This window comes from Paenibacillus sp. cl123, assembly GCF_900101595.1.
Lineage (GTDB): Bacteria > Bacillota > Bacilli > Paenibacillales > NBRC-103111 > Paenibacillus_G.
Map to the genome: position 1 here is coordinate 1 of NZ_FMYY01000017.1, position 57671 is coordinate 57671.

Genomic DNA, 57671 nt, shown 5'->3' on the forward strand with positions numbered 1-57671 from the left:
TCTTCACCGGATGTGAGGACGCATACCACAATGGTCTCTTGATGGACGTCCATTCCGGCGCACCGCGAATACAATACTTCCATGTCACCATCTCCAACCTAAATTCCATGGTGAGGATGAACTCGAGCTTAACCATTTTTCTGTTCGCAGTTCTCCAAACGGGCATTCGGAGCTAGCAAGGAGTTGTACACAGAGTTCGATCCTTACAGTTTTCGCACAGGGGTAAACCACCATTAACCGTAGCGTAGTGTTCACCATGGTATTAAAAGTATGGGATGGCATAACCTGCGATAAACGCACGCTGCTCATTTTCATGCTGGAGTTGTGCCTTGAAAGACATGTTTGTTTTCGTATAAACCGTGTAGTTCGATCGCATGTTCGGAGCGGTTGTACGGTTTTTCGTACAACGCTAGCATTTGACCAATAGCCGATTAAGCCACAAGCTTGTCTTGGGAGCTTCAACTCCCGTACCGCTGATCCTTCAATTGCTGAACAACGAATTGCCCTGGTATCACCCGCAGCCTCGCGGTCTGCAGCCGACGCCGTAGTCCGGATCGTTCACAGTCGAAGAAAAAAGCCTGCACGCTCATGCAGGCTTTCCCCTCGCAGCTTTATTTCCGCAGCTCCTCTTCAGACGGGAGAAGTTAAGCGGACGAACCGTTAAGCCGGTATAAGATTTACAGCGTTTATGGTTAATCTGGCCCATGATTCATGCGGTTACAGATTACGCGCCTGCTGTGTATGCGTTAATACTCGACCTTTTGAGCCGAGGCGGCCCATGCTTCGAAGGGTTGCGGGCTCTCCGGCGGGTACATCTGCTTCATAACGACGGAGCGCTGCTCCATGGGCAAGGCGATTTGCTCATAAATAAATCGGTCGTCGAAGCCGATTGCGGCCGCTTCATTTTGAGTGCAGGCATAGAAGACGGCTTTCGGTCTGGCCCAATAAATAGCTCCTATGCACATCGGGCAAGGCTCACAGCTGGTGTAGATGACGCAGTCCTCCAACTGAAAACTGTTCAAATGCCTGCAAGCCTCACGAATGGCCTGAACCTCCGCATGAGCGGTCGGATCGCAAGCAGCTGTAACCTCATTGCAGCCTCTGCCGATAATTTGACCATCCTTCACAACAACAGCTCCGAAAGGACCCCCATGTCCGGAAATGACATTATCATAGGCCAACTGAATGGCCGCCTTCATGAATTGTTCGTCCTGCATTCGGTTTCCTCCGTTCGCTGCTTATTTGGTCGATATTGCATATCGGGGTATATTCGTATATATCGCGCACTTCGTTCGGTGGTTCACAGGAGAGGCATAACGAAGGCCAAATCAGCTCTTGCCCCGCACGTTACGTAAGATAGTCCATATGCGGAGCCCATGCCGTTCTCCGGTTCCGTCAACTGTCTAATGCTTCTCGTGACGGTGTTCGTCTTCATGGCTGTGAAGCCGATGATTATGCTTGTGGCCCAATCCCAGCAACGGATCGTCGTCGTCCGCATCTTGTTCATGAGAGTGAGGGTGATCATGCCGGGATGCCTGTTTGCCGCTGCGGCCAAGGCGCTGATCCTCTTCATGCTGCTTATCGTCATGGCAATGGTCGTGGTTGTGAACGTGTCCAAGCGTATGAACGGGTTCGTGATCACGCCCATGCTCATGTTCGTGATCATGCCCATGATGGCGGTGTTCGTGATGAGCATCATGAGGATGCTCATCATGGTGATGCTGGTGATCATCGTCATGATGATGCCGGTGCTCATTTTGAATATGATGATGCTCGCCGTGATGATGGTGGTGATCATCGTCATGATGATGCCCGCCATGAGGGTGGTGATGGTCATGATGATGATGCTCGCCATGGTGATGATGGTGGCCCTCATGGTGATGATGTTCCTCATGATGATGGTGATGCCCATGCTCGTGCTTCAGTTCGTCATGATGCACCGCCCATTTATACAGCAATGGATCGGCTTTGCCGACGATGACCCGCAGAACATTGGGCTGGTTGGGCAAATCTCTTGTACCTGCCCCATAACCGATAGCCTCCACGATCATCGGAGGAAGCCCCCGTGCGAACTCCTCGACCAGTCCGGAAATAATGCCTGCTCCCGTCGGAGTCGTCATCTCCAGCGCATAAGCGGTTGTAGCGATCGGCAGCCCGCGCATCATCTCGAGCGTAGCCGGCGCCGGCACCGGATAGATGCCATGGTCGCAGCGCACGGTGCCCGATCCTAGCGGAACAGCCGAGGAGATAATCTTCTCGATGTTCAACGAGTCGATGGCCAGCGCCACGCCGATAACGTCCACGATGGAATCGATTGCGCCCACTTCGTGAAAATGAACGTTCTCCACCGGGATGCCGTGAATTTTGGCTTCGGCGACCGCTATTTTCTCGAACATGCATAAGCTTAGCTTCACGACCCGTTCGTTAAAGCCTGCGCTTTCAATAATGCCGATAATTTCGGAATAATGCCGGTGATATTGAGGCGGGGTGTGCGGGTCAGTCAGCACATCCGCTTTCAGGGAAGAGATGCCCTTCTTGTTGACGCGCTTCCACTCGATCGAGAAAGGCTCGACCTGAATTTTGCGCAATTCTTCCTCGATATATTCGCGGTCAGCGCCCGCATCGACCAGCGCGGCCAGCGTCATATCTCCGCTGATGCCGGAGAAGCAGTCCAAATACAAGATTTTCATCGCTCATCCCTCTTTATTCGATTCTTGACGATCAATGCCGCATTGTAGCCTGCCCCGAAGCCGTTGTCGATATTGACGACAGAGATGCCGGGCGCGCAAGCGTTCAGCATGGCGAGCAGGGCGGCCACGCCCTGGAAGCTGGCGCCGTAGCCGATGCTGGTCGGAACCGCGATGATCGGCGCGGATACGAGGCCGCCGATTACGCTGACCAATGCGCCTTCCATGCCCGCGGCCACTACGATCGCATCGGCTTCGCGAATCAGAGGCAGCCGCCGGAACAGACGGTGTATGCCCGCCACTCCCACGTCGTAAATCCGCTCCACCCGGCTGCCGAGATATTCGGCGGTTACGGCGGCTTCCTCGGCTACGGGCACGTCCGACGTGCCGGCACAGACAACGGCGATGAAACCGCCGGAGGTCGTTCCAGCCGCGGATGCCTCCGAGACGAGGTCATCCCCGTTCTGCCAGGTTACTGCCCTCGCTTCACGGTGGTAGACGGCATCCGGCAGCAGCTCGAGCAGAGCGGCGGCTTTCTCCTCGCTGACCCGGGTCGCAAGCACGCGGCCGGTATGGCCCGCCAGCCGCTGCATGATGGCGGCGATCTGCTCGGCCGACTTTCCTTCGCCAAATACAACCTCGGGAAATCCGGTCCGCTCCGACCTCCGCACATCGAGCTGGGCGTAGCTTAACGAGTCGTCAACGCCGGTATCCGCCGCAGCGGCAAACTTGTCCTGCGAGGCGGCAGTACGGCAAGGCTGCCGTTGTTCTTGAGGCTGGCTGGCGGCCGCTTGGGCCGTCTCCGGCTCCCGGGTGACGGGGGGCAAGTATGCGCGGGAGGAAGCCTGCTCTTCCTCAAGCAGCCGCTTCGCTTCGGCGACATCCAAATCTCCGGACTGCACCAGCTTGAGTATATGATCCACGTTCATCATCCGTACTTGTCCTCCTAGTCCTTCCTTAAGTTCAGGCGCTTCTTTCGCTAGTGTAGCATATTTCCATATCGAGTGAAATTCGCCGTTGTGGATTGTTCTCGCATTCATGATATAATAACGGGTAACGAAAGCAGCTGTATACACAGTCCCGATCTTAGCAGGAAAGCAGGGAGACCATGGCGACACCATCGATAGAACGCAAGCCGGAGTGGCTGAAAACCAAGCTGACGAGCGGCGAGTCCTATAAAGAATTAAAAAATATGATGCGAAATAAAACGCTGCACACGGTGTGTGAGGAGGCCAAATGCCCCAATATTCACGAGTGCTGGGCGAATCGGACAGCGACCTTTATGATTTTGGGCGATATTTGTACCCGTGCATGCAGATTTTGCGCGGTCAAGACGGGGCTGCCGACGGAGCTGGATCTGCAGGAGCCTGAACGCGTCGCGGAGGCGGCCGAGCAGATGGGGCTGCGCCACGTCGTAGTCACATCCGTAGCCCGCGACGATCTGAAGGATGGCGGAGCGTCGATCTTCGCCGCCACGATTACCGCTATTCGCGGCCGGATGCCTTTATCTGGCGTAGAGGTGCTGATCCCGGATTTCCAGGGGGACGAAGAGGCGCTGCGCATCGTGCTTGAGGCGAAGCCCCATATATTGAATCACAATGTGGAGACGGTCGAGCGTTTATCGGATCGCGTAAGGGCCAGGGCCAAATACCGCCGCTCAATCGAGCTGCTGGAGCGCTCCAAGAAGCTTGCTCCTTCTATCCCGACCAAGTCCAGTATCATGCTTGGCGTCGGCGAGGAATGGGATGAAATTTTGCAGACGATGGACGACTTGCGGGCTGTCGATTGCAATATTATGACGATCGGGCAATATTTGCAGCCGAGTCCCCAGCATCTGCCCGTCAGCCGGTATTACACGCCGGAGCAATTCGCCGAATTGAAGGCGGAGGGCATGAAGCGCGGCTTTAAGCACGTGGAATCCGGTCCGCTTGTCCGCAGCTCCTATCACGCCCATGATCAGGTCAAATCGGCGCAGCAATCGTAAACAGAGGAGGCACGAATCGTGATCCATATTGCCAACAAAACGTATGAGGTTCTTGTCGACCACAAGAATGGCTGGCGCCCGGAGGCGTTTCGCGACCGCTACAGCGAGGTGCTGGACCGCTACGATTATGTCGTGGGGGATTGGGGCTACAGCCAGCTGCGCTTGAGAGGTTTTTTCAAGGATGCCCATCCCAAGGGAACGAAGGATACGGTTATTTCAACGATACAGGACTATTTGAACGAATATTGCAATTTCGGCTGCGCTTATTTCATTATCGAGAAGGTAGCGACGAAGGAGCCGTCGCCTTCAGACCCGGCAGTGGAGCCTGCGCTGAGGGAAGAGGAATATGAGCAGGCGCTCGGAGCCAGACAGCACCGGGCGCAGGAGCGCAAGGATCAGCTTGCCGCGCGTCAGGCAGCGGCTGTGCAAACTTCCTCGGTAAGCGGCGATGCTAAGCCGCATGAGCGCCAATCCGGCAAGGGAGCCCAGCATGGCGACAAGCGGTACGGGCAGCAGGGCGGCAACCGAGGCCAGCAGGACAAAAACCAGCAGCATGACGGTTCCGGCAGACAGGGAGGGGGCTACAAGCAGGGCGGCTTCCGCCAGAAGGACGGCAAACCGAACGCCCAGCAGCGCCAAGGCGGACAGCCGGCCGGCTCGCCCCGGCAGGATCGTGGTGAGCGGTCAGAACGCGGCGAACGGCAGGACCGGGGCGAACGGCCAGATCGCGGTGAACGCAAGGAGCGGCAAGAGCAGGGTTCGCGTCCGAATGGCGGAACGACTCCGTCCAACGGGCGTTCGCAGAAGCCTCATAAGGGCGGCGGTCATCCTAGTTCCGGCTCTAACCCTAACTCCGGCTCCAACAACCCTAACTCCAATCCGAACTCTAACGGACCGAAGCCGAAGCCCGAGTCTTCACGCGTTTAGACAGTGCCGGCTAGAAGCTAAGAAAAGCTCCTGACCGAAGCCATCCCGTGATCGGAGCCCCTCAATCACCGGCATCAAACCTTCAAGTTACGGTCGGACGATCGCGTGGAAATCCTATTAAAGAGTAACCTAAGAGCAGCAAGACATTCTAACTGCGCCTTCTTTCCTCCAAAAGCAACAAAAAACCTTTGCGCTTCCCGGTACAGCAGGATAACGCAAAGGTTTTTTGTTTGCCATTTTTTCTTACTTTGTCTACATCATATCGTAGCCGATAAAGGCTTCGCGCACCCGGCTCCAGAACGGAAACGGACGGAAGCGGGCGAATTTCACCTTCTTGCCGGCGGCCACCATGCTGCGGATGGACAGAATGTCGTTTCTCTGCATGTAGACATGGTCCAGGGACAAGATGATATTTTGGCTGGCGCGCGGGTATATATCACAGTGATGATGCTTCGGCAGCAGGATCGGCGATCCGAGCGTCCGGAAGACCCGGTTGTTGATCGAGGCAATCTCCGCAATCTGAATCGCATCCAGCGAAGGATGCACGATAGCTCCACCCAGACTCTTGTTGTAGGCCGTGCTGCCGGATGGAGTGGATATACAGATGCCGTCTCCCCTGAACGTCTCCAGCAGCTCATCGTTAATGTGCAGCTCGGCCACGAGCGTCGCGTCCACGCCCTTTAGCGTGAATTCGTTCAAGGCCAGCTCCGTCTCGATGCCATGCTGGGTCATGATCTGGATCTCGACGAGCGGATATTTCACGACACGCAGATCGTCCTGCTGGGCGCTTTCTCCCATCAGCTGGGCCAATTGTTCGACCTCATCCGGCTTCCAATCGGCGAAAAATCCAAGACGGCCCGTATGTATACCGACGAAAGCGATATGGTCGAGCTGGTCTTTGTACCGGTGGAACGCATGCAGCAGCGTTCCGTCGCCGCCAATTGACAGCACGATATCCGGATTCGTTTCTTCGAGTGTGAGTCCGTATGGCTGGATCAAGGTGTGGAACGTATTCATCAATTGAATCGAAATTTCATCACCGCGGTTGACGACATTGTATTTCAACGGGATTCCTCCTCCAGGCTTCGTAAGACAAGCAGCCGCTTCGTAACGACGGGTTTTTGGCTTCCGCTTGAGCAGGAGCGCCACTTCCCATCCATCATAAACAATCTTGTCCCATAACACAACGTGAACGGTCTTTTCCCCGAACATGCCGGCAATCATGCTCGAGCGGCGAAGCAGCCGCCGCAGACTGCGCCGCGGCCCTTTCCAGCCCGGCTATCGCTGCAGCGTCTTGCCGCAGCCGGGGCAATAGAGGAAGTCCGACTCCAGCTTTTGGCCGCAGTAGGGACAAAAGCTTTTCGTCCCGTGAGCGTTGTCCGCATCATCCCGGACGGGAGCCGACTCGCGCCTGACCGGGGTCGCTTCGCTTCGTCCAGAGAAGCGCGCTTCCAGCGGATCGGGTTCATCTCTGGCATCGACGATATCAAAGGTCGACATCCGGTTTCGTCCGGTCGCATTCTTGTAGTGATAGACGGTCTGAGCAATACCGAAGCCGATGAATACAAGGCCGAACAGCGGGAACACGATGCCGACTACCGGAATCGGAGCGTTTCGCGTCATGCTGAAGGCGATGATCGTCCAGAAGATGCCGAAGATGACGGCGAATAAGCTGCCCGCAGCCCCCATAGCGGAAGGCCCGCGTCCTGGCTTTATACTTTTCATGAGAAGCTCCCCTTTCGGCAGCAAAATGAATGCTTATATCTCATACGCGCCCGGGCCTGATCAAGTTGCGAAAGGCATGCCCGCGTAATGCCCCAAACGGCAAAACGCCGCTTCCGGTAGCGAAGCGGCGTTCGGGCCAGACACAGCGGTCTAATAGGTTTTGACAAGCGGCAGCTCGAAACGTGTGGCGAAGCTGGCGCTGACCGGATGGACGCGCAGGCTGAAGTGAGCGCCATGCCGCAAATGGGCGGGGATCGCGGCTCGGTACATATAGATGCCCTCTCCAAGCTGGCGGGCGGGCTCCATCTCAACAACGACCTGCTCCCACCCGGAACCGGTATCCTCGTAATAAATCAGCTCGACGGCCGTATCCCGGTACCAGATAGGGCCGAAGTGGACGGTAGCGGAAACATCCTTAAGAGCTGAGGCGGCTCCCGGGGCAGCCATGCCTCCTGCCGGACTGTCGCTTACTTCGATCACGCGAACATGATGCCAGTTGTCACGCATGAATCTTTTATAATCGGCGACCTTCCTCGCTTCCTCATATCCGTTCGATACGAACTGCCTGGTGCGGACCAGCGCCGGCACATAGGCGCCGGACGTGTAGTCTGCAACCATCCGGTCCGTATTGTACACAGGGGCGAGGGTGCGGATCGACCGCTTCATCCGCTCGATCCATTGAGCGGGCAGCGGATTTTGGTTGTAATACAGCGGAATGATCTCTTGCTCCAGCACCCGGTAGAGCGATTCCGTATTTTGCCGCTCCTGGGTAGCCATGTCGGCTTGAATATCCGAGTCGATGCTCCAGCCGTTGCTGCCGTCGTAGCCCTCTTCCCACCAACCGTCGAGTACGCTGAAATTAATAACGCCGTTCATCGCGGCCTTCTGCCCGCTCGTCCCGCTAGCCTCATACGGACGCCGGGGGTTGTTCAGCCAAATATCCACGCCTTGAACGAGGGCGCGCGCCAGATCGATATCGTAATTCTCCAAGAGAATAACTTTGCCTTTGAACGGTTCCAGCTGGGAGACCTTGTAGATCTCGCGGATCAGTTCCTGCCCGGGGCCGTCCGCCGGATGAGCTTTGCCGGCAAATACGAACTGAACGGGACGTTCGGGATCGTTGACCAGCTTGGCGAGCCGCTTCAAGTCGCTGAAAATAAGATTGGACCGCTTGTAGGTGGCGAACCGTCTGGCGAAGCCGATCGTCAGAGCGTGCTTGGACAAATATCCGCGGGTTTCGTCGATTTCTTTCTCCGGCAGGCCGTTGCGGCGCCTTTGCTCCGCGAGGTTGGCTCTGGTCAGGCGGATCATCGTTTCCTTCAGCTCTTCATGGACTTTCCACAAGGACTCGTTCGGCACAAGCTCAATGGCCTGCCACACGTCCCGATTGGCCTGATGACGAATCCAGCTGCCCGGCAGAAACCGATCCAGCAGCTGCTTCAGCTGTGGGGCGAGCCAGGTTTCCAGATGGACCCCGTTCGTAATATGTCCGATCGGCACCTCACGGGTATCGATCTGGCCGTGGAAGGCGCGGAACATCTCGCGGGAGACATGGCCGTGCAGCTTGCTGACGCCATTGCGGAGAGCGGAGGTGCTGAGCGCCAGATGAGTCATATTGAACAACCTGCTCGGCTCGTCGAACCCGAGGCTGGTCAGCTCATGACGCAGGGACGGATAGTCGTTGAACAGCTTGGTGAAATAATAGTCGAACATGGTCAAAGGAAAAGCATCATGACCGGCCGCTACCGGCGTATGGGTGGTGAATATCGTGCTGGCGCGCACCACCTCGAGCGCTACGTGGAAAGGCAGTCCCTGCTCCAGCTGCTCCCTGAGGCGTTCGAAGGTCAGGAAGGCCGCATGGCCTTCATTGATATGATAAACCCCGGTGGGGATGCGCAGGGCGCGGAGTGCGCGCACGCCGCCCATCCCGAGCAATATTTCCTGGGCGATGCGCACATCCTGGGAGCCGCCGTACAGCTGCGCAGTCAGCTCGCGGTCCCACGGGCTGTTTTCCTCCAGATCGGCGTCCAGCAGCAGAACCCGGATACGTCCGACCTGGGCCTGCCACACCTTCAGCCGGACGATGCGATCGGCTACCGGCACGGAGACATAAAGTTCTCCCCCGCTCGGCGAGCCCATCTCCCCCGCGGCTGCCGGCGCCCCGTCCCCAGCGTCATCCCTCTCAGAAGCCGGTAGTTCAACAGGCCGGATCGGCAGCTCTGTGAACTCATACGGCATGTTTTCCGCGAACTGGCTTCCTCTGAGGTCCAGTCGTTGGTTGAAATAGCCTTTCTTGTACAGCAGGCCGACTCCGATCAAAGGAAGTCCGAGGTCGCTGGCGGATTTGCAGTGATCTCCGGCCAGCACGCCAAGCCCGCCCGAGTAAATAGGAAGCGATTCGTGGAAGCCGAATTCGGCGGAGAAATATGCGATCGCCTGGCCCGCGTGCTGTGGGTATTGCTGCCTGAACCAGGTCGGAGCCTGCATATAATCGTCAAACTGTCTGACGACGTACTCGTATTGCCTCAGAAACGGCTCATCGGAAGACAGCCTCTCCAGCGTATCCGCGGACACCTCGGAGAGGAGCCGGACGGGATTGTGATGGGAGCGATGCCATAGCTCGGGATCGATGTCGGCGAACAGCGCTTTCGCGCCGTCGTTCCAGCTGAACCACAAGTTATAGGCGAGATCGGACAGTCTGGCTAGGGCGGCGGGGAGCTGAACGGATTGAGCCGGGAACAACGTGGACATGGAGTCACCTCAAGTTAAAAATTTGGCAAATCGATGATTATCCGGGGTAAATGTCTGTTTAGTATCTTATGTTCGGATGCGGTTCATGCATAAGCGAAAGAAGTAAAAGCAAGCGGAAAGCAGCAGCAGTGCGACAAGCGTGCCTGTCAGCAGCCAAAGCGCCTGCGGCATCGTATGATGGACCCAAGCGGCGACCGGCCGGGACATATCGATGACGGGGGCGGTTGCCGGGATGACGCCCAGACGGCTTGCCAGCGGCTCCCACAGCAGCAGAACGAGCGAAGCGGCCAGCAGGCCGTGGATCAGTCTGGCTGCGGCGAAAGGAACGTAGCGGAGCGGCGTCCGGTGCAGCACGCTGACGATCTGGGCATGCACGGACAGGCCGCCCCATGACAACACCCAGGCGGCGATCGCCGCCTGGTAGACGAGCGGGATGCCTGCAGCGCTGCCGGCCGCTTTCGCCCCGAGAGTCACCTCGAAGAAGCCGTTAACGACGGCGGGGGCCAGCGCCGCCGGAAGACCGGCGCCATGCAGCACCGCCTGTATGCCGGCATAAATATAGGCCATTACGCCGGCGGAAGACATGATCTCCATCACCACCGAGAAGAAGACGACTAATCCGCCGATAACGAAGGACATCTGCAGCCCGGAGGATAGAGACTGGGCCGCCATGACCCCGAGCGGTCTGCCGTCCTTCAGACGTGCCTGGTGCATCGCTTCGAACGCCTGCTTCCATATACCGTGTCTGCGCGGAGCTGTGCCCTCGTTTTGGAGCTGATGCCAGTCATTACCCGCAGAACGCCTGCCGTGAAACCGCATCAGGAAGCCGACAAGAATAGCCGAGCCGTAGTGGGCAACGGCCAGGATGCCGGCGAGCGCGGCGTTATGGAAAAACCCTACCGCGACGGCGCCGATCAGGAATATCGGATCGGAGGAGGTGGTGAAGGCGACGAGCCGTTCGCCTTCCTCCCGGTTCACGAGCCGCTGCTCATACAGCTGAGCTGTCATCCTGGCTCCCACCGGATAACCCGAAGCGAAGCCGAGCGCCATCACGAAACCGCCGATCCCGGGAATGCGGAACAGCGGACGCATCATCGGATCGAGCAGCATCCCGAAAAAATGGACAATGCCGATGCCTAGCATCAGCTCCGAAATCACGAAGAATGGAAAAAGCGCGGGAAACAGCACATCCCACCAGATGGAGATTCCCTTCAGCGAAGCTTGGAGCGACGGCTCAGGGTATACGAGAATCATGCAGGCCAGCGCTGCCGCCGTCAGCGAGGCGAGCAGCAGTGAGAGACTCACGGCGCGCATCGGTTCACTTCCTTTCCACAAGGATAAACGCCTAACGGCGTCTTTTGAGCGCCGTGCGTTTGTCAAGAAATCGAGCCACTTCTCCGTTTATACTTTCTGAGATTTTGAAAAAAGCCTGTCTCTCTGGTATATGACGGGCGACTCGAAGACATGCTTGTACAGAGCGACAAGCATGCGGCCAAAAAGTTTGGGAGGGCTTACAAAATTGCTGAATGTTTAGACTTTTTATGGTACAATGGGACTAATATGAGAATGGGAGTGATCCTTATGATGGGTGTTGTTGCTGGAATTCTCGTATGCGCATTCGTTTATGTCATAAGGGAAACCTTAATGACCTCAGGTGAAGAAGATGTATAGCTGCCGCGGAGCGAGTCCGGATTAACGCCCGCATAGGATGGATGATCGATCACGATGCTAAGGCGTATGCATTAGCATCTTTTTTCGTTAAGGAGCTGATTGAAGATGGCGGATCATAGCCAGGAGCAAGAGAAGACATTCTATGAATTGCTTGGGGGTGCGGAGGGCATCCGGCGCATCGTGGAGAGCTTCTACCCCAAGGTGCAGGCTCACCCGCTGCTCGGACCGCTGTTCCCCGAAGACATCACGCCTGTGATGGAGAAGCAGTACATGTTTTTGAGCCAGTTTTTCGGCGGTCCGCCGCTGTTTTCGGAGCAGCATGGGCATCCGATGATGCGTGCGCGGCATCTTCCTTTTCCGATCACGGAGGAGAGGGCCAAGGCATGGCTCGGATGCATGGCTCAGGCGCTTGAGGAGGTCGGTCTGGACCGCCGTCTGCAGCAGGCTGCGCTGGAGCGGTTGAAGGGTCCGGCTTATCATTTTATTAACAGCTAAATGGGATAGCAGAAGGAAGGCTATGCGTGGTAGAACCGTTATTTCAAGCCAAGGTACAATGTCCGCAATGCGAGGCAGAGTTCAAATCTTCCCGTGTCCGGCCCAGCTTCAAGAAATCGGTGAAGTCGGACACGGATTTTTGTCTGCATTACAAGGATGTCAACCCTGATTATTATGTAGTTCGCATCTGTCCGCACTGCGGCTTCGCCGGGACCGAAAACTCCAAGAACAAGCTTACCCCGATCCAGAAAAAGCTGTTCCAACAAAAAATAGGCGCACAATGGACGTACAAGGATTTCGGAGGCGAACGGCGGTGGGAGGATGCGCTGTATGCCTACAAGCTGGCCTTGATCTGCGCGCAGACGGTCAATGAGAAGGCGAGGCTGACGGCCAGTCTGTTGCATCAGATCGCCTGGCTGTACAGGAGCAAGGGAGACGCGGAGCAGGAGAGCCGCTTCCTGCAGTATGCGCTGGAAGAATACATACGGGCTTTCGAGACGGAAGCCGGCGAGATGAACAACGCCCGGCTGATGTATCTGATCGGCGAGCTTCACCGCAGGCTGGATCAGTTTAACGAGGCGGTCAAATGGTTCTCGCGCGTAGTCAATGACAAGCGCATCATGGACGCCGGAATGATCCGGGCATGCCGCGAGCAGTGGCAAGCGGTGCGGGAAGAGATGGAGGAGCGGAAGCTTCAGCTGAGCGAGGACATTCAGGAGATGTGACGGACGGTCGGATCACGTCTTAGATGCAGGTAAGCGAGGATAGGCTGCGTTAAGCAAGCAGCCCAAACAGGCATAAAGCGACTTGTCCGGCAGACAGGGCGCTTTATGCCTGTTTGAGGTTTGGCTCGGCGCCCATGGAGCGCATAGGAAGAGCCGAGCCATTATATACTAGGGTACGGCGCCCATGGAGCGCAGCGAAGCGGAACAAGCTCGGCCCGGCAGGCGGCCTCGGCAGCATTTGGAAAGCTTTATTCGCCAAGGCCGCGCAGCGGACGGTTGGCCAGCAGATAGTCCGAATCGGCATTCACCAGCGTCAGCCGGTTGCGGCAGCAAGGAAGCACAAGCAGCTTCTTGATGCCTTCCTTCAGCTCGTCCAGCTCCTTCGGAGTTAGCGGCAGCAGGATGTGCTCTCGGGAGCAGAACGGGCAGCCGGGAATAAACACATCTTGGCCATGGCGGTCGTAAGGCCATGTATGCTCAAAGGGAATCATCGTCAGTTACTCGGGCTCTGCCGCAGGGCGGGCCGTATCGCCCGAACCGGCAGGGCCGTCTTCCGCCGGTTTATTCTGAGCGAGCTCGGCGAGCTTCTGCAGCAAAATATGCTGCGGCATATGCATCAAGTGCTCCAAGGGCACATTTAATTGTTTGGCCAGCTTTTGCGCGGTTTCCGCCGATATTGGCAAGGGCTTCATCGTCGATCCTCTCCCCTTCAGGTATAGTACTCATTTAAGCATATCCGGTCCATGAATTTCAACCGGAATCAGGGAGAGGCGCAGCCTGGGATTCATCGCCCGGCTGTGGTTTAATGGAGATGTACCCATTTCAGAATACAATTCAATTCAATTCAGAAAGGTTCGGTGCTGCTATGCCAAGTCCATTACCGCAAACATGGGATCTGGAAACCTTCTTCCCGGGAGGGAGCCAGTCGGAAGCGTTCCGTCAGTTTCTGGTCAAGCTCGAGGAGGATGTCCGGAAGCTGCGCGACCAGCTCGCAGCCCTGGAAGCGCCTCAGACGTCTGCGGACGCAGACAAGCTGCTGCCGGTGATCGGCCTGCTGCAGCAGGCCGTCCTGGCCTTGCGCGAGGCCGGCTCCTTCACCGGCTGCCTGGCGGCGGAGAACCAGAACGATAAGGCTGCCGTTATGCTCGGAGGCAGAGTGAAATCGATCGAAGCGGATTACGCGACGGCTCTGACGATGTTCGACGACCTGCTGACGCGCGTGGGCGGCGAATGCTGGACTTCCCTGCTCTCGAGGCCGGAAGTCGCCGAGATCGTCTACCCGCTGCAGGAGCGCAAGGCTCTGGCGGCCGAAAAGCTTCCTCCGGAGCAGGAGGCGCTGATCAACGATCTGGCGGTTGACGGCTATCACGGCTGGGGTGAGCTGTACAATACGACGGTGAGCAAGCTGCGCATCCCTTTCGAAGAGGACGGCAAGATGATTCAGCTGTCGGCAGGCCAGGCGGCCAACCGGATGCACAGTCCGGACCGCGAAGTCCGCCAGAAGCTGTTCCGCCTGTGGGAGGAGAAGTGGGCGGAGCACGCCGATTATTGCGCGGACGCGCTGAACCATCTGGCCGGGTTCCGGCTGAAGCTGTATGAGCGCCGGGGCTGGGCATCCATCCATAAGGAACCGCTGGAGATCAACCGGATGTCCAAGGAAACGCTGGATGCGATGTGGAGCGTGATCGAGGGCGGCAAGGACGTGTTTCTGCGCTACCTGGAGCGCAAGGCGATGCTGCTGGGAGTTCCCAAGCTAAGCTGGTATGACGTTGAGGCTCCGGTGGGCGAGGGCAGCCAGACCTTCACCTACGATCAAGGGGCTGACCTGATCATCGAGCAGTTCCGCCGGTTCAGTCCGAAAATGGCCGACTTCGCGGTCATGGCGTTCGAGAACCGGTGGATTGAAGCGGAGGATCGCGACGGGAAGCGGCCGGGAGGCTTCTGCACGTCTTTTCCGGTCAGCGAACAGACGCGCATTTTCATGACTTATGCGGGAACGGCCTCCAACGTAGCAACGCTGGCCCATGAGCTGGGCCATGGCTATCACCAGCATGTGATGAACGATCTGCCGGCGCTCGCCCAGGACTATGCGATGAATGTGGCGGAGACGGCCTCTACCTTTGCAGAGATGGTGGTGGCCGATGCGGCGGTAAAGGCGGCCTCGTCGGAAGCCGAGCGGCTGACGCTGCTGGAGGATAAGATTCAGCGTTCGGTAGCCTTCTACATGAACATCCATGCCCGGTTTTTGTTTGAAACCGAGTTTTACGAGGAGCGCCGTCACGGACTGGTCGGCACCGAGCGCCTGAATGAATTGATGACAAGCGCTCAGCGACGCGCCTTTCGCGACGCGCTGGACGAATATCATCCGCATTTCTGGGCGTCCAAGCTGCATTTCTATATTACGGAAGTGCCGTTCTACAACTTCCCGTATACCTTCGGCTATATGTTCAGCACGGGCTTGTATGCCGAAGCTTTGCAGCGCGGCGAAGCGTTCGAAGAGCAGTACATAGCGCTGCTTCGGGATACCGGGCGAATGACCGTCGAGGAGCTCGCCCAGAAGCATCTGGGTATTGATCTGCGCAAGCCGGATTTCTGGCAGCGGGCGTTCGATTTGACGGCGGCCGATGTGGAGGAGTTCCTGCGTTTGACCTGACGAGCGGGCTGTCCCGGCAAGTCCGGGGAACTTTAAGGTAATAAATAAACAGCATCTCCGGCGTTAGTTAACACTTAAACTAGCGCTCGGGATGCTGTTTGTTTTGCGTTGCTGAGCAACTATTGCGAACGAGACCTTCGTGCAGTGGCTTACAGCTTGAAGATGCTCATCGTCTGCTGGAGCTGCGTGACGAGACGCGTCATATTCTCCGACTGAGCCACGATGTCCTGAACCGCGGCGATCTGTTCGCCCATAGAAGCGGAAACCTGCTCCGTGCCAGCCGCGGACTGCTGGGTGATAGCCGAGATGTTCTCCATCGTGGCGGAGATTTGCTGGGCGCTGGCGAGCATCTGCTCGCTTTCACGGGCGAACGTGGAAATCTGCTCGGAAATAAAAGATACGCTGCTGACGATTTCGGCAAACACCGTCTCGGTTTCGGTGATCAGCCGGGTTTGCTCTTGAACGACCTGCTCATTTTGTGTCATCGAAGCAAGTGCCTGCTTGATGCCCTGTTCGATGCTGCGGACCAGACCGAATACTTCCTTGGTCGAAGTCGTAGATTCTTCGGCCAGCTTGCGCACTTCTTGGGCGACGACGGCGAAGCCCTTGCCATGTTCGCCGGCGCGAGCCGCTTCGATAGAAGCGTTCAGCGACAGCAGGTTGGTCTGCTCGGCGATCTCGGAGATAGAGCGGGTGATCGTCGAGATCCCGTTGGTCAGCTCGGCGAGCGAATGAATGGTATGGGATACGTTGGCGGTCGCTTCGACATTTTTCCGCACGCCGTCGCTTTGGGTTTCGACCGACTGCAGTCCTTTGTTGACCAGCGCCAGCATGTGGCCCGATCGGGAGTTCATCTCCCGGGTGGAATCCGTATAGGACGCGACCTTATGCTCGATGTCCTTGGTGGCAGCCGAAACGCCGCTGATTTCCTCCGAGATCTGATGGGCGCCTGCTGCCAGCTCGTTGGCGGCTGTCGCGGCATCCTCAAGCACGGCCTTCATCCTCTCATTTTTGTGGAAAATATCGCGGCTGGAATCGGAAACGTGGCGCGAGGCATTGCCGGTGTCCTTTAAAATCTCGCGAAGCTTCTCGGTCATCCGGTTAAAGGACGTGCCAAGCTCGCCGAGGGCATCATTGGAGCTGATGGAAATTTTGGCTGTGAAGTCGCCCTTGGATATGCTAAGCGCGGCCCGGGAAATATCGCTGATAGGTTCTGTAAGCGTTCTCTCCAGGAAACTTACAAAAGGGAAGCTCAAGCCGATCATCGCTATTAAGAACACGAGTCCAAGCACGACACCGGATTCTGCGCGCAATATGAAGATCAGCGTGACAAGGGAGTAGAGAGCGATAATCGAGTAGCAGCCGACCTGAAGCTTGGATTTGAACGATAATCCGGAAAACCAGTTCATACCTAACGACCCCTTCAAAGGTAATGTAGGATTCATGTCTATACGGGACATTACTTTTCCTGTGGGTAATTATACCACCTGGCGGAAGTTTTGGTCTACTAATATTAGGAAAATGGTTGTGGTTTTAGGGGTAAAATTTTTTAGCGAAAAAAGTTAATTTTTGTTGATCATTTGATCGTCTTGTCCTATAATGGGTCTACAGACCTGTTATACATAATATTCCATATTAATTAAATGAAAGGAGTTATGCTATGATTTTGGAACATCTCCCGTTAGCCAGGCAATTGGATCTAGTTTTTCGCGAGCTGAAGGAGGAGCTCACCTCTCTGACGGCGGGAACCGTGTTTGTTCAGATCCGCAACAACATGGTAGGCAAGTTTGGCATCCGCGCATTTCCGCTGGAAAGCAAGGGGCTGGAGGTTAAAAAGACGGACCGGGGCTTGTCGGAGAGCCATCAGCTCTCTTTCAGGCAGACGGCGCTTGAATCGCTGAAGCTGAAGAAATGGTCGCATGGGGAGATACAGTTCGAATTCGCCATGCGCAAGGATTTGTTGTGTACGTCGGTAACGTTTGAATCGAATTATAATATGGCCAACCTGATCGGCTCGAGAAGCAAAGGCCCGGACTGGTAGAAGAATCTGCTCTTATACCCTTATTTGTATCGAAAACAGGCTCTGCGCTCGCAGAGCTATTTGTGTTTTTCCAATTATCGCTTGACTCTGACACTAATGTGAGGGTTTACAATGGATGCAAAGGCAGAAAGGAGAGATGACGGTTGAAAATCGGAGAGCTGGCGGAGCGGACGGGAGCCAGCATTCGTTCGCTTCGTTACTATGAAGAGCAGGGCTTGCTGGCGCCGCTGCGGCTGAATAACGGATACCGGGAATATTCCGCGCTGGCGGAGGAGCAGGTGCGCACGATCCAGCTTTATCTGAACCTTGGGCTGTCGACGGAGGAAATCCGCGGTATCCTGCAATGTGTGCTGAAAAGCAAGGAAGCCTTCTGCGAGGAAGTGCTGCCGATCTACCGGCAAAAGCTTGCGGAGATTGACAGGCAGATTCATCTGCTCACCGGCATCCGGCAAAATCTGATTGACCGCATCGATTCTATTCTGCTTGAAAGAAACCATGCCGATCAGGAGGAATGATCATGAGCGTACAAGCGGTTAACGATGAGAATTTTGCGGAGCAGATCCGAAAATCAGGCAAAACTTTGGTGGAATTCGGAGCGGTATGGTGTCCGCCCTGCAAAGCTTTGCTGCCTGTTCTGGACGAACTGTCCAAGCAGTATGGGGACGGCCTCAGCGTCCTCAAGGTGAATTGCGATGAGTCTCCCGGAGCGGCAAGCCGGTTCGGCGTGATGTCGATGCCAACCGTGATCCTGTTTCAGGACGGAGAACCGGTCGAGCGGCTGGTCGGGCTGCGATCCAAAAACGTGTATGAAAACGTGCTGGCGAGGTATGCTTAAGAAAGAGCTTCGGGAAAAATAATTCCGAACTCGAGCTGCCTCCGTAGAAGGACCTCGATTTCCACCTGATGTGGAAGTGGAGGTTTTTTTGGTGTGGAGCCGGGATTGACCGGACCAAGCCGGCAGGCATATAATGAGACTAACATATGAACGTATATTCATGTATTTGCCGGATGGAGGAGGAGCTGCCTTGGAAGCTGGGAAGGAAACCGTAACGCGCAATCTGCTGCTGAAGGGTCTGGATTGCACCAATTGCGCCGCGAAGATCGAAAGAGGAGTCGGGAAAATACAAGGCGTTGCGTCATGCGGAGTAAACTTCATGACACAAACCTTGACGGTTCAGGCTGAGCAAGTCCGGGCTGACGCAGTCATGGCTGAAGTGCGGCAAACGGTCAACCGGCTGGAGCCGCATATAAGGGTCCAGGAGAAAGGCCGTCCTCCGGCTGCCGGCTTAACCCGATCCTATGCGCCCGGCCCCCGGGACAATAAGCGGAGCGAGGACCGGCGCGGACATTCGGCTCATGGGCATGGCGGGCCATTTCACGAGCACGAGCATGAGCATGGACATGAGGACGGTCACGACCGCAAGCATGAGCATGGGCTTGAGTATAAGTATGCTCATGAGCACGACAGCGAGCATGCCCACAGGAATGAGCATAAACATGAGCATGACAACCATGAGCATGCCGGTGAATCTGTCTCGGCGAAGGAGCTTCGATCCGCTCACAGCAGTGTGCCGCATGTCCAGGACAGCCAGGCCAACGGGCAGGAGCACGGAGAGGAGCATGATCATTCGCATGACCATAGCGGGCACACCCATGATCATGGCAGCGGAGCGATGCGCAAGCTGCTGATGCGGCTGGGCGCCGGCGCTGTCATCTGCGGCATTGCGCTGGCGGCGCCGCTGGGCCCGTGGGCGGAGCTGGCTCTTTTTCTGGCAGCTTATCTGATCATCGGCGGGGACATCGTGCTGCAGGCGCTGAGGAATATAGGCCGCGGGCAGGTGTTTGACGAATATTTTCTGATGACGGTCGCGACCGTCGGAGCTTTCGCCATCCAGGAGTATCCGGAGGGCGTGGCCGTTATGTTCTTCTACCAGGTCGGAGAGCTGTTTCAAAGCATGGCGGTCAACCGCTCCCGGCGATCGATCAGCTCACTGATGGATATTCGGCCCGATTATGCAAATTTGCAGGACGGGACCGGCAGCCGCCGCGTATCGCCGGAGGAGGTTCGCGTGGGCGACCGGATTATCGTCAGGCCGGGTGAGAAGATTCCGCTGGACGGCAAGGTGGTCGAAGGCCGGTCGGCCGTCGATACCTCGGCATTGACGGGGGAGTCGGCGCCAAGAGATGTAGAGCCGGGCAGCGATGTGCTGAGCGGGTTCATGAATCAGAACGGCGTACTCACTGTCGAGGTGGGGAAGGCGTTCGAGGAGTCGACTGTCTCGAAAATTTTGGAGCTGGTCGAGCATGCCAGCAGCAAGAAGGCGCCGACCGAGAAATTTGTGACGAAGTTCGCCCGCTTTTACACGCCGGTAGTCGTCATCGTGGCGCTGCTGCTCGCCGTTGTGCCTCCGCTTGCGGTCAGCGGGGCGACATTTTCGGAATGGGTGTACCGGGCGCTTGTGTTTCTGGTTATCTCCTGCCCGTGCGCGCTGGTCATCTCCATTCCGCTCGGATTTTTCGGAGGGATCGGGGCAGCCTCAAGATCAGGCATCCTGGTCAAGGGCAGCAATTACCTGGAAGCTTTGAATGACGTGAAGATCGTCGTATTCGACAAAACGGGGACGCTGACGAAAGGGACATTTGCCGTCACAGGCGTATACCCGGATCCTGAAGGAAGCCTGTCGCAGGAAGAGCTGCTTCGTTACGCCGCCTATGCGGAGCTTCACTCTGGACATCCGATCGCCGAATCGATCCGAAAAGCCTACGGGAAGCCGATTCCGGAGGAACAGCTGCAGGATTATAATGAAATTTCCGGTCACGGCATTCAGGTGAATATAGAGGGGAAAGACGTGCTGGCGGGCAACGGCAGGCTGATGGAGCGTGAGGGCATCAGCTTCGCACCGCCTGAGCAAGCGGGCACCCTTGTCCATGTCGCCGTCGCAGGGCGTTACGCCGGATATCTGGTCATATCCGATGAAGTCAAGGACGATGCGGACGAGGCGATTCGTTTATTGAAGCAGCTCGGGATAAAGAAGACCGTGATGCTGACCGGCGATACCGGAGCTGTGGCCGAATCCGTGCGGCAGCGGCTTGGGATTGACGAAGCTCACGCCGAGCTGCTGCCCCAGCATAAGGTCGAGCAGCTTGAGAGGCTGGAGCGGCTTAAGACGGGCAAGGAAAAGATGATTTTTGTCGGAGACGGCATTAACGATACGCCGGTGCTGGCGAGAGCCGATGTCGGAGTTGCTATGGGAGGGCTGGGCTCGGATGCGGCGATTGAAGCGGCGGATATCGTGATCATGACCGACGAGCCGTCCAAGATTCCGGCGGCCATCTCCATCGCCAAGCGGACCAGACGCATCGTCTGGCAAAACATCGGGTTCGCGCTCGGAGTCAAAGCGCTGTTTCTGCTGCTGGGAGCGATGGGCATAGCAACGATGTGGGAGGCCGTATTCTCGGATGTGGGCGTGACGCTGCTGGCTGTGCTGAATGCGATGCGCGTGCTCCGGCTTCGTCCGATGCCATGACAGGCCGCGCCAGGCCGAAACAACCGGCCGCAAACATCGGCCATACCGCTTATCGGCCATATCGTTTATAATAAAAACAATCGTTCACAGAAAAAAGCGGCTCCGGTCAGGAGCCGCTTGTAAGTATTCGAGGTCTTGCATTATCGGGAAAATTTGCCGGCCAGCTGCTGCTCGGCGATTTGAACGAGACGGCGAGTAATGTGGCCCCCGATAGCACCCGTGTCACGGGTAGCCATGAAGCCGTAGTAGCCGTCTTGAGGAATTTGAATACCCAACTCTTGTGCAACTTCATACTTCAGCTGATCCAGAGCTTGGGAAGCTTGTGGAACGACCAATGCGTTGCTGCTGCGGGATTGTCCTGCGCCCATCGATATCACCTCCGTTCTGATAGGTAGTATGTTCCAAAGAAAGGCTTCTAATCAAAAACCAAATTGGTAAATATGGCCATTGCTTGAAAAGGGGTTGAAGCGAATGTCGCTTACGTTAAGTTACCGCAATTGGTCCTTCGATGCCGATCTGCAAATTGTCCATGCCGATGTGCTGCTTGAAATCGGTGGCGAGGCCGTCGTCGATGAGCCGTTATGCGTTGACGTCGGCCTGCCGGCCCTGCTGCTGAGCGCTGCCGAGGATGTCCGGCCGGACCGCTGGGCAGGGGTTGACGCTTGGGAGAAGGTTCCTTTTTTTATATGCGGCTGCGGCGACCCGGAATGCCGGGGATTCTCATTCATCGCCACCCATCGGAAGGACATGTCTTTGATTGAGCTGCAGGAGGTCGAAGAGCGCCAGGATGCGCCTCCCCGGCCGCTTGCCGAATATGAGGTGGACCGGGAAGAATACGCCCGCCAGGTCAAGGAAATCGGCGAGACGTTCCTGTCCTTCGTGGAGCCGCTGGATTACAGACCGCTGTACGGAGACACCGTAGCGACTGTCCGGAGGCTGCTGGCGAAGCTGGCGGATATGTATCCGGGTCTCGGCGAAGCAGCAGAGCGCTCCAGACGAGTCTGACATGGCGGCCTCCGGTAAGTCGGCGCGGTCACACTTCCTGTCGATGCGCAGCCCGTCTAGTCGGCCAGTCCATGTTCATCCGTAATCCGCAGCTCCGGCATCCAGCGCCGCAGATGGCGTGCCAGCTCTTCTCTGACACTTGCCGCATGAGGCAGCTCATCGTCCCGCGCGGCGGCAAGCGGAATGACCCGATACCTTTTCCAGGCTGCGAAGCGGATATAAGTGGGGAGAAAGCTTACCTTATCGACGATTATGTCTTGAGAGGCCGCCGACCGGGCGGTCTTGTTCATTTGAGCCTCTCCATACAAAGTTTCGTTGATGCTGCCGGAAGCCGGGGCTGGGCTTGGAGCAGGCGGCTTGCGCAGCTCGAACTGAACAATGCCGCCGATCCGCGTGTACGGCCCCGGCTGCTTCTGCGCGGCAATAAAGTTCCCGAGCGAATAAACGGCCAAACTGCGGCCTCCCCGGCCGTTGTCCAGCCATTCCATCGGCTGCAGCACATGGGGATGATGACCGATAACGACGGCCGCGCCTGAGATGGCTGCCAGCCGGGCGAGCCGCTTCTGCTCAACGCTTGGCATCCGTTGATACTCGCTGCCGAAGTGCAGGCTGACGATAACGGCATCGGACCGCTCTTTGGCTGCGGCAATGTCGCGTGCCAGCGCGGCGGGCTCGAGCCGATGGACGAGATAGTCCTTGCCTTGCGGAGAAGGAATGCCGTTCGTGCCATAGGTGTAAGCGAGAAACGCCAGCTTCATTCCGTTCCTCTCCACGGTCCGGAGGCGCATCCGGTCTGACCGGTCAGCACTGGCCCCGGCATATTCCACGCCCAGCTCACGCCAATGGCCGATGGCCCGAAGCAGCGCCCTCTCGCCTCGGTCCAGTGCATGGTTATTGGCAAGCGTTACGACATCGATACCGGCATCCTGAAGGGCGTCCGCCGTTTCGAAGGGGCTGTTGAAGGATGGGTAATCCGAAAGGCCGATCTCGCTTCCGCCGGTGACGCTTTCCTGATTGGCGATGGCGATGTCGGCCTGCTGCAGGATGTCGCGAACAGGCTCCAGCATGGGCCGGAAGTCGAAGCGATCTCCGATCCGAGCATCTTCATAAATCGTCCGGTGAATAAGCACATCCCCGATAGCCGCGAGAGTGATCCCGGGATGCGGCAGAGGCGGCCCGTACGGCTCGGAGAGCGTGTCAATGCCTGAAGCTTTCGTGTTCAGCCTCTTTTCAGAGATCGTGTCAGAGCCCGGAGCGTCCGGATTCGGCCGAGCCTCGGATTCGGCGTTAAGGCCGGGCTGCGAATGGTCGGGAGGCAGAGCCGCCCTGGATTCATCCGCTGCCGGGTGCTTCGGCGCGTCGCTGGATGAGCAGGAGCCGGTAAGCAAGGCCAAGGCCAATAAACCGCACCGGGCGGCTGATCGCAGAGTGCGGCGGCGTAGTCGTATCATAGGTTGAATTCTCCTCCCGTGGAGTGCTGGATAGGGGATGCTTCATATTGTTCCCGGCGGTTCGGATGCCAGTGCTTGAAACTATTCCCTGTCTCCGAACGTTTAAGAAGTAAACAATCCATAGGGGAGGGGTAGACATGGAAGCGCGTGCCGTTTATTTCAAGGATAATTTCTGGTCAAGCGGTGAAACCGAGATTTGGGATGAGCAGGAGCGGAAGGTCGGCAGCCTGGATCTGCACAGTATGTTTCAGTCGGGAGTTACCGTGCGCAATATGAGAGGATTAACCTCCTACAGCGGCAAGTTTCGCCATTTTTCCAACAAATGGCTTGTATTCAGCGGCGGCGAGCAAGAGATCGGTGTACTGAGAATGAGATTTTCCTTCATGACCAAGCGCTACGAGTATGAAAGCGCAAGGCATGGCCTGTTCCGGATCGAATCTCCTGCGTTCTCGCGCGAGTACACCGTAAGCGACGAAGGCGGTGCGATTGCGGCGCAGTTCCGCAGAGTGAGCGGCGCATTCTCAGCCGGAGCCTTCGAGCTGACCAATCATTCCTCGCTGCCGACGGAGGAGATTATCGTCGTGGTCATGGGCGTTCATGCGATCCAGAAGCGGCAGCAGGCGGCCGCATCCACATGAACGGATAGGAAGGGGCGAACGGCTGCGGCTAGGGAACGAATAGGCGGCGGGCGTTGCCGTCCGGATAGAAATTGCAGGTATGTTCCCTCTAATAGCAAAAACAAGTATATCAAAAACAAGGACCTCGATCCCGCTGTCAGGCAGGGGCGAGGTCCTTGCTCGATAACGGCCGACGGAACCATGGCGTGAGCGGGCGCCGACGGGCGAAGCGAAGCCGGTCTTCTGCCGGCCAGCCCTTCTTCTTGTCGTGCCGCAATTGCAGCCGCGTTCGGTCTCTCTACATGCCGAAGTTCATGTTCGGGTACACATAAGGCGTTTTGGCCGGTTCGGCCTTGGCGACCTTCTCCACCTGAAGCACCATGATTTCGGCGTCATTGAAGGAGGTCTTTTTGATAGTGCCTGTTACGGTGACCCATTCGTCGGTTTCGAGCGTCTTGGCACGGTCGTATTCGGCCAGCACTCCGAATGGCGCCGCATCTGCCGAGCAGCATTGGATGGAGAAACGTCCGATGACGAATTGCCGATCGGTCATCTCCTCCTGACGGTATACGAAGCCGGTCAGCTCCAGCTTTTTGCCGACGAAGCGGTCCAGATACAGATCGACGGAGGTCAGCGTCTCCATGAAAAATTCTTCCGACACTTTGATTGTCTCACTTGGGTATAACTTCTTCGCATAGTCGGCGTACTGCTTGGTGAATTTGTCGGACGGGAACAGCTCGTCAAGCGATCCCGCCGCCGCGGCTGCAGGCGGAGCAGCTTGCTCGCCCTTGCCTGTCGGGGCCTCTTCGCCCGTCTGCGTTTCGGATGCCGCGGCTCCGCCGCTTTCCGGAGCCGGCGCAGGGCTGGAGTCCGCGGAGCCGCCGGCAGCCGCGAGATCTTTTTTGACCGAGCTGGCGCTGCTCAGATTCATTCCCTTCTTGGCGGCCAGACTGCTCCCGAGCGTCGAATCCGGCAGCATGAAGCCCAGCAGCAGAGGGAGAATAAACAGCCCGTAGACGACCGTATGCTTGAAGACAGAGCGGGACGGCGTATGATCATGTCCGCAGCCGCAGTCCGGTTCATGCCGGGTACGCAGCGTCTTGACGGCCAGATAAGCCTGGTAGGCGGCCGTGGCGTACAGGCCGAGCGCCGACCATTTCACATAATCGGTCATACGCGGAGCGATGTACAGGATGATGCGGCCGGTTTGCACCAGGTAAGCGATATACCCGGCGAAGCCGAACAGAATGAGTGCTTTGATGGCATGATGAAGGCTGATCGTGCGCGGATTCATAAGGTTTCACCTCACAAGAAGACGATACGTTCAAAGAGCAGCGAGCCAAGCAATGTGACGATAAGGACCAGCGATGCGAGCAGCAGGACGAACTTCACCCGGAACGCGGACAGCAGCATCAGGGTGCTCTTCATGTCCAGCATGGGGCCGAACACCAGGAATGTCAGCAGGGAACCCGCTGAGAAGGTGGTGGCGAACGATGAGGCGACGAAGGCGTCCGAGGTTGAGCAAAGTGACAGCACATAAGCGAAGCCCATCATAAACAGATGTGAGCTGACTGTGCCTTCGCCGATGGCGACCAGACTGTCGCGGGCCATGAAGGTTTGAATCAAGGCCGTCAGCAGAGCGCCGAATATCAAATATTTCCCCATGTCGAAAAATTCGTCGGAAGCATGGCTCAGCACGGCAAACGAACGTCCGCGCCATCCTCCCTCCGCATGCGAATGGCTGCTGTGGGAGTGCTCCTGGGCAGCCATGTGGCCGTGGGCTTTTGGCCGGGAGCCGCCTGTCGCATTTATAGGCTCAAGTCCATGCTTGTGCCCATGTCCGTGCCCATGGGAGTGCGCATGCGTATGGTCATGCACGTGCGCGTGCGCATGAGTATGGTTGTGCGCGTGCGCTGTTTCCGCCCGGCTGCGCAGCGGGTTGGTTCGTACCAGCTTGTAGATGATCAGACCCACCGCCGCAGCTACCACGAACGCCAGCGCCATACGCGAATAGGCGATCTCGGGCCGGGTGCGGAAAGCCATGAAGGTCGAAGCGTAGACGACCGGGTTGATAATAGGACCGGCCAGGATAAAAACGACAGCGACGTAGATGGGCATGCCTTTCAGAATGAGCCGGCGTATGACAGGAATCATCCCGCATTCACAGAGAGGGAAGATGATCCCCAGGACGCAGGCGAACAATACGCCGAGCACGGGGTTTTTCGGAATCCAGCGTCTGACGGCCTGCTCGGAGACGAACATCTGCAGCAGGGCGGAGACGACCACGCCGAGCAGCACGAAAGGCAAAGCCTCCAGAACGATGCTGATGAACATCGTTTTGAAGTTTTGCATCGCATCGCTGCTGATCCACGACAGGTCGGGCTGCTGCTTCTGCGTGAAGATGAGGAAAAGCATCAGAATACACAGGACGGCCAAAATATTGGTGAGCCAGCGTTGGACGGTCATGGACACGATACCGTTTCTCCTTTTCGTAAAACGTAATCATTATTATATATTATGCGGGACGAGTTGCATATAGGACAAGTTTTTTGGAAAAAGGGGATAATGGTTAGAGCAACGATGCATTGACATCCGGAATACTGTCCGGTACAATTCTTCTAAATAAGCGATGACGGGAACAAGTAAGCGGCAGCGCGCTTTGTCAGAGAGCCGGTGGGTGGTGCGAACCGGCAGGCGGCGCCAGACTGAATGGACCCCTGAGCTGAAGGTGGAACGGCCGCGCATCCCGGGCCCGGGATGGATGACATCCGTCGTACGCGCGTGGACCAGTATGCCTCTCCGGCTGACTCCCCGTTATAGGAGACAATAAGGCTTGCCGAACAGGCTTCCTTCCGTTATGGCGGATGGGGCGGTTGGCAGGCGAATTAGGGTGGCACCACGGTCTCTCGTCCCTTGCGGGGAGAGGCCTTTTTTGTGTTCTGCAGACACATGGGCGGGATATAGACCATATAGGAGGTATTTCACGATGACGAAATTAAGAGTATTATCCGGCATGCAGCCCAGCGGTCAGCTGACCTTGGGCAATTATATCGGCGCGCTGCGCAATTATGTCAAGCTTCAGCACACGCATGATTGTTACTTCATGGTCGTCGACCTTCATGCCGTGACCGTTCCACAGGACCCTGCTGCGCTCAAGGAGCAGACGGAGTCGGTGGCGGCCTTGTATTTGGCGGCGGGGATCGATCCTGCGCAGGCTACGGTTTTCCTGCAGTCGAGCGTGAGCGCCCATGCGGAGCTCGGATGGCTGCTTACGACGATGACGTATATGGGCGAGCTGGAGCGGATGACCCAGTTCAAGGACAAGTCGGAGGGAAAAGAGTCGGTGGGAGCAGGCTTGTTCACCTATCCTTCGCTGATGGCGGCCGATATTCTGCTGTACAACGCCGATCAGGTGCCTGTAGGGGACGATCAGAAGCAGCATCTGGAGCTGACGAGGGATCTGGCTCACCGCTTCAACGGCCGGTACGGCGATACCTTCAAAATTCCTCAAGGGTATATTCCGGAGGTGGGAGCGCGCATCATGTCGCTGGACGATGCATCCAAGAAGATGAGCAAAAGCAGCCCGAATGCGGGCAGCTATATCGCTATGCTGGATGCGCCGGACGTGATCCGCAAAAAAATCAGCAGAGCGGTGACCGACTCGGGCCGCGAGGTCCGATTCGATCCGGCGGGCAAGCCGGAGGTCAGCAACCTGCTCAGCATTTATTCGGCCGTCACGGATCAGCCGGTGGCCGAGATCGAGAAGCTGTATGACGGACAGGGCTATGGCCCGTTCAAGAAAGGACTTGCCGAAGCGGTGGTCGCTCTGCTGGAGCCGCTACAGCAGACGTACAAAGATATCCGCGAATCGGGCGAGCTGCACCGCATCCTCCGTGACGGACGCGAGCGGGCCGGCGAGCAGGCCGAGCGCACCTTGAAGGAAGTCAAATCGAAGATGGGCTATATCGTCCTCTGAAGGAGGAGGAGCCCTGCTGTAAAACCCAAGAGCTCATCCCTGGCATACGTCATGTAAGCCATGGGATGAGCTCTTGTTTTTTGCCGCCATACACTCAGTTCGGCAAGGCGCGGCAGGTGTTACTTGTCGTCCGGCCCTGCGGTTTGCTCGCGTTTTCTCCGCTGTCTGGCTTTGACAATAAAACCGGAGCCGATGAACAAGAGCGAGACGATAGAGGCCAGTACGGCCATCCATGGCCGGCCCGCTGCCATGAAGTAGCTGATGGCGGCGAGAAGCGCTGTGCCGAGGACGGCATACAGGAGTGCGAGTGGTTTGTTCATAGTCGCTTAATTACCCCTTGTCCTTGTAAAGTTTGAAACTCAAAAAAATTTTTCAAAAGTTGCGTATAGTTTGTCCCAGCAGGCACATAATAAGTTCGCAAGCTTGCAAATACATCAAAGACATTATCCAATCGAAAGGAGTGCTGAACATGGGTGCAGGACAATCCCGCAGCAGCAACGCTTTGGTAGTACCACAAGCTTCTCAGGCATTGGATCAATTGAAGTATGAGGTAGCTCAAGAACTGGGCATTCAAATCCCTCAAGACGGTTATTACGGGTACATGGCTACTCGTGATACCGGCGCTATCGGCGGTCACATTACTCGTCGCCTGGTGCAAATCGCCGAGCAAGCAATCGCAGGACAAACCCGCTAATTGCTTGACTGCGTGCAAGAACTATGAGCTCAAGGAGTCCGCTCCTTGAGCTTTTTATGTTCCCTGCCGGGGAACATAAAGCTAGAGGACAACGGAGCAGACGAGGACGCAGCAAGAAGCGGAGCTGCGCAGCCCGTCGTGCCTGGCGCATCTCCGCCTTATGCCCCTCCGGTCCCTGCATCATGGGGGCTCCGGTGTCGCCCGTTTGCCGGCGGTCCGTTCACTACGTTCAGTTCATATCGACGCGAAGCTTCTTCTCCAGCTTGGTATCGTTCATCCATCCTACATAGGAGTCCAACGTCTCGTAAGATTTGTCCATCCTCAGCACGGCGACAAACGGATATTGCTTCCGGTGGCGGTAGCGTACATCCGCCCAGCGAACCTCATAGCCCCACGGATGCTCCTTAAGCTCGGCGCAGGCGAAGGAGGTGAAATACAAGAAGGAAGCAACGTTCGGATGAGACTTGGACGCCTCTACAGCGGGATGAGCGGCGCACCGCACCTGATCGACCCACTGAATCCGGTTGTTTCTGAATTCCCCCAGCCGGTACGATCCGTCCTTCCGGCGCTTCACGATCTGCCAGTTGTACAGATGGACCGTCGGGATCAAGGTGTACCGTTCGCCCGCCTCATACTCGGGGTCCTGCAGGTGCAGACGGGACTCGAGCCGGTAATGCACCCAGGACCGCCATACATAATAGACGGCAATCATCCCATACAGAATCGGGAAAATAGTCTGCGGAGGAAGCACGTGAACCGCCCACAAAAAAACGGCGAGCACATGAGCCAGGAACATGAACGGGTCGAAAATGTGGATGATGTTCCATGACACCCACCTCTCTGAGAAGGGGCGGAGCGCTTGAGTCCCATAGGTGTTGAACAAGTCGGTAAAGACATGAAAAGCTACGGCGATAAGTACCCACATCGTGACGTGCAGCATCGGCAAGCCGTCGAATACGAGCCAAAGAAAGCCGGAGATGAGCGCCGTCCAGAGGAGCAGCGCGGGCAACGAATGGGACTTGCCTCGGTGATTTTTGATATAGACGGCATTGTTCTTCAGACGGAGCAGCGTATCCGCATCGGGCGCCTGAGAGCCGGCGACGGTCCCGATCAGGACGGCCGTGGCGACTGCAGGGTCTGCGGCGACGACAGGATCAATATAAGCGAGCCCTGCCAAGCCCAGCCCGATGACGAGATGGGTTCCGGTATCCATGGACTTACCTCCTGGTCAAGCATATTTCTGCCAATTGTCACTTGCAGTCCATTACTAGTAGTGTATCATTTTCTTGAGCAAAATAAAGCTTCGCCGGAAACAAAAAAACGTCTAGGGAGTGAAACTTATGGGTATAGTGTTCGCCGAATATCGAATTGATGCTGCAAGTCGTACTGATTATTTGACATGGGCGGCTGTTTTGAAACAGGAGCATGCCCGATTGGAAGTATATGAAGGGACCGAGCAGCCGAATTTGTTTGTTGAGATCTGGAGCGGGCTGAGCGATGAAGAGTACGCGGCGCTGAAGACGGCAAGGATCGGCGGAGGGGGAGGCGAAGCGAGCGACGGACCTGCGGATGGCCGGCTGGACGGCTGGCGGACGATGGAGCGTTGGGTGGTCGGAGGCCGCGGCAAAATCCATATGTGGCAGTTCAAGCCGATAGAAGCGGAAAAGGCATAGAATGTCCTGTTGAAGTATCGTATTCAGAAAGCGTGCGGAAGTGCAAAAACATCAAATTTATCACTCTTTCATCTTTTTTTGAGTTTTCGCAAAAATGGTGCAGCAGTATAAAAACCTACGGTATCCAGCAACCCCTGGAATCCACTAAGGTAATGGTACCTCAGGGGTCTTTTTTTGTTCATCCTCATGGCTGGGAAAACCAAAGGGAACAAGTATGGACAATCAGAGAAGTGGGAGTGAAATGATGAAAAAAAATGCCCGCAAGCTATTTCTTATTCCTTTGATGGTTACGCTAATATTGTCCTTGACCGGATTAGGCGGCTCAGACAAGGTACAAGCAGCAGACGTATTGTCAACAGACCAGATCTTCGAGGCCGAAGCCGGTACAGTTGCAGCCCCCATGCAGGTATATTCGGATAAGCCGGATGCATCCGGAAGTTATATCATGGTGCCTGCAACAAAACCTAGAGTGGACGGCCCTATTAAGGCGATTGTCGCACCCGAGGCGAAATACTCCATTACGGTAAACACGGCCAGAGCGTATCAGGTTTGGGCTAGAGTGTTTACTTCAAATGGTTCAGCCGCTAATGCTTTTTTGACTTTTGACAGCGCAGGGACTTACACGCAATACAGCATTCCTGCTGGCGCGGGTTGGAAGTGGGTCAAGCTAGGTTCCGTTTCTTTGACTCAAGGCGTTCACGAGATGAGAATCAAATATCGGGATCCGGGAGTGGGTTTCGACCGTTTTGTTGTCACAAGCAACGCGGCTTATACGCCAACTGGTCTCGGGACAGATCCTGCAGTCATGCCTGAAAATATATATCCAAATCCATACATCCAACCGACAATAACGCCTCCGTCCGAGCACCCGAGATTATTTGTTCGAAGCAGCGATATTCCCCGGATCAAGGAAAACTTGACGAAAGGCGAGTTAGTACAAGTTTGGGACAGGGTGCTGTTAACCAGTGCGCAAAATGTGACCGGCATGCTTAGTCCACCTCCGCCCGGAGACGTAACGACGAATTATAACGCCACAATCACATCCGTCGTTAGAGCCAATGCGCTCTTATATTTGTTGAATGGCGACACGGCTGCCGGTCATAAAGCGGTCGATGTGATGTACAACTTTTTTAATACGGTCGTTTTCCCCTCGCATACGGCAGGTGGTTCTCCCAGGGACATGGGAGAAGTGATCGTGACTGCCGCCATTGTCTATGATTGGTGCTACGACCTGATGAACGATGCACAAAGACTTAATTTCAGACAGAACATGGAAAGAGTTGCGATCAATATGGAAATGGGCTATCCGTCGACCAAGTTAGGGGCTGTTGTGGGCCACGGGGCTGAGAGCGAATTGATGCGGAACATTCTTTCCTTCGGTGTAGCCGCTTACAATGAAAGCCCCGACATCTATGAAATCGCGGCGGGTAGATTCTTCCAGCAATATATAGATTCGCGCAATTATATGTATGCCGCGGAGTGGAACAGCCAAGGGGAGTCGTATGGAATGTCCCGATTCCAGTGGGATATGTTTGCAACCTTTCTCTTTGACAGGATGGGCGAAGGAAATGTATTCAGCCCGCAGCAGGCCAAAATGCCTTATCAAGATATTTATACCCAACGTCCGGACGGTCAAAGGTTAAGATACGGAGATGGTTTTTCCACTTATTTCAAACTAGGGCAATATTGGACGAATGATACCATGGCCATGATGCTTACCTCCAGCTACTATAAAGACCATATTCTCAGAGGTGAATTTCTCAAGAGATATAACTATGGCACCTCGAACAGTCTGATTGACGATATCTGGATGGTGCTTTTCGATGATCCCGGTTTGCCGTCCGCAAGCGAGAAGTCTTTGCCTTTATCCAAGTATTTCGGAGACCCTATGGGGATTATGGTGGCAAGAACAGGATGGGAGGGCGGGCTTAATTCCTCTACAGCCGTTGCGCAGATGAATATCGGCGAGATGTATTTTGCGAATCACCAGCATTTGGATGCCGGAAGCTTTCAGTTTTATTACAAGGGAGGACTCGCCATTGACTCCGGCGTATACCAAGGGATCAAAGATGGTTACGGCTCCGACTCTGACATTAATTACAACAAAAGAACAATAGCGAGTAATTCCATGCTGGTTTACGATTCTTCCGAGAAGTTTCATTATTGGGGAAAAGAAATCGTGAATGACGGGGGACAGCGCACACCTAACGGATTGGCTGAACCGAATACGTTAGATGCTCTTCTGGATCCGGCTAACGGTTACAAAACGGCAGAGGTCTTGCACCAAAGCTTCGGCCCCGACGCGAATACACCGGACTATACCTTTATCAAGGGAGATCTGACGAAGGCCTACAGTTCCAAAGTAGGGGACTACAAACGTTCCATGGTATTTCTCAATCTGAAGGATCATACGCATCCCGCGGCTTTGCTTGTATATGACAAACTGACTTCGACAAACCGCGAGTTTAAGAAGACATGGCTGCTGCATAGTGAGAAAGAACCTAAGATCGATGGAAATACGGTGAACATTGCAAGGGATGATAGCGGTTACAATGGAAAGCTGGTCAATACGTCACTGCTGCCTACAAGTGACAATGCATCCATCCTTCCGATAGGGGGGCCTGGAAAAGAGTTTTTTGTTGCCGGCAAAAATTATCCTAACCCGACTAACGATTCGGCCAATAATCCCGAATTCGGGGCATGGCGGGTAGAAATATCTCCGAAAACGCTTACTGAAACAGACGAGTTCCTGAATGTTATGCAGGTCATGGACAATGTGAACGGTCCTGCGCCACTCGCTGTTGAGCAGGTGAACGGCGACAAATTTGTCGGAGCCAAAATTTCCAACAGAGTTGTCCTATTCGGCAAAGAAAGTCAGCCTATCAGCGATACAGCAACGTTCACGGTCAGCGGGAGTGAACGTAATTTGTACTACCTGGTGACGGATTTGACACCGGGGTACTGGACTGTAACGAAAGCTGGGGAGACTGCGGCTACGCAGATTGAGGTCACACAGGAAAAAGGAGAATTGTACTTCCAAGGAAGTCCAGGCGCATACACCCTAACTCACTATAACGTAAGGACATTGCCTGAACCACTCCCGGTTCCCAATATCCCTGCGCCACCTGCGCAAAATACAATTGTCATCAAGCTGGATGGTACCCAGCTGCCCAATGATGAGCGGGCTCAGATCGTTGATGGTGCCATCATGTTACCCGCTGAGCATGTGCTTGGTGCTTTGGGCGCAAGGGTTCAAGAACAGGCGACTTCCGGCACACTGGTTGCAAAGAAGCTGGCTAGAACCGTTGAAATAACGGTCGGAAGCAAGCAGATCAAAGTAAACGGCGTAACAACTGAGATGGATAAAGAGGCATTGCTCATAGGTGGCAAGCTGTTTATTCCGCTCGCCGCTCTACCTGCTACGACATGGGGCAAAGCGACATGGGACGCGGAGTTCCAGGTTGTAACGATAACCTCGATTACGCCCCAAGCGAATTACGGACTTATCGGCATTACGGTAAGCGATGGGGTTTATTCAGGAGAAAATACCATCGACGGCGATACGGCGACCAGATGGTCATCCGATGGCGACAATGCCTGGATCAGGTATGATTTGGGAAGCGTCAAGCCGATCAATCGAATCGGCATTGCATGGTATAAGGGCGATGAGAGAAATGCCGTCTATGATATTCAGATATCGGAAAACGGATCGGACTGGACAACGGTCTATAGCGGACAGAGCAGCGGCGCCTCTTCGGCGATAGAGGAAACCGTATTCTCCACTGTAATAGGAAGATACGTCCGAATTGTCGGACACGGATATATTTCGAAATATGGGCTGATTCAAAATAACTCGATTTCGGAAGTTACTCTTTATTCGGGACTGCTTCCTGTTGCTTCAGTGAGTGCAATCAGCGAAACACCGGGGAATGAAGGGAATAAAGCGCTGGATGGAGATCTGGCAACCTACTGGACTGCAGAAGGAGATAATAAGTGGATCAAGTTTGATCTAGGTTCTGTACAATCGGTAAGTGGCGTTGGTACGGCATGGAACAAAGGGAGTGAACGCCAGCAAATCTTTGACCTGCTTGTTTCTGTCGACGGGTCTGCTTGGACGACGGTTTTTAGCGGCCGGAACAATGGGAACACGGGGAAGATGGAAAACATTTATTTTCAGGATATAAAAGCAAGGTATGTTCAAGTAATAGGTCATGGCAACACGGTTAGCCGTTGGAATTCTTTGGCTGAAATCTCCATTTACGGTACAAGTGTCGGAAGCGGAACATCCGCATTATCGGCAGGCAACATAAGCTTTACCGATTCCAATGGGGCTCCAATTAGCAGTCTGGCTCCAAACAGTGAAGCATTTGCCAAAGTATCTGTTACGAACAATGGCAACGCTGCAGCAGAAGTCACGCTGGCAGCTCCACTGTTTAGAGATGATACCCAGTTGGATTTGCAAGTTGTCAAAGCCGCGTTGCAGCCGGGCGAGACGAAGCTTCTGAGTGTTGCTGTGAGCGTGCCGTCTGATGCAAGCGATTGTTTCTTGAATGTATTTGTGTGGGATGAGCTGCAACGTCCGGTCATTCCTTCGGTTGCTTTCCCGCAACAGGACGTAGCATTGAAAAGTATTTTGATTGGCGGAGTGCCGCTCGCAGGATTCGATCCGAACATTTTGGCTTATACGATTGATCCTACGACCGTATCCGCTACCGGCGTTCCTCAGGTAGCAGCTGAGGCGAACTCCCCATCGGCGACTGTTGCAATCGTGCAGCCGACTGATTTAGAGGGGAAGGCCATCATTACGGTAACGGATCGAACGGGCGTCACGGAGAAGGTGTATCAAATCCAATATCATGTCATCTCTCATGATGCCACACTTCAAGAGCTGAAGGTAAACGGAACGGATTTAGCAGGTTTTTCAGGCGATATTACCGACTATACCTTTACCCAAGGATCAAATCGTATTCCTGTCCTTACCGCAACACCCAGTCATCCAAAGGCAACGATGCTGATTTCGCAGCCAACCTTGGTACCTGGTGTGGCGACGATTACGGTAACCGCCGAGGACGGGATCACTACAAAGCAATATACCGTGAATGTTCTTTTTCAGTTAGGAACGAACGCCACCTTGAAGGATTTGAAGATCAACGGCACGACGGTTCCCGGCTTTTCAAGCGGCATTACGTCTTATACAGCGGGTCTGACCGGCAAGGATTTGGTTAGTTACCCTGTTACAACAATAACTGCTTCATCAACCGACCCTAATGCGACTGTCCAGATTACACAACCGACAGGCGTTCCTGGTGCGGCGACAGTTCGAGTGACAGCGGAAGATGGAGTTACGGTCTTGAACTACACCGTCAACCTTCAGTACATCAAAGGAACAGACGCCACCTTGAGCGATCTGAAGGTAGGGAATACAACCATTCCCGGCTTTACAAGCAATACTTTTAACTACACTCATAATTATGTGCCAAGCGGGCATCCGGAATTGACTTCCCTACCGAAAATTTCAGGAGTTGCTGCAGACGCTCTTGCATCCGTCGTAGTAACCCAAGCCCAATCACTGCCTGGCTATGCAGTTGTAGTAGTGACAGCAGAAGATGGAGTGACTGTTAAGCAATATAAGGTGAAGATCAATAGCGTTAATGTTGGGGGAACGAGCGTCATTACAACTTTTAATAACGCTTATGTATCTTCAACAGCGCCGAATACGAACTATCACAGTACTCCGGCGAATCCCTATTTGCTTGCAGCGGCCAATAAGTACGAAACCTATCTGAAGTTCGATATTTCAGAGGTAAAAGGGAATGTATCGGCGGCAACCTTGAATTTCAGAGCTCAGACGTGGTCTGCAGGGACTGTTACCATATCCGTTTATGGAGCTGAGAACGATTCGTGGAACGAAACCGGTGTAACCTGGAATAACAAACCTGCAGCTGAAGCTCTTCTGGGGAGTGTTTCCGTCGACAAGGCTTGGAAGGAAAGCAGCATCGATATTACCGGTATGATTCAATCCATCCTTTCGGCCAATCAAAGCAATCCGGCGGCTGCGGACCCGTATGTGACGATTGTTGTCCGTAATGATTCCGCTTCAAATGTCGCTCAGTTCGTGTCCAGGCATAGGGAATACTATCCGCCTTACCTGAGAATAAAAACAAATTGATGAAAAGGAGGTAATACGAAGTGAAAAGATTTCTGACGTTGTTCTTTTTCATCGTGCTGGCTTACGTATGCAGTCCGTCAATCACCTTGGCCGCTGCATTTCAAAATTTACAAGTCGTGTATGAACCGGCTGAACACACAGTAAACATATCCGGCAGCATCTCTTCCGGCGGCGGCAAGACCATCGGCCTATCCGTGACGGATCCATCCGGAAACATGGTATATATCCAAGAAGTTGCCAGCCAAACGGATGGAAGCTTTACGGCAGCCCACAAGCTGCAGCCCGGTTCGGCTGATGGCGTCTATCTGGTAAAGGCCGGGGCGGACGGACTAAGCATCCTGCAGACCAGAGCTTTTGTGGTCGGAAATTTACAAAACCAAATCGCCGACCTTCGATCGATCTATGTTGGCGATGAGAAGCTGGAGGGATTTGATCCGGACGATACCGCCTACAGCACCAATACAGGAGCAAATATACGAGAAATACGCGTAACAGCTGTAACGGAGCAGAACGGAGCAACGCTGAAAATCAACGGAAAGATGGCTTCAAGCCATAGTCCGTTCGGACCCATCGCCCTTGTTAATGGCGCCAACAACATTGTGATTGAAGTCGCCTCACAGGATGGATTGCATAAGAAAAGCTACCACCTAACAGTTAACGCCACGATATCGCCAAGCACCGGCGTCCCAGGCACTCCGGTATTGTCCGATGATAACGGACATGATACGGGGCTGCAGGACGGCTCCTATCGGATCACCATGAACATGTGGTGGGGGAACAACGGCACGCAGTATAAGCTTTACGAAAACGACACATTGATCGATACGCAAATCCTCACAGACCATGCGCCGCAAGCGCAAACGGCCGTCACCGACATCGCCGGTAAAGCGAATGGCACTTACACCTATTATGCCGAGCTTATTAATGCATACGGTACGACCCGAAGCGCTGCGCATACGGTCAAAGTGGCGCAAGCCGCACCGTCCAAACCCGTGCTCTCCCATAACAATTGGGACGGCGACGGCAATTATAGCGTGACCATGAACTTATGGTGGGGAACGAACGGCACCCAGTATAAGCTTTACGAAAACGGAGTACTGGTGGATACGCAGACGCTGACGGCAGCCACGCCGAAAGCTCAGAGCGCTTCAACGACCATACAGGGTAAGCCCGCGGGCACCTACGAATATGTTGTCGAGCTGAGCAATGGCTCAGGCGCGACAAGAAGCCAGCCCATCCTTATTCAGGTTACGCGCGCGAATTGATTCTTGTAGGTCCGTCCGGCGGGATCGCCGGACGGGAAGGGAGGTGATGCAGCGGTTAAAAACCGGTCGGTAAGATAGCAGCAGCTAAGATTTTCAAAATTTCACAATTCGAAAGGGGAATGAAGATGGAACATGGGCGAGAGAAGAAGTCGGTTAGCCGAAGAAAATTCGTAGCCACCATGGGGGCAGCAGGACTTGGAGCCGTACTTGCGGCAGGATTAGGCAGCCGAGGAACCGCTTATGCGAGTGTAACGGATGATACGGTAACCTCTTACGACACGATGGCGCTGCTGCAGGCGGCTAGCAATTTGCAACCGGGAACGTTCGTTTACACGAAGGGCTTCTATAAGGCTGGAGACGGAGGAGGCGCATACTGGAACGTACTCGATTCCGGAACGGCGGATGATATGTTCGTGTATGCATGCGCCGACGGGAAGCGCGTATCTCTTATACATGACAAGACCATCAACATCAAGCAGATTGGTATTCGAGCTGACGGTAAGAAAGAGCCGAATCAATATCCGACAGGGCTTGAGAATTTTCCTACGTCATTAGCTGGAACGACCCGTGACTTCTGGGTCAGCGAGAGCGGCAGCGAAACGAGCAATTTTAACAAGCTGAAAGCGATTGTGTCGGCTGGTTATAACGTATATGTTCCGAAGGGGATCTATGTATTTGCCGGTAAAAGCACCATACATGTCAAGAACGGGTTGTGCTTCATAGGCGAGAGCATGGGAGAATCCATTCTCATCGGATTAGGGTTCACGAATTACGGGAAGCTGGAAGAATGCAATGATATACTTTTCGAAAACTTTACTATGGACAATTATACGAGCATCCTTCCTCCCGTTCAGAACACCATTCCTCCCGTTGACCGCAAGCTTAAATATCCTGGTGAGGTGGGTTTCGCTGATGCCAAGAATTGGAACCCCAATGATTATAAATCCTTCTCTTACCGTGGCGGAGATTACCGTTCGAACATTGCGAATGCCATGCATTTTGCTAATGCCAGCCAAGAAATTAAAAATATTACCGTAAGGAGGGTCAAAGTCAAGAACTATTGGTGCGGGTTCGGCTTCGGAACGAAAACGCCTACCGGACCCATGGTCCCGGCGAGAGACATCACGGTAGAGGAATGTGTGTTCGAGAATATTATGTTCCAGCCCCTAGGAACGAATAACGTCCAAAACGTCCGATTCTTATGCAATTCGTTCGATAATATCGGCCTGCAAGCCTGCGATTTTTCCAGAGGCAGTATCGGATGCGAATTTACCGGCAATTACGTGACACGCGCCAGCAGCATGTTGAAGGTGGAAGGGCATATTAACGATGATTTCACCCGTGTGCTGTCGGATCAGTTCATCATTAGAGACAACATCTACAAACAGCCTCCTGCCTTAACGGATTGGCAATATGAAAGTAAATTCGTCATCGATAATTTGACCGGAGATGGTCTCGTCAGCGGTAATTTCCTCGAGATGGGATTCGTCCATCAAATCGCGATCTTTACATACATCCGCAGACAGTCGATTGACGATACGGTTCTCATTACGAATAACCACTTTGTGACACCGACGAGTTCGAAGCATGGTTGGGCGTGCATGTTTTCTGTTCAACGTCAAGTTGTTAACAAAAGCACCTCTTATCCCTCTGCCGGCAAAAATATTATATTCGAGAATAACCATGTTACCATGCGAACGTCAACAGTTGGCTGTTTTCTGCCGTTAGTTACCAATGCCACCCAAATCGCATTGCGCAATAATCTTTTCGTTAGCGACGGAGCCGGGTATGTGTTAAATCTCGTTCGAGGATGTTCAGAGCATCTAGAAATATCAGGAAATTCTGTCGATCGTGTACAAGTCGTGCTGGAAACGGATCTCGGTGGATTAAGGGAATTGGATACCAAGACGATTTTGGTGACCGACAACCGGCTGTTCAGCGACTACACAAATAATTCCGCTGCTCTCGGAGAGCCTCTTATCCACGTGACAGGGCACGCAAACAATAAGACGGAACGCATCGAGATCCGCGGCAATTACACAAACCGGTCAAGGCTGCTGAAGGCGGAGAAGATGAAGTTCATTCGAATCGACGTGACGGATAACGTGATGCAGGAGAACGACGGAAATACCGCACAGTTCGGATGTCAGCCGCTCGCAGTGGACGCGCTGGTCGACGACCTTAACTTCGAGGGGAATACCGTATGGTTTCCGAATCAGACGACATACGGCGGCATCCTTGCCTTCCTCACAACGAACAATCGAAACGTCAAACGTCTGGTCATGGAAAACAATACTTTGTCGTTGTCCGGCCCGCTTGCTACCGGCGCTCCGAGCGGCAGCCTGAAGCCGGAAGTATTTCTGTTCCGCAATAACAAGGTGTATAAGGTTCAATCCAATCCAAGCATAGCCATTGCCGCCGTTAAAGGTTCGGTGTCTTTCAATTTGTTCGATAGCCCGGACGTTGAGATCGGGGGGTACATGTTTAAAGAAAATAACCAGAACATAGGCGGAACGATTAACGGCGTATAAGAGGTCTTTATTGTAAAACGTATCCCAAAATTGTTTCTTGAAGTGGACCGCCTGGAAAGATTGCCGGGCGGTCCTTCGTTCATGTAAGCCCAGCATGGGCATCTCTCTAGGGTGAGAGTCTGGAACGGGAGCTGGCAGCCAATCCTGCTCGATTTGTAAGGCATAGCTATTTTATTGAAGTTCACCTTATTTTTTAGTTTATGCACAGTTTGTGAACTATCTAAAAATATGGTGATACCATTAGCCGTCAATACGGTATTAGAATAACTGTACATCACGAGCATACCTGCACAGGAATCACATCGACCGGAGGTGAACCCTTACAACCGTTCTACTACTGGAACAAAAAAACGGGAGGCGAATCTATTGTTTCATCGTCATTGGAAACGAAAAATTTCTGCTGCAGTTGTTTACGTAATGGGTTTAAGCATAATTTTGAATTTATTTACCTTCCAATTCGTAAGCGCTGCCATCGACAACTCCAGCCTGGGACCCGAGCTGTTCACAAATCCCGGGTTTGAGCAGGTGACCGGCAGTATGCCGACAGGCTGGACCAAGTATGCGGAGGGCAGTCCGGCTGGCGTTTCCGTCGAGTCGGTCACAGACCCGGTTGCGGAAGGGACGCGCAGCGTCAAGTTTACGGATAACAACAGCGCTGCCGGGGCCGCCGCCGGCCTGTATAGCAAAATGATCCCTTATTCGCCCGGCACGTCTATCACCACCAGCGTAAAGGCCAGAGTAGAAGAAGGCGGAATATCCATGATCGTGCGGTATTACAGGGCTGACGGTCCCATGACGCAGCAAGGCGTAAATTCCTCCGGAACCGGGACACATTGGCAAACGCTTCAGGTTAGCGATTCTCCGCCGTCTGATGTCGTGAATATCCAAGTAGTCCTGGTCGTTCCGAGTGGTTTTGGTACGGGCACGGCCTACCTGGACGATGCCTCGTTTAAGACGACCGAATTGCTGCTCAACCCAAGCTTTGAAGCGGAGACAGGCTCCAGTCCGAACAACTGGACCGCTATCGATCGTGGGATCCCTTCCAGTATTACTACCGTAACGAACGCCGCGTATTCGGTTCATGGCGCGAAGGCGCTGCACATCTTGGATAACTCCACTTCGGATGCCTACAGCGTGAAGAGTGTGACAACACCTATCGTCTCCGGCCGCTCCTACAAGGCTTCGGTTAAAGCCAAGGCGCTTTCAGGCAGCGGAAACTTGGTTATGCATTTCATGGGATCCTTCGGCCAGCAATCCTTGGAAGCGCCAACAACCGGAACCGGCAGCTGGGAGACATTGACGCTAACAGCTGAGCCCCCGGCCGGGACAACCGCTATCCAGATCGAATTGTCTTCAACTGGCGCAGGGACATCCGATGTCTATTTCGATCAGGCAAGTCTTACGGTCGGCGGAAAGATTCCCGGCTCTAATCCGACCCCGACAACCCCATCTGACGGTTCACTGGTGTGGCCGACAAAGCAGGATAGCTATTCACGTCGTTTTCAACCCGGCAATCATCTTGTATCCACCCAAAACCCGCCGGATTTCGGGTGGCCATTCATAGACGGCGCTGATGCTTATGAACTGCAAGTAGCAACCGACAGCTCATTCCAATCCATTGTCTATGAGAAAAATGACATAGCTCCCAATTATCATAGTGTTCCGCAGACCTTTGCCGGCGCGCAGTCTTACTTCTGGAGGGTCAGGTATCATAAACCTGAAGGCTGGTCGGTATGGAGCGAAGCCTTGAAGTTCCGGATCGACGCGGATAATGTTCCCTTTGTGGTACCGCCTGTTTCGGAACTGCTGAGCGCCGTACCTACCGAGCACCCGCGTATGCTGACTACGCCGGACAATCTGGAAGCATTCCGCGCCAGAAAAGACAGTGACGGCAAAAAAACATTCGATGCCATTAAAACGCGTATCGAGAAACGAGTGAAGGACGAAGCGGACCCAACAAAAGGACCGGAGGCGCTTCCAGCCGAACCGACGGATCCCGATACAGCCGCAGCTGTCAGGGATGCGGTAAGGCATCCGATGATGGACGCAGCCTTCATTTATTTAATCACCCAAGATCCCGATTATGCGAACTTCGCCAAACGGAGGCTGCTGCATCTTGCTTCGTGGAACACGAAAACAGGTGAGACGAGCTATGAGGCCAATGACGCGATTCATCGGGATATCGCTTTAACAGGCGCAACTGCTTATGACTGGTTGTACGATACCCTCAGCCAGTCAGAGCGGGAAACCGTATTAAGGATGGTGCATGACCGGGCGACAACCATTGCGAACGATGTCTTGTACGATCAGGATCCGATCAGCAAGAAACCTCATAATTCGCACGGCTGGACCGTGTTCGGATTCCTGGGGACAATTGCCATCGCACTGCTTCATGACGATATCGAGGTCAATGGTTCCAATGTTTCGGAGGATGCGCAAGAGTGGTTCAATATGATCGTCCCGACCTACATTAATCTGGCGCCTACTTGGGGCGGCGAGGACGGAGGCTGGGGCAACGGCATCGGCTACTGGCAATTCTCCACCAATAGTAACAAGAGGTTCGTAGATTCCCTCTATGCCGCAACGGGATTCAGCATTTATGATAAGGCGTTCAACCGCCATGAATATTTGTACCCGTTCTATTCTTTGCCTTTCGGTCAACAAACCGGACAATTCGGGGACAGTATTGAGGGCAGATTCGCCTACGGCATCGAACGGGTCTATGTCCATGGCAGCTCGACACGCAATGCGCAGATGACGCAAAATGAGGTAGCGCAGTGGTATGCCCAGCTATACCCTTACGAATATGTCAACGAACTGACTTATTTATATGAAGATACCAATTTACCGGCACGGCCTCCGGTGGAAATGCCAACTGCCAAATATTTCGATCAAATCGGCGAAGTTATGATGCATTCCAGCTTGTTCGATCCGAAGCGGATATCGCTTTTCTTCAAATCCAGCCCTTACGGCAGCTTCAATCACAGACACCCGGATCAGAATGCCATCATTATCAGAGCCTTCGGTGAGGACCTCACCGTTGACGGAGGGTTCTATGACAGCTTCACAAGCGCTCATAATATCCTGTACGACAAGCAGACATTCGCCAAAAACGCCATTACGTATGACAACAAGAAAGGTCAATTACCAGATGATAGGAACGCTTCCGGACAAATTACCGGCTTCGCAACGAATAAAGACTTCGACGCGGCAGTCGGAGACGCTACTACGGCGTACAATGCGTATAACGATCCAACCAAGCCTGGCCTGGATCTGGCCCAGCGGAGCGTCATCTATGTGAAACCGGGCGCCTTTGTGATCGTCGATAATTTGGACGCGCGCGAGCAAGGCGGCTCCACCTTTGAATATTGGCTGCATGCCGATAAGAGCTTAACCCTGGACGAAGCGAATAGCCGTGCAACGATTGTCAAAAATCAGGCGGCCTTGGACGTGAAGCTCTATTATCCCGGATTAACCGCTATCCCGGTAACCGATAAATATCTGGATGCAGACGGCATTGAACGGCCGCCCGGAAAACCTGATGGACACGAGCAATTCAACGGTGTGAAAAGGCAGCATGGCGGATTTGTAACGCCAAAAACGGAAGCTGCTACGATTGTCTCTACCTATGTGCCTTATCAGGTGGGCACTACACCTCAGGAAATTGTCACCGAGGATCATGGCACTTACCGGAAGCTGCACTTTACGGATGGAACGGATGTTTATGTACGGACAGCGCAAAGCGGTGTTGTCGATACCGGAACCATTCAATTTGATGGTATTGCCGCGACGGTGAAAGGCGATTCCATCCTTTTGGTCGGCGGTACGCAGCTGGTGATGAATGGCGTAACGAAAATTGCCAGCGCGGAGCCGGCCACGGTCGCGCTTTCGGGCGACGAGCTGTCGATCACCGGCATGAAGGACAATCAAGTCAGCTTGCATAAAGCGGGTGTTACAACCGTTCTCGATGAAAAGTACCGCAGCTTGCCAAAGGGCGGCAACGTAACGGAAGCCGTTTATTCACGCGGCGTTCATTGGGATACGGCCGGCAGCACCTTAACGCTGAATGTGGAGCCTGGTCAGCACCAGCTGCTGTTAAGCAACATTCCGGCTCCTGCTCCTATGGCGCCCGTCTCCTATCCGGTTGTGATTAACGGTGCAGCTTCCACAGTAACGTTATCTACATACGGTGACGGCCACGGAGGAACGGCTGCTTGGGGAACCTTGCCGAACGCCGCCGGCTTGTACGAAGTGCTCGAAGCGCCGCCGGGCTTGTTCTTCGATAAAGTGAGCATGGCAAAGCCGGTCATCTATTTGGGCGAGAAAGCCAAGATCGTTTTGCCTAATGTGACCGGTACCTTGAAGCTGCGGAGCGCCGAAGCAGGCGGATTAACACCGGCAGAAGCTTCGGCGAACTACGATACGATCAAGAACGGATTGACTGTATTTGCGGAAGCAGAAAGCTTCTTCAGCACCGAGGACGGTTCGTTCAACGTATACAACACTCGGGAATGGTTGTCAGGAGGCTTGGGAGTCAGCAATTGGGCCGCAGCCGGTCAAAATATTACGTGGAAATTAAACGTTCCTGAAGCCGGTAAATACGATATTGTCTTGAAATACGTAGCGGGCTGGGATCTGCCGGCCGGGACTCTTTCAACGCGGTTGATTCAACTGGGTTCCCAGTTCTACGCGGCGGAAGCGCCTACGACCTATAATGCCAAACCGGTGCCGGAACCCGATTGGGGAACGGCCCCGGCGTTCTGGAGAGCATTGACCGTCCACTCCGGCACAACGCTGCCTGCAGGCCAGGTTGAGCTTAAGATGTGGAACGTCAGGGGGCCGATGAACTTGGACTGGATCGGCTTGGTCAAAACCGGAGAAGCCGATGAGGGTACCGTCAAGCTGATTCCAAGCGCAAGCTCGGTTAGTCCGGGACAACCTCTGGATGTTAAGCTGGCTTTGGATAAGATTGCAAATGTTGAAGGTGTTGAGCTTACACTGTCCTATGATCCGGCCAAATTTGCCTATACCGGCTACTCGAATGATTATGAGCAGCAAGCGGCGATTGTAAACAACAATGAAACAAGCGGTACGCTTCGTATCCTGTCGGGACAGATCGGAGAAGGCGTTTTTCCTTCGGACGCCCCCTTACTGACGCTCAAGTTTCAGGCCAAAACGGATGCTGCCGCAGGGGCAGCCAGCTTCACAGCATCGGCCGCATCGGCCTTGACGGGGGCTGATGAATTCATCCCTCTGACCGGAAGTACGGTGCAAGTCAGCATCTCGAATAAGGAAGCGCTCGGCGCATTGATCGCCCAAGCAGAATTGACCCGCGATCAGGCTGCAGCCGGGACGGCAACCGGCACCTTCTTCAGTTCCGTGCTTGCAGGCTTGAAGTTGGCATTAACCTCAGCTATTGATGCTGCAAAGGCCGTATTCAATCAGCCTGATGCGACTCGTACACAGGTGGAAACGGCGCAGACGAACCTGGCTGCAGCTATTGCGGAGTTCGAGTCTCACCGGATTACGGCTGCGACGGGGGATATGGACAATAACCAAACGTTCAATTTAAAAGATTTCAGAGAAATAACCAAGTATTACGGTAAAACTGCCTCCAGCTCCGACTGGCATGCTGCCCAAAAAGCGGACATTACTGGAGACGGCGCCGTAGATATCGAAGACCTGGCGTTCGTAGCCAGCCGTATTTTCGAACTGTAAGGAACAAATAAGGCGCTCCCTTATCTGCTTGTAGGGAGCGCTTTACCATCCTGCCATTTCATCATTTTGAGGAGGGCTACATGATAAATAAAGCGGTAATATGGAGAGCGGCCCTAATGCTTGTTTTGGTTCTCACGTATTCGTTCCAAGGAATGCCGGTTTATGCCGCTGAGGGGCAGACAGCGTTCCATATGAAGTCATCGTCAACTTCCGTGGAAGAAGGCGGCAGCTTTGTTGTGACCATTGAAGGGGTGAACCTCCATCAATTGTACGCGTATGATTTGACATTCGAGCTTTCATCCGGCGTAACCTATCTTAGAGGAGAAGGCAACCTGCCTGGCGGATCACCGGCTTCCTACCTGGAAGACCATACGCTGCTCTACGGATCAACGAAATTTGGGAAAGTCGCCGGGGAAAACGGATCGAGGACTCTCGCCAAATTGACCTTTAAAGCAAATGCTGAGGGAACGGCGAGCATCAAGCTGGTTCGTGTCAAGACGCTTGATCCTGCGTTACATGCAACGGTACATGAGGTGAACCAAGCGATCGGCGTTCAAATAACACCGGACGACGATAATGGAAATGGCACCGGTAATGGTAACGGCAACGGGAACGGAAATGGCAACGGTAATGGGAACGGGAATGGGAATGGCAATGGCAATGGCAATGGCAACGGCAACGCTAATGGTAACGGTAATGGTACCGGCACCGGGAATAACCCAGGCACGCCCCGGAAAATTACCGATGAGGACGGAAAGAGTCAAGTCGCATCCGGCCGCCTCGTGATTCCTGCGGACGGTCCTGTGCAAGCGCCTCTGGCGTTGCTTCAATCCTGGGCCAAGCAAAATCCGGCCGCTGTCATTGAGCTTCAAGCAGGCCATGTGACTTACTCGCTGCCGCTTAGCGAGCTATCCTCACCGGAGCTGCTCGCGCAATTGGGAGCCGATGCCGCTAAAGCGGAAGTAAAAATCACCGTAGCTGAGGCAGCCCCCGGGCAAAAGGATCAGGCAGAGCGCAGCGCCGCCAAGATCGGTTCTGAGCTTTTGATGGCTCCGGTGGAGTTCGAAGTGTCGGCAATCATGCCCGACGGACGATCCATCCCGTTAACTAAGTTTGCCGCATATGTCCCTCGCTCCTTCAAGCTTGGCTTCGACGTCGATCCCGGTCAAACGACTGGTGTCTATGTCGATTCGGTAACCGGCGAGCTGCTGCCGGTGCCTACGGTATTTCGCAACGTGGACGGAAAGGTGTTCGCCGACTTGTACCGGAAAGGAAACAGCGCTTATTCCTTGGTGAAAACGGAGAGGCGCTTTGCCGATCTCGAAGGCCACTGGAGCCGGGCGGCTGTAGAAACCATGGCTAACAAGCTGCTGGTTCAGGGAACAACCGAGCTGAGCTTCGAACCTGACAAGCTTGTCACGCGCGCTGAGTTTGCAGCCTTACTGATGCGGGCGCTAGCCCTGAACTCAACTGCCGGCCAAGCATCGTTCATGGATATCGAGGGACAATGGTACGAGTCAGCCGTTAAAGCGGCCGCGGCTGCAGGTCTGGTGAACGGCTATCCCGACGGAAGCTTCCGGCCCGATGCCCGGATCACCAGACAGGAATTGGCTGTCATCCTCAAGCGGGCGGCCGGTTATGCCAATAAGCCGATTCCAATCGTAGATCCAAGCCAATCGTCCCGCTTGTTCACGGACTTGACGCAGGCAGCGGACTGGGCATTGGCGGATATAACCGGTATTACATCCGCCGCCATTATGGAAGGCGACGAGCAGGGCGCCTTCAACCCGGAAGACAGGGCAACAAGAGCACAGGCGGCTGTCGTTTTGAAACGGTTGTTGATACACCTAGGTATGTTCAGTGAATAGCGATAACGAAACCTTCACCTCAAATGAATGTCGCCGGAAGCCCGGCATCGATTCGTGAAGCAAAGCTCCGCAGCGCGGAGCTTTCTTTGTTTTTTCGCCAGCCATTGGGCTGTTCTCGTGATTTTTAAGTTTTTTTTCATTTATTCAAAAAAAAGTACAAGATTCTGCATTTCCGTTGATTTACGTATTGTCATCTACACTCTACTATTGGAGAAAAATGAAAGCGTTTCCCGAAATCCTGCCGCGTGGGATGAGCTATACATGACCGCCAAGAAGCTGAAAAGTTCGATTCCATCTGGAACTTATGAAGGAGGTGGTCCGATTCAAGACGGGAATGAAGCAAAGCAAATAAGAAGAAAGGATATGAATCGATGTAAGAGGTTTTCCAATTGCAAGAGTGTTCCTTGAGGAAATGAGATGTGCGAGGATGCAACAAATTTATAAGCTGGAGGCGAAACAATTGATTACATACAAAAGGCGACGCATACTAGCGATGACTCTTGTGTTCACCATGGGATTGAGCCTGTTTCTGAACTTATTTTCATATCAAACGGCATCCGGCGCAGGCAGCAATCCGGTTATGGGGCCGGAGCTGCTTGTGAATTCCGGCTTCGAGGAAGTGTCGGGCAGTATGCCGGCAGGCTGGATTTTATTTGAAAACAAGCCCGATTTGGCAGTCGAGTCGGTTACGAACGAAGCGGCGGACGGGACTCGCAGCGTCAAGCTTACGGACAACAACACAGCTGCTACGGCAGGGGTCAGGAGCGAGCGGATTGCTTATTCTCCAGGGACTTCTTATACAGCCACCGTTAAGGTTAAGGTGGTTTCCGGAGCAGCTACCCTGCTGATCCGCTACTATGACGTCAACAATAAATCTACGCAAAAGCCTGCGTCTGTGAACGCCAAACCAGATTGGCAGACGATTACGATCACCGATACGCCTCCGGCAAGCACGGTTGGCATGGAAATGCTGATCGTCATTCCAAGCTCGGTAAACAGCGGCGTCGTTTATGCGGATGCCGCCTCACTGAAAACGACGGAGCTGCTGCCAAATCCGAGCTTTGAAGCGGTGACGGGAACTAGGCCAACCGGCTGGACAGCTGTTGACCATGGAATGGCATCCAGCATCGCAGCGGTGACGGACACCGTGTATATCCACGGAAAAAAAGCAGTGCATATTATCGACGGATCTGCTACGGACGCCTACAGTGTGAAAAGTCCGGCCATACCTGTCGTATCCGGCAAATCGTACACGGCGGCTGTCCATGCGAATGCCATATCCGGCGGCGGCAGCCTGATCCTGCGCTTCCTGGGCTCGTCAGGCCAGCAATTTGTGGAAACGCAAACAACCGGGACGAGCGGATGGGAAGCCTTAACGTTAACAGCCGAGCCTCCGGCCGGGACAACTGACGTGCAGGTGGAATTAGCCACATTCGGCATAGGCACAGCCGAGCTTTATTTTGATCAAGCTACATTAACAGCGGCGGACAAAGCGCCTCCTACGGGCGGCTCGCAGGCGTGGCCAAGCGATCTGGATCCGGCACGTTCACGGCATTTTCAGCCTATCGACCATCTTGTTACGACACAGAACCCTCCTGATTTCGGATGGCCGGTGATGGATGGCGCGGGCGTCTACGAATTGCAGGTGGCGACCGACAGCAGCTTCCAGAACATCCTTTACCAGAAAAACGATATACCGATAAACTACTATAATTTCCCGGATCCATTTGTGGGAGGCCAGTCCTACTTCTGGAGAGTCAGGTTCCACAAAACAGCCGGATGGTCCGATTGGAGCGATACCCGCAAGTTCCGGATTGACGCGGATTATAAGGAATTTCCGGTTCCGCCCGTATCCGAGCTTATCGCTAACGTACCCACCTCACATCCACGCATACTGACTACGCCGGATACGTTAAGCGATTTCCGTGCCAGAAAAGACGGAGCCGGCAAGAAAACATTTGATTTTATTAAACGCCAGATTAATGTAAGCGATCATACGTTGCCAGGCGAGCCGTCACTTGATAAACCCGGCAGAATCCTGGATCAAACAACAGCAGTTACGACTCCTATGGTCAACGCAGCTTTCATTTATTTGGTTACGGGTGATCCCGAATACGGAAACTTTGCCAAAGAGCGGCTCCTACATGTCTCTGCTTGGAGAACGAAAGAAGGTCCCACTCACTATAACAACCGTAACGGCGGAAACGACCAGGTTCATCGGGATATCGTGTTGAAGGGTTCAATTGCCTACGACTGGATTTACGATCTCCTCAGCCCGGAGGAAAAAGAAACGGCATTAACCATGTTACTGGACCGGGGGCAGACGATTGCTGACGATGTCCTGTACGATGAAAGGCCAATAACAAGCAGTCCCTACGATTCGCACGGCTGGACGGTAAACGGCTATCTGGGCATTATCGCAATCTCCTTGCTTCACGAGAACGTTGACATCAACGGTACGAACGTTTCGAAGGAAGCGCAGAAATGGTTCAAGACGATTGTGCCTGCTTACATCAATCTGGCGCCGGTATGGGGCGGCGAGGACGGCGGCTGGGGCAATGGGGAAGGCTACTGGCAGTGGTCTTCCATATTCGGAAAGCATTTTATAGATACGCTCTATGCAGCGACGGGCTTTAATCTTTATCAGAAAGCTTACTTCCGTAATGAGTCCTGGTATCCTTTGTATATGATTCCTGTAGGCCAGCAAAACGGTGCGTTCGGCAACGGTAACGACGGCATCCACATAGGGCAAGTTACGACCAATGTATTAATCAACGCGAAAATGCAGCAGGATGAGGTCATGCAGTGGTACTCGCAGCGTTATAATTACGATTACGGCGATTACAAAACTTATTTGTATGAAGATGAAAACTTATCGGCGCGTCCTCCGGTAGAAATGCCGACAGCCAAATACTTTGAGCAAATCGGAACGGTCGCCATGCACTCCAGTTTACTTGATCCGAAACGGATTTCGTTCTATTTCAAATCCAGTCCATTCGGCAGCTGGAATCACAGCCAAGCGGATCAGAACAGCTTGATCATCAAAGCCTTCGGTGAGGATCTAACCGTTGAGGGCGGGTTCTATGACGATTACAATACCCCTCATTACAATCAATATGCCAAGCAAACGTTTGCCCATAATGCGATTACTTATGACGGTAAAAAAGGCCAAAACTTGGATGATATGAGGGCATCGGGTAAAATTACCGGATTCGCCACGACCAAAGATTTCGACGCGGCGGTTGGCGACGCCACAACAGCTTACAATACCAACCCGGGCAAAGCTGGCCTCGATCTGGCTCAGCGCAGTGTCATCTACGTGAAGCCGGGCGCCTTCGTAGTCGTCGATAATTTGAACGCCCGGGAGCCGGGCGGCTCCAGCTTCGAATATTGGCTGCATGCCGATAAAAGCTTAACGCTGGATGGAGCGAATAGCAGTGCGACCATTATCAAAAATCAGGCTGCGCTGAAAGTCAATCTTTACTATCCGGGATTAATAGAAGTGCCGGTAACGAACAAGTACATCGAAGAAGATGAAGAAGAGCATCTGCCCGGTGGCACCTATACAGGAATAAGAAGACAGCACGGCGGATTTAAGACTCCAAAAACGGAAGAAGCGACTATCGTTTCCACCTACGTCCCTTACGAGGTCGGTTCCACGCCGCAGAACATCGTTTCCGAGGATCACGGCACGTACCGGAAGCTCCATTTCACCGATGGAACGGATGTTTATGTACGTACAGCCCTTAGCGGCGTCGTAGACACCGGCAGCATGCAGTTCGAAGGCATCGCGGCTACTGTCAAAGGAGATTCCGTTCTTCTGGTAGGCGGCACCCAATTGGTCATGGGCGGAGTGACACGGATTAGCAGCGCACAGCCGGCTACGATCGCGCTTTCCGGCGATGAGCTGTCCATCACAGGGATGCAGGATACACAAGTCAGCTTGCATAAATCCGGTGTTACGACGGTGCTTGACGAGAAGTATCGCAGCCTGCCGAAGGGCGGCAGCGTAACGGATGCCGTATATACGCGCGGCGTTCATTGGGATACGACTGGAAGCGTGTTAACGCTGAATGTGGAGCCCGGCCAGCATAAGCTTCTGTTAAGTAATGTTCCAGCTCCAGCTCCGCAAGCTCCGTTGTCCTATCCCGTTGAGATCAACGGCGTTCCGTCGACGGCAACGCTGTCCACTTACAGCGACGGACACGGCGGCACAAGCGCCTGGGGAAGATTATCCAACGCAGCCGGGCTTTACGAAGTGCTCGAAGCGCCTCCCGGATTCATCTTCGAGGGAAGCGGAGGAGCCAAGCCGGTGATGTTTATAACCGCAAACAGCAAGATTATTGTGCCTGCTGCGACGGGAGTTCTCAAGCTGCGCAGCGCCGGCTCGGGTGCGGCAACTCCGGTAGAGCAATCGGCGGATCATGACGCTGTCAAGGCGGATTTGGACGTATTTGCAGAAGCCGAAAGCTTCAGCAGTGCGGACTCCGGGATATCTACGTATAACACGCGCGATTTTCTCTCGGGCGGTGTAGGCGTCACCGGCTGGAACAATCCGGGTCAAACGATTACTTGGCAGTTGAATGTCCCTGAAGCCGGGTATTATGATGTGGCCATGAAATATGTGGCGGGCTGGGAGCTGGAGGATGGTAATCCGAAGCGCTTGATTCAGCTGGGCTCCGAGATTCATTCGGCGGAAATCCCAAAGACGCCGAAATGGGGGCAATTCCCGGAGGAGTGGAGAGCGGCCACCGTTCATACGGCGACTTATCTGCCTGCGGGAACGAATACGCTCAAAATGTGGAACGTGATCGGGGCGTCGAATATCGACTGGGTTGGACTCAAACAAGTAGAACCGGCTTCGAAGCCGTCCGTCAAGCTGACGCCAAGCGCAAGCTCGGTTAGCGGAGGGCAAAACCTCGACCTTCAATTGAAACTGGAGCAAGTGGAAGCGGCAGCCGGTGTGGACCTTACACTCTCTTATGATCCGTCCAAATTTAGTTACGCCGAATATGCGAAAGACTATGCGCAGCAAGCAGTTATCGTTACGGATGATGCGGCGGCCGGCAAGCTGCGTGTATTGGCAGGACGAATCGGCAGCGGAACGCTGCCGGCGGATGCCCCCTTCCTGACCTTGAAATTCCAGGCTAAGACGGGTGCGCCTACAGGTACTGCCAGCTTCACGAGCTCAGCCGTGTCGATTTCCTCCGAAGCCGGTGTTGTCACCGCCCTCGCGGCAAGCTCGGCACAAGTGAGCATATCGGATAAGGCAGCGCTTGGCGCCTTGATCGCGCAAGCGGAAGCGACCCGCGACCAGGCGGAAGCGGGAACGGCAACCGGTACCTTCTTCAGCTCGGTGCTCGCAGGCTTGAAGGCGACTCTGACTTCGGCCATAGATGCCGCGAAAGCCGTATTTAATCAAGCTGATGCAACGGAGTCGCAGGTGCAGACGGCACAGTCGGGCCTGGCAGCAGCAATGGCGGAGTTTGAGTCGCACCGGATTACGGCAAGCACAGGCAATATGGACGCCGACCCGCTATTTAATATCGCCGATTTTGCGGAAATAACCAAATTTTACGGAGTAGACATGACAAGCCCCGACTGGCCGAGTGCCCGCAAGGCAGACATCAATCGCGACGGTATCGTCGATATTCAAGACTTGGCGTTCGTCGCTAGCCGGATTTTCGGGTAGCGTATGCGCAAGATGAAGGCCCCTTTGCTGAGGCAAGGGGCTTTCGCCATCTTAATCGTGTTGGAAGATTAGTCATGAAAAAGGACCGTCCGGCGATAATAACGCCGGACGGTCCTCTTTTTGCCCGGACTTTACCTCCGACAGCCACAACAGTTTTTTCACTTATTCATTATTTTTATGCTTATCGCAAAAAGAATGCAGCACAACGAATAGTGACGATGGTCAACGGCTAAGCCATCCGGTAAGGTAAAGCTCAGGATGAAGCAAGGAGGAGAAGAGGAAGTATGAAGCAGCCAGAAGCAATGTCAACCCTAAAGGTCCATACTCAAGGCCATACGAGACAGAATAGAAGCTTGAGGGAACGGTTATGGAGGGAAAGGTATTTAATCCTGCTTGTTATGCCGGGACTTCTCTATTTTTTCGTATACCGGTACGTTCCCATGCTCGGCAATGTGATTGCGTTCCAGGACTATAGTCCGTTCAGGGGATTTCTGCATAGCGAATGGGTCGGGCTCCGGCATTTCAGGACGATCTTCAGCGATCAGGAGGTGATCCGGGTGATGTGGAACACCCTGCTGTTGTCGTTCCTGCAGATCGCCTTCGCCTTCCCGGTTCCGATCGTGCTGGCGGTTATGCTGAATGAGCTGAGAAGCGAGCGCTTCAAACGACTCTTGCAATCGATTCTGTATTTGCCGCATTTCTTGTCCTGGGTCGTCGTCATCGGCATCGTTACGATCTTCCTCAAGACGGAGGGGATTGTCAACCGCGGACTCGGGCTAATGTTCGGCATGGAGGCGGTGCCTTTTCTTCAAGAGCCGGGCTGGTTCATGCCGCTCCTTGTCCTTGAGGTCATCTGGAAGGAAGCGGGTTGGGGGACGATCATCTTCCTGGCCGCCCTTGCCGGCATCAGCCCAAGCTTGTACGAAGCGGCCCTCGTGGACGGGGCCAACCGGTGGCGGCAAATCTGGCATATTACACTGCCGGCTTTGCGCAGCACGATCATTATCCTGTTCATTCTCCGGCTTGGCTCCGTGCTGGATTCGGGCTTTGAGCAAGTATTTCTGATGCTGAACCCGTTTACGATGGATGTCGGCAACGTCCTCGATACTTATGTATACTTCAAAGGCATTCAACAAGCGGACTTCAGCTTCGGGGCGGCAGTCGGATTGTTCAAGAGCGTGGTCGGACTTATTCTGATCCTCGCGGCGAATCAGCTCGCCAAACGATTCGGAGATGAAGGACTATTTTAGCGGATTATTCTAGCTCCACAACTGCAAGCAACGACAATATAATGGCAGGTGACCCGATATGAATCATCATCGAACCAGGCTCGATCGTCTGGCGGACATTCTGAATGCAAGCCTGCTCGGCTTGCTCGCGCTGGCGATGTTATTCCCTTTTTACTACATTTTCGCAGTCTCCTTCACGTCCTATGAGGAGTATGTGGTGAGCGAGCTTATTCTATGGCCGAAGAGATGGGTGACGGATTCGTACGCCTACATCCTCCAAGCCGATTCGTTCCTCAGGTCCATCGGCGTCACCATCTATGTAACGGTGGCAGGCAGCCTGGTCAATTTAATTTTGACCGCCACGATGGCCTATGGTATAACACGGAATATATGGGGACAGAAGGTTATTGTATTTCTTGTCCTGTTTACCTTCGTTTTCAACGCCGGCTTGATCCCGACGTATTTGATGGTGAAAGAGACCGGCCTCATCGACAGCTTTTGGGCGCTCATTATTCCCGGAGCTATCAACTCCTTCAATCTGATTGTCATCCGGCAGTTTTTCCTTGCCATCCCGGAGGAACTGAAGGAAGCCGCCGTCATCGACGGGGCGAACGATCTGCAAATTTTTTCGCGCATTATCGTACCGTTGTCCAAGCCGGCGTTCGCCGCTTTTGGCCTGTTTTACGCCGTAGGGCATTGGAACGCCTATTTTAACGCGATTCTGTACTTGAACAGCCCGTCCAAGTGGACCGTGCAGGTCATTTTGCGGCAGATCGTTATTCTGGACGACGCGTCGAACTCGCTCGCTTCAGCCGCTCGCGACGCGGCCCGGGCAGCCGATCTGCCTCCCGGGGAAACGATCGGCATGGCGGCGATCCTGCTCGCGACGCTCCCGATTCTTATTGTATATCCCTTTCTGCAAAAGCACTTCGCGAAAGGGGTGATGCTTGGCTCCGTAAAAGGGTAACGAAATCCGCAAGATTACATTGGGGTATTCCGGGCGTTTGTTTATAACAGGGAGGGTTACCGATGAAAAAATGGATGGCGGCAGGACTTGCCGCGACAATGGCCGTAACCGTGGCCGCATGCTCCTCAGATGAAAAGAAACCGGCGGCAGGCGAAGCTGCCGGCACAACGCCGGCAGCAGCCGGCTCGACTGCGCCGCAAGGCCAGGCGGCGAAGACATTTACGATCTCCTCGATAGAGGGGACCTGGACCTCGATCCCGGGTGAAAACGGCTCAGGGCTGAAAAAAATAAATGAAAAATTTAATGTGACTTACAAGCCTCAATTCGTGCCGTATGACCAGTACGGGAGCAAATTGCCCGTCGTGATGGCCGGAGGCGACCTGCCGGATATCATCGGGATGGAGAGCGTGGACGCCAACTTCGTAAAGTGGGCGAAGCAAGGGGCGTTCCTTCCGCTGAATGATTACATCGACAAGCATCCGGAGCTGAAGCTTGTACCCAAGAGTGTATGGGATGCCGTGACGATAGACGGCAAAATTTACGCGATACCGCAATATTTCCCCGCCAAATACGGTAAGAAGCCGGTAATTCGCAAGGATTGGCTCGATAATCTCGGCCTCAAGATGCCAACGACGTATGAGGAGCTGAAGAAGGTGGCCATCGCCTTCACCAAGGACGATCCCGACAAAAACGGCAAAAACGACACCTACGGCTTCGGACTCTCCAAGCAAGTCGTATACGGCGCGGCCATGGGGGCGGCTTGGGATGCGTCGTGGTATCACAAGAACGAGCAGGGTCAGCTGATTCCGGGGACGATCTCGGAAGGGTACAAGGAGCAGATTCAATTCCTCGCGGACTTGTACAAGGAAGGGGCGCTGCATAAGGATTGGGCCGTATCCAAATCGACCGACGTCCGGAAGGATTTCTATGCCGGCAAATACGGAATCTGGTACGAGCAGCCGACCGGCATGGACATCAATCTGCTCAAATCGTTCCGGGAGCTGTTCCCGAACGCTAAGATCGAAGTGATCCCGGCGTTCAAGCAAGTGGACGGACAGCAGGGCTTCACGGCAGGCTCAGGGTATTACACGATCAAGGCGCTGAACGCCAAGCTGAAGAGCGAGCCTGATAAGGTCGATCGCATTTTGCAGATGGAAAGCTACTTCCGTAAGTTCATTCCGATCGAGAACCGGAATCCGCAGAATAAGGATTTCGATTGGCAGTACGGCGGCGAGAACGTGAGCTACAAGATGGTGAACGGTGCCATGGTTCTGGAGCCTCAGGAGACTTGGGACCACCGGCCGAACCGCTACTACCGGTCCGTTTACTGGGCGCCGACCGACGAAGCGACCGACCCGGCTGCCGTTATCTCGGACCCGCTCGGCAAAAGCTTCGCAGCCGCAACGGTGGATCTGCTGAAGAATACCAAGTTTTATATCAACCCCGTCTTCCGAATCTACTCCGACGCATTGATGGCGAAAAACTCAGATCTGGATCTGATTACGCAAGAATGGCAAACCAAGATGATCGTTGGCCAGGAACCGATATCCAACTGGAACAAGATGGTGGATGAATACATGAAGAAAGGCGGCAAGGAAGTGATCGACGACGTGAACAAGTTGCTGCAGTC

Annotated in this window: 40 protein-coding genes (1 of these 40 running past the window's edge); 24 read left to right on the forward strand and 16 right to left on the reverse strand. The window is 54.3% G+C overall.

Going from position 1 to position 57671, the window contains the following annotated elements:
• Positions 1-746: 746 nt before the first annotated feature.
• The 3 genes from BLR08_RS21890 to larB all read right to left on the reverse strand — a co-directional run bounded on the left by BLR08_RS21890 (position 747) and on the right by larB (position 3619).
• Entirely contained in the window at positions 747-1217 is a 471-nt protein-coding gene (locus tag BLR08_RS21890; protein WP_072334794.1) for a nucleoside deaminase, read from the reverse strand.
• A 186-nt stretch (positions 1218-1403) separates the two neighbouring features.
• Positions 1404-2690, reverse strand: coding sequence for a nickel pincer cofactor biosynthesis protein LarC (locus BLR08_RS21895; RefSeq protein ID WP_083537401.1), 1287 nt, complete (start codon positions 2688-2690; stop codon positions 1404-1406).
• Positions 2687-3619 (reverse strand): nickel pincer cofactor biosynthesis protein LarB, encoded by a 933-nt coding sequence (larB, locus tag BLR08_RS21900; protein WP_072334797.1) that lies wholly within the window; start codon positions 3617-3619, stop codon positions 2687-2689. The genes BLR08_RS21895 and larB overlap by 4 nt, the downstream gene beginning before the upstream one ends.
• A gap of 176 nt (positions 3620-3795) precedes the next feature.
• Here larB and lipA point away from each other — a divergent pair, with 176 nt between their 5' ends.
• The gene (lipA, locus tag BLR08_RS21905; protein WP_072334800.1) at positions 3796-4671 is read left to right on the forward strand and encodes a lipoyl synthase; all 876 of its coding nucleotides are present in this window, start codon (positions 3796-3798) and stop codon (positions 4669-4671) included.
• A gap of 18 nt (positions 4672-4689) precedes the next feature.
• Positions 4690-5598, forward strand: a complete 909-nt coding sequence (locus BLR08_RS21910; protein ID WP_072334804.1) for a YutD family protein — start codon at positions 4690-4692, stop codon at positions 5596-5598.
• Positions 5599-5850: 252 nt separating this feature from the next.
• Here BLR08_RS21910 and BLR08_RS21915 read toward each other — a convergent pair whose 3' ends face one another.
• From BLR08_RS21915 to ylbJ, 4 genes are all read right to left on the reverse strand, one after another.
• Complete coding sequence (locus BLR08_RS21915) at positions 5851-6663, reverse strand: NAD kinase (protein ID WP_072335090.1); 813 nt, start codon at positions 6661-6663, stop codon at positions 5851-5853.
• A gap of 213 nt (positions 6664-6876) precedes the next feature.
• A complete protein-coding gene (locus tag BLR08_RS21920) occupies positions 6877-7323 on the reverse strand; it encodes a zinc ribbon domain-containing protein (RefSeq protein ID WP_072334808.1) in 447 nt (148 codons plus the stop codon).
• 150 nt (positions 7324-7473) lie between these two features.
• On the reverse strand, positions 7474-10074 hold the full coding sequence (gene glgP, locus BLR08_RS21925; protein ID WP_072334811.1) for an alpha-glucan family phosphorylase: 2601 nt from the start codon (positions 10072-10074) through the stop codon (positions 7474-7476).
• Positions 10075-10140: 66 nt separating this feature from the next.
• On the reverse strand, positions 10141-11388 hold the full coding sequence (gene ylbJ / locus BLR08_RS21930) for a sporulation integral membrane protein YlbJ (protein ID WP_072334814.1): 1248 nt from the start codon (positions 11386-11388) through the stop codon (positions 10141-10143).
• 462 nt (positions 11389-11850) lie between these two features.
• Between ylbJ and BLR08_RS21940 the strand changes: the two genes are divergently transcribed.
• Positions 11851-12240 carry a globin domain-containing protein gene (locus tag BLR08_RS21940; protein ID WP_072334821.1) on the forward strand — a complete coding sequence of 130 codons (390 nt, stop codon included), beginning with the start codon at positions 11851-11853 and terminating at the stop codon, positions 12238-12240.
• Positions 12241-12266: 26 nt separating this feature from the next.
• Positions 12267-12965 carry a DUF2225 domain-containing protein gene (locus tag BLR08_RS21945; protein WP_072334824.1) on the forward strand — a complete coding sequence of 233 codons (699 nt, stop codon included), beginning with the start codon at positions 12267-12269 and terminating at the stop codon, positions 12963-12965.
• Between the two features lie 248 nt (positions 12966-13213).
• Here BLR08_RS21945 and BLR08_RS21950 read toward each other — a convergent pair whose 3' ends face one another.
• Together BLR08_RS21950 and BLR08_RS21955 are read right to left on the reverse strand one after the other, a co-directional pair.
• Positions 13214-13456: a hypothetical protein gene (locus BLR08_RS21950; RefSeq protein ID WP_072334827.1), complete on the reverse strand. Its 243-nt coding sequence runs from the start codon at positions 13454-13456 to the stop codon at positions 13214-13216.
• 6 nt (positions 13457-13462) lie between these two features.
• Positions 13463-13657, reverse strand: a complete 195-nt coding sequence (locus BLR08_RS21955) for a YycC family protein (protein WP_072334830.1) — start codon at positions 13655-13657, stop codon at positions 13463-13465.
• 173 nt (positions 13658-13830) lie between these two features.
• Here BLR08_RS21955 and BLR08_RS21960 point away from each other — a divergent pair, with 173 nt between their 5' ends.
• The gene (locus BLR08_RS21960) at positions 13831-15618 is read left to right on the forward strand and encodes a M3 family oligoendopeptidase (RefSeq protein ID WP_072335093.1); all 1788 of its coding nucleotides are present in this window, start codon (positions 13831-13833) and stop codon (positions 15616-15618) included.
• A gap of 149 nt (positions 15619-15767) precedes the next feature.
• On the opposite strand, the gene BLR08_RS21965 is transcribed toward BLR08_RS21960, so the two are convergent.
• Positions 15768-17027, reverse strand: a complete 1260-nt coding sequence (locus tag BLR08_RS21965; protein ID WP_072334832.1) for a methyl-accepting chemotaxis protein — start codon at positions 17025-17027, stop codon at positions 15768-15770.
• 251 nt (positions 17028-17278) lie between these two features.
• Here BLR08_RS21965 and BLR08_RS21970 point away from each other — a divergent pair, with 251 nt between their 5' ends.
• From BLR08_RS21970 to BLR08_RS21985, 4 genes are all read left to right on the forward strand, one after another.
• On the forward strand, positions 17279-17659 hold the full coding sequence (locus BLR08_RS21970) for an O-methyltransferase (protein WP_072334837.1): 381 nt from the start codon (positions 17279-17281) through the stop codon (positions 17657-17659).
• A 143-nt stretch (positions 17660-17802) separates the two neighbouring features.
• Positions 17803-18174, forward strand: a complete 372-nt coding sequence (locus tag BLR08_RS21975) for a MerR family transcriptional regulator (protein WP_072334840.1) — start codon at positions 17803-17805, stop codon at positions 18172-18174.
• A 2-nt stretch (positions 18175-18176) separates the two neighbouring features.
• Positions 18177-18494, forward strand: coding sequence for a thioredoxin family protein (locus tag BLR08_RS21980; protein ID WP_072334843.1), 318 nt, complete (start codon positions 18177-18179; stop codon positions 18492-18494).
• A gap of 190 nt (positions 18495-18684) precedes the next feature.
• Complete coding sequence (locus tag BLR08_RS21985) at positions 18685-21186, forward strand: heavy metal translocating P-type ATPase (protein WP_072334846.1); 2502 nt, start codon at positions 18685-18687, stop codon at positions 21184-21186.
• Positions 21187-21326: 140 nt separating this feature from the next.
• On the opposite strand, the gene BLR08_RS21990 is transcribed toward BLR08_RS21985, so the two are convergent.
• The gene (locus BLR08_RS21990; protein WP_072334850.1) at positions 21327-21554 is read right to left on the reverse strand and encodes an alpha/beta-type small acid-soluble spore protein; all 228 of its coding nucleotides are present in this window, start codon (positions 21552-21554) and stop codon (positions 21327-21329) included.
• A gap of 103 nt (positions 21555-21657) precedes the next feature.
• Between BLR08_RS21990 and BLR08_RS21995 the strand changes: the two genes are divergently transcribed.
• Positions 21658-22191 carry a hypothetical protein gene (locus tag BLR08_RS21995; RefSeq protein ID WP_072334852.1) on the forward strand — a complete coding sequence of 178 codons (534 nt, stop codon included), beginning with the start codon at positions 21658-21660 and terminating at the stop codon, positions 22189-22191.
• Positions 22192-22247: 56 nt separating this feature from the next.
• Here the strand turns inward: BLR08_RS21995 and BLR08_RS22000 are convergent, their stop codons facing one another.
• The gene (locus tag BLR08_RS22000) at positions 22248-23642 is read right to left on the reverse strand and encodes a CapA family protein (protein WP_083537403.1); all 1395 of its coding nucleotides are present in this window, start codon (positions 23640-23642) and stop codon (positions 22248-22250) included.
• Between the two features lie 137 nt (positions 23643-23779).
• Here BLR08_RS22000 and BLR08_RS22005 point away from each other — a divergent pair, with 137 nt between their 5' ends.
• Entirely contained in the window at positions 23780-24280 is a 501-nt protein-coding gene (locus tag BLR08_RS22005) for an LURP-one-related family protein (RefSeq protein ID WP_072334855.1), read from the forward strand.
• Between the two features lie 277 nt (positions 24281-24557).
• On the opposite strand, the gene BLR08_RS22010 is transcribed toward BLR08_RS22005, so the two are convergent.
• Together BLR08_RS22010 and BLR08_RS22015 are read right to left on the reverse strand one after the other, a co-directional pair.
• A complete protein-coding gene (locus BLR08_RS22010; RefSeq protein ID WP_072334858.1) occupies positions 24558-25553 on the reverse strand; it encodes a TIGR03943 family putative permease subunit in 996 nt (331 codons plus the stop codon).
• 11 nt (positions 25554-25564) lie between these two features.
• Positions 25565-26731: a permease gene (locus BLR08_RS22015; protein ID WP_072334872.1), complete on the reverse strand. Its 1167-nt coding sequence runs from the start codon at positions 26729-26731 to the stop codon at positions 25565-25567.
• Between the two features lie 514 nt (positions 26732-27245).
• Between BLR08_RS22015 and trpS the strand changes: the two genes are divergently transcribed.
• Entirely contained in the window at positions 27246-28235 is a 990-nt protein-coding gene (gene trpS, locus BLR08_RS22020) for a tryptophan--tRNA ligase (protein WP_072334878.1), read from the forward strand.
• Positions 28236-28354: 119 nt separating this feature from the next.
• Here trpS and BLR08_RS22025 read toward each other — a convergent pair whose 3' ends face one another.
• Positions 28355-28555 (reverse strand): DUF5325 family protein, encoded by a 201-nt coding sequence (locus BLR08_RS22025; protein WP_072334881.1) that lies wholly within the window; start codon positions 28553-28555, stop codon positions 28355-28357.
• A gap of 149 nt (positions 28556-28704) precedes the next feature.
• On the opposite strand from BLR08_RS22025, the gene BLR08_RS22030 reads away from it, so the two are divergent.
• Positions 28705-28929 carry an alpha/beta-type small acid-soluble spore protein gene (locus BLR08_RS22030; RefSeq protein WP_072334884.1) on the forward strand — a complete coding sequence of 75 codons (225 nt, stop codon included), beginning with the start codon at positions 28705-28707 and terminating at the stop codon, positions 28927-28929.
• A 229-nt stretch (positions 28930-29158) separates the two neighbouring features.
• Here BLR08_RS22030 and BLR08_RS22035 read toward each other — a convergent pair whose 3' ends face one another.
• On the reverse strand, positions 29159-30142 hold the full coding sequence (locus BLR08_RS22035; protein WP_072334890.1) for a metal-dependent hydrolase: 984 nt from the start codon (positions 30140-30142) through the stop codon (positions 29159-29161).
• 127 nt (positions 30143-30269) lie between these two features.
• On the opposite strand from BLR08_RS22035, the gene BLR08_RS22040 reads away from it, so the two are divergent.
• From BLR08_RS22040 to BLR08_RS22085, 11 genes are all read left to right on the forward strand, one after another.
• Entirely contained in the window at positions 30270-30602 is a 333-nt protein-coding gene (locus BLR08_RS22040) for a hypothetical protein (RefSeq protein ID WP_143014429.1), read from the forward strand.
• Positions 30603-30843: 241 nt separating this feature from the next.
• Positions 30844-36771: a heparin/heparin-sulfate lyase HepB gene (gene hepB, locus BLR08_RS22045; protein WP_072334897.1), complete on the forward strand. Its 5928-nt coding sequence runs from the start codon at positions 30844-30846 to the stop codon at positions 36769-36771.
• Between the two features lie 20 nt (positions 36772-36791).
• Positions 36792-38036, forward strand: coding sequence for a chitinase N-terminal domain-containing protein (locus BLR08_RS32160; protein ID WP_072334900.1), 1245 nt, complete (start codon positions 36792-36794; stop codon positions 38034-38036).
• A 125-nt stretch (positions 38037-38161) separates the two neighbouring features.
• Positions 38162-40567, forward strand: a complete 2406-nt coding sequence (locus BLR08_RS22055; protein WP_143014430.1) for a hypothetical protein — start codon at positions 38162-38164, stop codon at positions 40565-40567.
• 366 nt (positions 40568-40933) lie between these two features.
• Positions 40934-46285 (forward strand): DUF4962 domain-containing protein, encoded by a 5352-nt coding sequence (locus BLR08_RS22060; RefSeq protein WP_072334906.1) that lies wholly within the window; start codon positions 40934-40936, stop codon positions 46283-46285.
• Positions 46286-46401: 116 nt separating this feature from the next.
• Complete coding sequence (locus BLR08_RS22065; protein WP_083537405.1) at positions 46402-48153, forward strand: S-layer homology domain-containing protein; 1752 nt, start codon at positions 46402-46404, stop codon at positions 48151-48153.
• Between the two features lie 460 nt (positions 48154-48613).
• Positions 48614-53845 carry a DUF4962 domain-containing protein gene (locus BLR08_RS22070; RefSeq protein ID WP_176835577.1) on the forward strand — a complete coding sequence of 1744 codons (5232 nt, stop codon included), beginning with the start codon at positions 48614-48616 and terminating at the stop codon, positions 53843-53845.
• 74 nt (positions 53846-53919) lie between these two features.
• Positions 53920-54078, forward strand: a complete 159-nt coding sequence (locus tag BLR08_RS31250; RefSeq protein ID WP_176835578.1) for a hypothetical protein — start codon at positions 53920-53922, stop codon at positions 54076-54078.
• A 51-nt stretch (positions 54079-54129) separates the two neighbouring features.
• Positions 54130-55095, forward strand: a complete 966-nt coding sequence (locus BLR08_RS22075; RefSeq protein ID WP_083537407.1) for an ABC transporter permease — start codon at positions 54130-54132, stop codon at positions 55093-55095.
• A gap of 58 nt (positions 55096-55153) precedes the next feature.
• Positions 55154-56041 (forward strand): carbohydrate ABC transporter permease, encoded by an 888-nt coding sequence (locus tag BLR08_RS22080; RefSeq protein ID WP_072334917.1) that lies wholly within the window; start codon positions 55154-55156, stop codon positions 56039-56041.
• Positions 56042-56103: 62 nt separating this feature from the next.
• Positions 56104-57671, forward strand: the 5' portion of a protein-coding gene (locus tag BLR08_RS22085) for an extracellular solute-binding protein (protein ID WP_072334920.1). 28 nt of this gene lie beyond the right edge of the window; 1568 of the gene's 1596 nt are visible here — the first part of the coding sequence; it begins with the start codon at positions 56104-56106; the stop codon falls past the right edge of the window.

Excerpts from the sequence above, each read along its gene's own strand:
- BLR08_RS21920 (WP_072334808.1), bottom strand. The coding sequence starts at position 7,323 with ATGAAAAGTATAAAGCCAGGACGCGGGCCTTCCGCTATGGGGGCTGCG.
- BLR08_RS22040 (WP_143014429.1), top strand. The coding sequence starts at position 30,270 with ATGGGTATAGTGTTCGCCGAATATCGAATTGATGCTGCAAGTCGTACT.
- lipA (WP_072334800.1), top strand. The coding sequence starts at position 3,796 with ATGGCGACACCATCGATAGAACGCAAGCCGGAGTGGCTGAAAACCAAG.
- glgP (WP_072334811.1), bottom strand. The coding sequence starts at position 10,074 with ATGTCCACGTTGTTCCCGGCTCAATCCGTTCAGCTCCCCGCCGCCCTA.
- BLR08_RS22005 (WP_072334855.1), top strand. The coding sequence starts at position 23,780 with ATGGAAGCGCGTGCCGTTTATTTCAAGGATAATTTCTGGTCAAGCGGT.
- BLR08_RS22065 (WP_083537405.1), top strand. The coding sequence starts at position 46,402 with ATGCTTGTTTTGGTTCTCACGTATTCGTTCCAAGGAATGCCGGTTTAT.
- trpS (WP_072334878.1), top strand. The coding sequence starts at position 27,246 with ATGACGAAATTAAGAGTATTATCCGGCATGCAGCCCAGCGGTCAGCTG.
- BLR08_RS22055 (WP_143014430.1), top strand. The coding sequence starts at position 38,162 with ATGGAACATGGGCGAGAGAAGAAGTCGGTTAGCCGAAGAAAATTCGTA.
- BLR08_RS21970 (WP_072334837.1), top strand. The coding sequence starts at position 17,279 with ATGATTTTGGAACATCTCCCGTTAGCCAGGCAATTGGATCTAGTTTTT.
- BLR08_RS22080 (WP_072334917.1), top strand. The coding sequence starts at position 55,154 with ATGAATCATCATCGAACCAGGCTCGATCGTCTGGCGGACATTCTGAAT.
- BLR08_RS21960 (WP_072335093.1), top strand. The coding sequence starts at position 13,831 with ATGCCAAGTCCATTACCGCAAACATGGGATCTGGAAACCTTCTTCCCG.
- BLR08_RS21890 (WP_072334794.1), bottom strand. The coding sequence starts at position 1,217 with ATGCAGGACGAACAATTCATGAAGGCGGCCATTCAGTTGGCCTATGAT.
- BLR08_RS21990 (WP_072334850.1), bottom strand. The coding sequence starts at position 21,554 with ATGGGCGCAGGACAATCCCGCAGCAGCAACGCATTGGTCGTTCCACAA.
- BLR08_RS22075 (WP_083537407.1), top strand. The coding sequence starts at position 54,130 with ATGAAGCAGCCAGAAGCAATGTCAACCCTAAAGGTCCATACTCAAGGC.
- BLR08_RS21940 (WP_072334821.1), top strand. The coding sequence starts at position 11,851 with ATGGCGGATCATAGCCAGGAGCAAGAGAAGACATTCTATGAATTGCTT.
- BLR08_RS22030 (WP_072334884.1), top strand. The coding sequence starts at position 28,705 with ATGGGTGCAGGACAATCCCGCAGCAGCAACGCTTTGGTAGTACCACAA.
- BLR08_RS21895 (WP_083537401.1), bottom strand. The coding sequence starts at position 2,690 with ATGAAAATCTTGTATTTGGACTGCTTCTCCGGCATCAGCGGAGATATG.
- BLR08_RS21950 (WP_072334827.1), bottom strand. The coding sequence starts at position 13,456 with ATGATTCCCTTTGAGCATACATGGCCTTACGACCGCCATGGCCAAGAT.
- BLR08_RS21995 (WP_072334852.1), top strand. The coding sequence starts at position 21,658 with ATGTCGCTTACGTTAAGTTACCGCAATTGGTCCTTCGATGCCGATCTG.
- BLR08_RS22025 (WP_072334881.1), bottom strand. The coding sequence starts at position 28,555 with ATGAACAAACCACTCGCACTCCTGTATGCCGTCCTCGGCACAGCGCTT.
- BLR08_RS21965 (WP_072334832.1), bottom strand. The coding sequence starts at position 17,027 with ATGAACTGGTTTTCCGGATTATCGTTCAAATCCAAGCTTCAGGTCGGC.
- ylbJ (WP_072334814.1), bottom strand. The coding sequence starts at position 11,388 with ATGCGCGCCGTGAGTCTCTCACTGCTGCTCGCCTCGCTGACGGCGGCA.
- BLR08_RS22035 (WP_072334890.1), bottom strand. The coding sequence starts at position 30,142 with ATGGATACCGGAACCCATCTCGTCATCGGGCTGGGCTTGGCAGGGCTC.
- BLR08_RS22000 (WP_083537403.1), bottom strand. The coding sequence starts at position 23,642 with ATGATACGACTACGCCGCCGCACTCTGCGATCAGCCGCCCGGTGCGGT.
- BLR08_RS21980 (WP_072334843.1), top strand. The coding sequence starts at position 18,177 with ATGAGCGTACAAGCGGTTAACGATGAGAATTTTGCGGAGCAGATCCGA.
- hepB (WP_072334897.1), top strand. The coding sequence starts at position 30,844 with ATGATGAAAAAAAATGCCCGCAAGCTATTTCTTATTCCTTTGATGGTT.
- BLR08_RS21955 (WP_072334830.1), bottom strand. The coding sequence starts at position 13,657 with ATGAAGCCCTTGCCAATATCGGCGGAAACCGCGCAAAAGCTGGCCAAA.
- BLR08_RS22010 (WP_072334858.1), bottom strand. The coding sequence starts at position 25,553 with ATGAATCCGCGCACGATCAGCCTTCATCATGCCATCAAAGCACTCATT.
- BLR08_RS31250 (WP_176835578.1), top strand. The coding sequence starts at position 53,920 with ATGAAAAAGGACCGTCCGGCGATAATAACGCCGGACGGTCCTCTTTTT.
- larB (WP_072334797.1), bottom strand. The coding sequence starts at position 3,619 with ATGATGAACGTGGATCATATACTCAAGCTGGTGCAGTCCGGAGATTTG.